61 protein-coding genes and 1 pseudogene (1 of these 62 cut by a window edge) are annotated in these 55,792 nt (G+C 67.5%); 38 read left to right on the top strand and 24 right to left on the bottom strand.

The window, feature by feature from the left end:
• The 3 genes in view from ACLJPY_RS45725 to ACLJPY_RS45715 are tightly spaced (at most 23 nt apart) and all read left to right on the top strand, a layout consistent with a single transcriptional unit that may run on beyond the window.
• On the top strand, positions 1–471 hold the 3' end of the coding sequence (locus ACLJPY_RS45725) for a PQQ-dependent sugar dehydrogenase (protein ID WP_410597317.1). It extends 1,530 nt beyond the left edge of the window; 471 of the gene's 2,001 nt are visible here — the last part of the coding sequence; the start codon falls outside the window, past its left edge; its stop codon occupies positions 469–471.
• A 13-nt stretch (positions 472–484) separates the two neighbouring features.
• Entirely contained in the window at positions 485–2,014 is a 1,530-nt protein-coding gene (locus ACLJPY_RS45720; RefSeq protein ID WP_410597256.1) for a glycoside hydrolase family 28 protein, read from the top strand.
• Between the two features lie 23 nt (positions 2,015–2,037).
• Positions 2,038–3,777: a glycoside hydrolase family 27 protein gene (locus ACLJPY_RS45715; RefSeq protein WP_410597255.1), complete on the top strand. Its 1,740-nt coding sequence runs from the start codon at positions 2,038–2,040 to the stop codon at positions 3,775–3,777.
• 122 nt (positions 3,778–3,899) lie between these two features.
• Here the strand turns inward: ACLJPY_RS45715 and ACLJPY_RS45710 are convergent.
• From ACLJPY_RS45710 to ACLJPY_RS45695, 4 genes and pseudogenes are all read right to left on the bottom strand, one after another.
• Positions 3,900–4,244: pseudogene (locus ACLJPY_RS45710) on the bottom strand (helix-turn-helix domain-containing protein); the annotation flags it as partial.
• A 120-nt stretch (positions 4,245–4,364) separates the two neighbouring features.
• Positions 4,365–4,532, bottom strand: coding sequence for a sigma factor-like helix-turn-helix DNA-binding protein (locus ACLJPY_RS45705; protein ID WP_410597254.1), 168 nt, complete (start codon positions 4,530–4,532; stop codon positions 4,365–4,367).
• A gap of 189 nt (positions 4,533–4,721) precedes the next feature.
• A complete protein-coding gene (locus tag ACLJPY_RS45700; protein ID WP_410597253.1) occupies positions 4,722–5,432 on the bottom strand; it encodes an SDR family NAD(P)-dependent oxidoreductase in 711 nt (236 codons plus the stop codon).
• A gap of 120 nt (positions 5,433–5,552) precedes the next feature.
• Positions 5,553–6,737, bottom strand: a complete 1,185-nt coding sequence (locus tag ACLJPY_RS45695; protein ID WP_410597252.1) for a serine hydrolase domain-containing protein — start codon at positions 6,735–6,737, stop codon at positions 5,553–5,555.
• Between the two features lie 189 nt (positions 6,738–6,926).
• Between ACLJPY_RS45695 and ACLJPY_RS45690 the strand changes: the two genes are divergently transcribed.
• The gene (locus ACLJPY_RS45690) at positions 6,927–7,505 is read left to right on the top strand and encodes a TetR/AcrR family transcriptional regulator (protein WP_410597251.1); all 579 of its coding nucleotides are present in this window, start codon (positions 6,927–6,929) and stop codon (positions 7,503–7,505) included.
• Positions 7,506–7,793: 288 nt separating this feature from the next.
• Here the strand turns inward: ACLJPY_RS45690 and ACLJPY_RS45685 are convergent, their stop codons facing one another.
• A complete protein-coding gene (locus ACLJPY_RS45685) occupies positions 7,794–8,324 on the bottom strand; it encodes a YrhB domain-containing protein (protein ID WP_410597250.1) in 531 nt (176 codons plus the stop codon).
• A gap of 245 nt (positions 8,325–8,569) precedes the next feature.
• On the opposite strand from ACLJPY_RS45685, the gene ACLJPY_RS45680 reads away from it, so the two are divergent.
• From ACLJPY_RS45680 to ACLJPY_RS45670, 3 genes are all read left to right on the top strand, one after another.
• On the top strand, positions 8,570–8,887 hold the full coding sequence (locus tag ACLJPY_RS45680; RefSeq protein WP_410597249.1) for a hypothetical protein: 318 nt from the start codon (positions 8,570–8,572) through the stop codon (positions 8,885–8,887).
• Between the two features lie 320 nt (positions 8,888–9,207).
• The gene (locus tag ACLJPY_RS45675; protein WP_410597248.1) at positions 9,208–9,498 is read left to right on the top strand and encodes a hypothetical protein; all 291 of its coding nucleotides are present in this window, start codon (positions 9,208–9,210) and stop codon (positions 9,496–9,498) included.
• Positions 9,499–9,536: 38 nt separating this feature from the next.
• Positions 9,537–9,950, top strand: coding sequence for a hypothetical protein (locus ACLJPY_RS45670; protein ID WP_410597247.1), 414 nt, complete (start codon positions 9,537–9,539; stop codon positions 9,948–9,950).
• A 247-nt stretch (positions 9,951–10,197) separates the two neighbouring features.
• Here ACLJPY_RS45670 and ACLJPY_RS45665 read toward each other — a convergent pair whose 3' ends face one another.
• A complete protein-coding gene (locus tag ACLJPY_RS45665; protein ID WP_410597246.1) occupies positions 10,198–11,487 on the bottom strand; it encodes an RNA polymerase sigma factor in 1,290 nt (429 codons plus the stop codon).
• Between the two features lie 190 nt (positions 11,488–11,677).
• On the opposite strand from ACLJPY_RS45665, the gene ACLJPY_RS45660 reads away from it, so the two are divergent.
• The 4 genes from ACLJPY_RS45660 to ACLJPY_RS45645 all read left to right on the top strand — a co-directional run bounded on the left by ACLJPY_RS45660 (position 11,678) and on the right by ACLJPY_RS45645 (position 16,911).
• Positions 11,678–13,927 carry an ATP-dependent RecD-like DNA helicase gene (locus ACLJPY_RS45660; RefSeq protein ID WP_410597245.1) on the top strand — a complete coding sequence of 750 codons (2,250 nt, stop codon included), beginning with the start codon at positions 11,678–11,680 and terminating at the stop codon, positions 13,925–13,927.
• Positions 13,928–13,977: 50 nt separating this feature from the next.
• A complete protein-coding gene (locus ACLJPY_RS45655; protein WP_410597244.1) occupies positions 13,978–14,343 on the top strand; it encodes a tRNA-dihydrouridine synthase in 366 nt (121 codons plus the stop codon).
• Positions 14,340–14,519 carry a hypothetical protein gene (locus ACLJPY_RS45650; RefSeq protein ID WP_410597243.1) on the top strand — a complete coding sequence of 60 codons (180 nt, stop codon included), beginning with the start codon at positions 14,340–14,342 and terminating at the stop codon, positions 14,517–14,519. Before ACLJPY_RS45655 ends, ACLJPY_RS45650 begins: the two co-directional genes overlap by 4 nt.
• Positions 14,520–15,852: 1,333 nt before the next feature.
• A complete protein-coding gene (locus tag ACLJPY_RS45645; RefSeq protein WP_410597242.1) occupies positions 15,853–16,911 on the top strand; it encodes a nucleotide kinase domain-containing protein in 1,059 nt (352 codons plus the stop codon).
• On the opposite strand, the gene ACLJPY_RS45640 is transcribed toward ACLJPY_RS45645, so the two are convergent.
• The 4 genes from ACLJPY_RS45640 to ACLJPY_RS45625 form a co-directional block, all read right to left on the bottom strand.
• Entirely contained in the window at positions 16,908–17,849 is a 942-nt protein-coding gene (locus ACLJPY_RS45640) for a hypothetical protein (RefSeq protein WP_410597241.1), read from the bottom strand. The two genes, ACLJPY_RS45645 and ACLJPY_RS45640, sit on opposite strands and share 4 nt — an antisense overlap.
• Positions 17,840–18,853: an ImmA/IrrE family metallo-endopeptidase gene (locus tag ACLJPY_RS45635; protein WP_410597240.1), complete on the bottom strand. Its 1,014-nt coding sequence runs from the start codon at positions 18,851–18,853 to the stop codon at positions 17,840–17,842. The genes ACLJPY_RS45640 and ACLJPY_RS45635 overlap by 10 nt, the downstream gene beginning before the upstream one ends.
• On the bottom strand, positions 18,850–19,350 hold the full coding sequence (locus ACLJPY_RS45630) for a helix-turn-helix domain-containing protein (RefSeq protein ID WP_410597239.1): 501 nt from the start codon (positions 19,348–19,350) through the stop codon (positions 18,850–18,852). Before ACLJPY_RS45630 ends, ACLJPY_RS45635 begins: the two co-directional genes overlap by 4 nt.
• 108 nt (positions 19,351–19,458) lie before the next feature.
• Positions 19,459–19,758, bottom strand: coding sequence for an acyl carrier protein (locus tag ACLJPY_RS45625; protein WP_410597238.1), 300 nt, complete (start codon positions 19,756–19,758; stop codon positions 19,459–19,461).
• Positions 19,759–19,941: 183 nt separating this feature from the next.
• Here ACLJPY_RS45625 and ACLJPY_RS45620 point away from each other — a divergent pair, with 183 nt between their 5' ends.
• Both ACLJPY_RS45620 and ACLJPY_RS45615 read left to right on the top strand, forming a co-directional pair.
• On the top strand, positions 19,942–20,790 hold the full coding sequence (locus ACLJPY_RS45620) for a hypothetical protein (protein ID WP_410597237.1): 849 nt from the start codon (positions 19,942–19,944) through the stop codon (positions 20,788–20,790).
• A gap of 452 nt (positions 20,791–21,242) precedes the next feature.
• Positions 21,243–21,980 (top strand): SDH family Clp fold serine proteinase, encoded by a 738-nt coding sequence (locus ACLJPY_RS45615; protein WP_410597236.1) that lies wholly within the window; start codon positions 21,243–21,245, stop codon positions 21,978–21,980.
• Positions 21,981–22,342: 362 nt separating this feature from the next.
• On the opposite strand, the gene ACLJPY_RS45610 is transcribed toward ACLJPY_RS45615, so the two are convergent.
• The 10 genes from ACLJPY_RS45610 to ACLJPY_RS45565 all read right to left on the bottom strand — a co-directional run bounded on the left by ACLJPY_RS45610 (position 22,343) and on the right by ACLJPY_RS45565 (position 32,798).
• Positions 22,343–22,573, bottom strand: coding sequence for an Imm1 family immunity protein (locus tag ACLJPY_RS45610; protein WP_410597235.1), 231 nt, complete (start codon positions 22,571–22,573; stop codon positions 22,343–22,345).
• Positions 22,567–22,935: a hypothetical protein gene (locus ACLJPY_RS45605; protein WP_410597234.1), complete on the bottom strand. Its 369-nt coding sequence runs from the start codon at positions 22,933–22,935 to the stop codon at positions 22,567–22,569. The genes ACLJPY_RS45610 and ACLJPY_RS45605 overlap by 7 nt, the downstream gene beginning before the upstream one ends.
• The gene (tmk, locus tag ACLJPY_RS45600) at positions 22,935–23,582 is read right to left on the bottom strand and encodes a dTMP kinase (protein WP_410597233.1); all 648 of its coding nucleotides are present in this window, start codon (positions 23,580–23,582) and stop codon (positions 22,935–22,937) included. The genes ACLJPY_RS45605 and tmk overlap by 1 nt, the downstream gene beginning before the upstream one ends.
• Positions 23,560–24,138 (bottom strand): PolC-type DNA polymerase III, encoded by a 579-nt coding sequence (locus tag ACLJPY_RS45595; RefSeq protein WP_410597232.1) that lies wholly within the window; start codon positions 24,136–24,138, stop codon positions 23,560–23,562. The genes tmk and ACLJPY_RS45595 overlap by 23 nt, the downstream gene beginning before the upstream one ends.
• A gap of 228 nt (positions 24,139–24,366) precedes the next feature.
• The gene (locus ACLJPY_RS45590) at positions 24,367–25,164 is read right to left on the bottom strand and encodes a thiopeptide-type bacteriocin biosynthesis protein (protein ID WP_410597231.1); all 798 of its coding nucleotides are present in this window, start codon (positions 25,162–25,164) and stop codon (positions 24,367–24,369) included.
• Positions 25,165–25,178: 14 nt separating this feature from the next.
• The gene (locus ACLJPY_RS45585; protein WP_410597230.1) at positions 25,179–26,270 is read right to left on the bottom strand and encodes a lanthionine synthetase C family protein; all 1,092 of its coding nucleotides are present in this window, start codon (positions 26,268–26,270) and stop codon (positions 25,179–25,181) included.
• Positions 26,267–29,077: a lantibiotic dehydratase gene (locus ACLJPY_RS45580; protein WP_410597229.1), complete on the bottom strand. Its 2,811-nt coding sequence runs from the start codon at positions 29,075–29,077 to the stop codon at positions 26,267–26,269. The genes ACLJPY_RS45585 and ACLJPY_RS45580 overlap by 4 nt, the downstream gene beginning before the upstream one ends.
• Positions 29,078–29,374: 297 nt before the next feature.
• A complete protein-coding gene (fxlM, locus tag ACLJPY_RS45575; RefSeq protein WP_410597228.1) occupies positions 29,375–30,586 on the bottom strand; it encodes a methyltransferase, FxLD system in 1,212 nt (403 codons plus the stop codon).
• A gap of 331 nt (positions 30,587–30,917) precedes the next feature.
• Positions 30,918–31,457, bottom strand: coding sequence for a GNAT family N-acetyltransferase (locus tag ACLJPY_RS45570; protein ID WP_410597227.1), 540 nt, complete (start codon positions 31,455–31,457; stop codon positions 30,918–30,920).
• A 24-nt stretch (positions 31,458–31,481) separates the two neighbouring features.
• Positions 31,482–32,798, bottom strand: coding sequence for a hypothetical protein (locus ACLJPY_RS45565; RefSeq protein WP_410597226.1), 1,317 nt, complete (start codon positions 32,796–32,798; stop codon positions 31,482–31,484).
• A gap of 313 nt (positions 32,799–33,111) precedes the next feature.
• Here ACLJPY_RS45565 and ACLJPY_RS45560 point away from each other — a divergent pair, with 313 nt between their 5' ends.
• The 19 genes from ACLJPY_RS45560 to ACLJPY_RS45470 all read left to right on the top strand — a co-directional run bounded on the left by ACLJPY_RS45560 (position 33,112) and on the right by ACLJPY_RS45470 (position 46,261).
• Positions 33,112–33,300, top strand: a complete 189-nt coding sequence (locus ACLJPY_RS45560; protein WP_410597225.1) for a hypothetical protein — start codon at positions 33,112–33,114, stop codon at positions 33,298–33,300.
• Positions 33,297–33,653 carry a hypothetical protein gene (locus ACLJPY_RS45555; RefSeq protein WP_410597224.1) on the top strand — a complete coding sequence of 119 codons (357 nt, stop codon included), beginning with the start codon at positions 33,297–33,299 and terminating at the stop codon, positions 33,651–33,653. Before ACLJPY_RS45560 ends, ACLJPY_RS45555 begins: the two co-directional genes overlap by 4 nt.
• Positions 33,641–34,042 carry a hypothetical protein gene (locus tag ACLJPY_RS45550; RefSeq protein WP_410597223.1) on the top strand — a complete coding sequence of 134 codons (402 nt, stop codon included), beginning with the start codon at positions 33,641–33,643 and terminating at the stop codon, positions 34,040–34,042. The genes ACLJPY_RS45555 and ACLJPY_RS45550 overlap by 13 nt, the downstream gene beginning before the upstream one ends.
• Before the next feature lie 137 nt (positions 34,043–34,179).
• Positions 34,180–34,866 (top strand): hypothetical protein, encoded by a 687-nt coding sequence (locus ACLJPY_RS45545; protein ID WP_410597222.1) that lies wholly within the window; start codon positions 34,180–34,182, stop codon positions 34,864–34,866.
• 637 nt (positions 34,867–35,503) lie between these two features.
• A complete protein-coding gene (locus ACLJPY_RS45540; RefSeq protein ID WP_410597221.1) occupies positions 35,504–35,965 on the top strand; it encodes a hypothetical protein in 462 nt (153 codons plus the stop codon).
• Complete coding sequence (locus ACLJPY_RS45535) at positions 35,965–36,978, top strand: SAM-dependent methyltransferase (protein WP_410597220.1); 1,014 nt, start codon at positions 35,965–35,967, stop codon at positions 36,976–36,978. Before ACLJPY_RS45540 ends, ACLJPY_RS45535 begins: the two co-directional genes overlap by 1 nt.
• A 165-nt stretch (positions 36,979–37,143) precedes the next feature.
• Positions 37,144–37,809 (top strand): Scr1 family TA system antitoxin-like transcriptional regulator, encoded by a 666-nt coding sequence (locus tag ACLJPY_RS45530; RefSeq protein ID WP_410597219.1) that lies wholly within the window; start codon positions 37,144–37,146, stop codon positions 37,807–37,809.
• Between the two features lie 126 nt (positions 37,810–37,935).
• On the top strand, positions 37,936–38,202 hold the full coding sequence (locus tag ACLJPY_RS45525; protein ID WP_410597218.1) for a hypothetical protein: 267 nt from the start codon (positions 37,936–37,938) through the stop codon (positions 38,200–38,202).
• A gap of 117 nt (positions 38,203–38,319) precedes the next feature.
• Positions 38,320–38,517 (top strand): helix-turn-helix domain-containing protein, encoded by a 198-nt coding sequence (locus ACLJPY_RS45520; protein WP_410597217.1) that lies wholly within the window; start codon positions 38,320–38,322, stop codon positions 38,515–38,517.
• A gap of 5 nt (positions 38,518–38,522) precedes the next feature.
• Complete coding sequence (locus ACLJPY_RS45515) at positions 38,523–38,870, top strand: hypothetical protein (RefSeq protein ID WP_410597216.1); 348 nt, start codon at positions 38,523–38,525, stop codon at positions 38,868–38,870.
• A gap of 46 nt (positions 38,871–38,916) precedes the next feature.
• Positions 38,917–39,183 carry a hypothetical protein gene (locus ACLJPY_RS45510; RefSeq protein WP_410597215.1) on the top strand — a complete coding sequence of 89 codons (267 nt, stop codon included), beginning with the start codon at positions 38,917–38,919 and terminating at the stop codon, positions 39,181–39,183.
• A gap of 58 nt (positions 39,184–39,241) precedes the next feature.
• On the top strand, positions 39,242–40,480 hold the full coding sequence (locus tag ACLJPY_RS45505; protein WP_410597214.1) for a hypothetical protein: 1,239 nt from the start codon (positions 39,242–39,244) through the stop codon (positions 40,478–40,480).
• A gap of 49 nt (positions 40,481–40,529) precedes the next feature.
• Positions 40,530–41,204 carry a 2'-5' RNA ligase family protein gene (locus ACLJPY_RS45500; protein ID WP_410597213.1) on the top strand — a complete coding sequence of 225 codons (675 nt, stop codon included), beginning with the start codon at positions 40,530–40,532 and terminating at the stop codon, positions 41,202–41,204.
• A complete protein-coding gene (locus tag ACLJPY_RS45495; protein ID WP_410597212.1) occupies positions 41,201–41,581 on the top strand; it encodes a hypothetical protein in 381 nt (126 codons plus the stop codon). Before ACLJPY_RS45500 ends, ACLJPY_RS45495 begins: the two co-directional genes overlap by 4 nt.
• Before the next feature lie 240 nt (positions 41,582–41,821).
• Positions 41,822–43,189 (top strand): endonuclease/exonuclease/phosphatase family protein, encoded by a 1,368-nt coding sequence (locus tag ACLJPY_RS45490; protein WP_410597211.1) that lies wholly within the window; start codon positions 41,822–41,824, stop codon positions 43,187–43,189.
• A gap of 698 nt (positions 43,190–43,887) precedes the next feature.
• Positions 43,888–44,286, top strand: coding sequence for a hypothetical protein (locus tag ACLJPY_RS45485; RefSeq protein WP_410597210.1), 399 nt, complete (start codon positions 43,888–43,890; stop codon positions 44,284–44,286).
• A gap of 45 nt (positions 44,287–44,331) precedes the next feature.
• On the top strand, positions 44,332–45,288 hold the full coding sequence (gene dprA, locus ACLJPY_RS45480) for a DNA-processing protein DprA (RefSeq protein WP_410597209.1): 957 nt from the start codon (positions 44,332–44,334) through the stop codon (positions 45,286–45,288).
• Between the two features lie 347 nt (positions 45,289–45,635).
• Positions 45,636–45,995, top strand: a complete 360-nt coding sequence (locus tag ACLJPY_RS45475) for a hypothetical protein (protein ID WP_410597208.1) — start codon at positions 45,636–45,638, stop codon at positions 45,993–45,995.
• A gap of 11 nt (positions 45,996–46,006) precedes the next feature.
• A complete protein-coding gene (locus tag ACLJPY_RS45470; protein ID WP_410597207.1) occupies positions 46,007–46,261 on the top strand; it encodes a hypothetical protein in 255 nt (84 codons plus the stop codon).
• Here ACLJPY_RS45470 and ACLJPY_RS45465 read toward each other — a convergent pair.
• Positions 46,205–46,597 (bottom strand): ankyrin repeat domain-containing protein, encoded by a 393-nt coding sequence (locus tag ACLJPY_RS45465; protein ID WP_410597206.1) that lies wholly within the window; start codon positions 46,595–46,597, stop codon positions 46,205–46,207. The two genes, ACLJPY_RS45470 and ACLJPY_RS45465, sit on opposite strands and share 57 nt — an antisense overlap.
• 136 nt (positions 46,598–46,733) lie before the next feature.
• On the opposite strand from ACLJPY_RS45465, the gene ACLJPY_RS45460 reads away from it, so the two are divergent.
• Together ACLJPY_RS45460 and ACLJPY_RS45455 are read left to right on the top strand one after the other, a co-directional pair.
• Positions 46,734–46,985: a DNA-processing protein DprA gene (locus ACLJPY_RS45460; protein ID WP_410597205.1), complete on the top strand. Its 252-nt coding sequence runs from the start codon at positions 46,734–46,736 to the stop codon at positions 46,983–46,985.
• A 169-nt stretch (positions 46,986–47,154) separates the two neighbouring features.
• Positions 47,155–48,153, top strand: coding sequence for a DUF4192 family protein (locus tag ACLJPY_RS45455; RefSeq protein ID WP_410597204.1), 999 nt, complete (start codon positions 47,155–47,157; stop codon positions 48,151–48,153).
• 476 nt (positions 48,154–48,629) lie between these two features.
• Here the strand turns inward: ACLJPY_RS45455 and ACLJPY_RS45450 are convergent, their stop codons facing one another.
• Entirely contained in the window at positions 48,630–49,679 is a 1,050-nt protein-coding gene (locus ACLJPY_RS45450; RefSeq protein WP_410597203.1) for an LD-carboxypeptidase, read from the bottom strand.
• A 1,029-nt stretch (positions 49,680–50,708) separates the two neighbouring features.
• Here ACLJPY_RS45450 and ACLJPY_RS45445 point away from each other — a divergent pair.
• The 4 genes from ACLJPY_RS45445 (at position 50,709) to ACLJPY_RS45430 (ending at position 53,492) form a co-directional block, all read left to right on the top strand.
• On the top strand, positions 50,709–51,827 hold the full coding sequence (locus ACLJPY_RS45445; protein ID WP_410597202.1) for a DUF932 domain-containing protein: 1,119 nt from the start codon (positions 50,709–50,711) through the stop codon (positions 51,825–51,827).
• 58 nt (positions 51,828–51,885) lie between these two features.
• Positions 51,886–52,563 carry a hypothetical protein gene (locus ACLJPY_RS45440; protein WP_410597201.1) on the top strand — a complete coding sequence of 226 codons (678 nt, stop codon included), beginning with the start codon at positions 51,886–51,888 and terminating at the stop codon, positions 52,561–52,563.
• Positions 52,564–52,866: 303 nt separating this feature from the next.
• Positions 52,867–53,217 (top strand): helix-turn-helix domain-containing protein, encoded by a 351-nt coding sequence (locus ACLJPY_RS45435; RefSeq protein ID WP_410597200.1) that lies wholly within the window; start codon positions 52,867–52,869, stop codon positions 53,215–53,217.
• On the top strand, positions 53,214–53,492 hold the full coding sequence (locus ACLJPY_RS45430; RefSeq protein ID WP_410597199.1) for a hypothetical protein: 279 nt from the start codon (positions 53,214–53,216) through the stop codon (positions 53,490–53,492). The genes ACLJPY_RS45435 and ACLJPY_RS45430 overlap by 4 nt, the downstream gene beginning before the upstream one ends.
• Positions 53,493–53,682: 190 nt before the next feature.
• On the opposite strand, the gene ACLJPY_RS45425 is transcribed toward ACLJPY_RS45430, so the two are convergent.
• Together ACLJPY_RS45425 and ACLJPY_RS45420 are read right to left on the bottom strand one after the other, a co-directional pair.
• Complete coding sequence (locus ACLJPY_RS45425; protein ID WP_410597198.1) at positions 53,683–54,561, bottom strand: hypothetical protein; 879 nt, start codon at positions 54,559–54,561, stop codon at positions 53,683–53,685.
• A gap of 404 nt (positions 54,562–54,965) precedes the next feature.
• Positions 54,966–55,232 carry a hypothetical protein gene (locus ACLJPY_RS45420; protein ID WP_410597197.1) on the bottom strand — a complete coding sequence of 89 codons (267 nt, stop codon included), beginning with the start codon at positions 55,230–55,232 and terminating at the stop codon, positions 54,966–54,968.
• Positions 55,233–55,792: the final 560 nt, after the last annotated feature.

Raw genomic sequence — 55,792 nt, 5'->3', positions numbered from 1 at the left:
TACGTGTGGAGCTACGGCCACCGCAACCCCCAGGGCCTGGCGTTCGACTCCCAGGGCCGGCTGTGGGAGCAGGAGTTCGGCAACGCGGTCATGGACGAGACAAACCTCATCACCAAGGGCGGCAACTACGGCTGGCCGGCGTGCGAAGGAACCTCCGGGACGTGCGGCACCGCCGGCTTCATCGCTCCCAAACAGACCTACCCCACCGCCGACGGCTCCTGCTCCGGCATCGCCATCGTGCGGGACGTGCTTTACGTCGCCTGCGAACGCGGCACCCGCATGTACCGCGAAGTCATCAGCGGCAGCGACCTGACCAACGTGCAGACCTACTTCAACGGCACCTACGGCAGGCTGCGCACCGTGGAACCCGCTCCCGACGGTGGCCTGTGGCTGACCACGAGCAACAACGGCGACAAGGACAGCATTCCGAACAACAGCAACGAAAGAATCTTCCACGTCGCCCTCGGCTGAAAGGTGAGGACGTATGAACCGCACCAGCCCCCTGTCGGGCATCGTCATTGCGGCGGTCACCATCCTGTCCGGGTCGGCCGCCGCAGACGCCGGCAGCCCGGCAGGCCCGGCATCGAGCGCCGCGGCCGCCGTGTTCAACGTCAGGGACTACGGGGCCGTGGGCGACGGCCACGTCAACGACAGCCCCGCCATCGCCAAGGCGATCACCGCGGCGAATGCCGCAGGCGGTGGCACGGTGGAGTTCCCCGCCGGCACCTACAAGTCCAAGAACACCGTCCACCTCAAGAGCAACGTGACGATCCAGCTCGACGCCGGGTCCACCGTCCTGGGCTCGGTCGCCGACACCTACGACGCCTCCGAACCCAACGCCAACGACAGGTACCAGGACTACGGACACAGCCACTTCCACGACGCCATGTTCTACGGCGACAACGTGACCAACATCGGCTTCACCGGCTCCGGCACCATCGACGGCGGCGGCTACCTGGTCACCGCCACCAGAAATCCGGGCGCAGGTGAAGCCGACAAGATCATCTCACTGACTCGTTGCAAGAACCTCGTCCTCAGCGGCGTCACCCTCCGCCGCGGCGGCCACTTCGCCGCACTGATCAACGACTGCGACAACGTCGTCTCCGACCACCTCACCATCGACACCGCCGGCGACCAGGACGGCTGGAACATCATCTCCACCACCAACGTCACCGTCACCAACGCGAACATCTCCGCCAACGACGACGCGCTGGTCTTCAAGAGCGACTACGCTCTCGGCGCCAAGCTCTCCAACGGACACGTCACGGTGACCAACTCGACGCTCTCGGCCCGGTGCTGCAACGCGCTGATGTTCGGCTCCGAAACCTGCGGCGACTTCACCGACTACCAGTTCCAAGGCATCAAGATCACCGGCGCCGGCAAATCCGGCCTCGGCATGGTTTCCATGGACGGCGCCACCATCTCCGACGTCCACTACCGCGACATCACCATGACCGGCGTCCGCTCACCGATCTTCCAGAAGATCGGAACCAGAAAGCGCTGCGGCAACAATCCCGGCGTCGGCCACATCAGCAACATCACCTACGACAACATCACCGCGACCGGCAGCAACCCCAGCCTCACCCCGACCCTGTGGGGTGAATCCGGCAGCAACCACATCAGCGGAGCGACCTTCACCAACGTCACCATCACCGTCCCCGGCGGCAGCCCGGCCATCGCCACCACGCCGCCCAGCGACAACGCCACCGGATACGACCCCACCAGCATCGGCACCCGGCCCGCGTACGGCTGGTACCTCCACAACGCCGACAACGTCCGCTTCACCGGCTCGTCGGTGAGGTTCGCGACCGACGACAACCGTCCCGCGGTGATCGCCTACGGCGGCGGTCCTGTTGCCTTCGACCATTTCATGGCACAGCGCGGTAGCGGCAGCGCCTACGACATCGGTTTCCAGACCGTCAACGGCTACTGCATCGGCGACAGCACGAACACCAGCGGCGGCGCTCTCCGCGTCAACGCCACGGGATCCACGCAGAACTGCGGGTCCGCGTGATCCAGAGCCAGCAGAGGAGAGTCATGCGAAAACGTGCACTGGTCGCGACGATTGCGTTGGCAGCGTCGCTGTCGATCTCGAACCTCACAACGGCGTCACCGGCGCTGGCCTCCGACAACGGCGCGTCCCCGACACCGCCGGCTGGGTGGAGCAGTTGGAGCTTCCTGATGCGCAGCCCGACCGAGGCCAAGGTGAAGGCGCAAGCGAAAGGCATGTCGGACGCTGGCCTGGTCGCCAAGGGCTTCCAGTACATCAACCTTGACGACTACTACATCCTCAACCCCGGCACCACCGTGGACCAGTACGGGCGCTGGGCGGTCGACACCGCCAAGTTCCCCAGCGGCATGAGGGCCCTCGGGGACTACGTCCACGGCCTCGGCGAGAAGTTCGGCATGTACGTCACCCCCGGAATCCCGGTCGCGGCGTACAATCAGAATACCCCGATCCAAGGGACCTCCTTCCACGCCCGCGACATCGTTTCCGACACCAGCCGGTACGAGTCGAACTACGGTGGCTTCGGCAACGTCATGTACTTCATCGACTACAACAAGAACCCGGCCGCGGCGCAGGCATTCCTGAACTCGTGGGCCAATCTCTTCTCCTCTTACGGCGTCGACTACATCAAGATCGACGGCGTGCACACCAGCGACCAGGACGACGTCAAACACTGGTCGGACGCTCTGCGTCAAACCGGGCGGACCATCCACTACGGACTGTCCAACACGCTGGACTTCGGCAACGTCGACACCTGGCGGCGATACGCCAACAGCTGGCGGATCAGTGGCGACATCGAGTGCTACTGCTCGACCCTGACCCACTGGGGGATGATCCGTTCGCGCTGGGCCGACCTGCCGAAGTGGGCGCCCTACGCCGGGCCGGGTGCCTGGAACGACCCCGACTCGCTCGAGGTCGGCAACGGCACGGCCACCGGCCTCACGCCGGCCGAGCGGCAGAGCCAGCTCACCCTGTGGGCGATCTCCAAGGCTCCGCTGCTGCTCGGTGTGGACATGACCCACTTCGATGCCGGTGACCTCGGCATGCTGAAGAACGACGAGGTCCTCGCCGTCGACCGGGACGGCGGTCGTCCGGCCACCCCGGTCTCCCAGGCCACCCAGCAGCAGGTCTGGCGTTCTCCGAAGAACTCGGACGGCAGCTACACGGTCGCGATGTTCAACCTGGGCGACGACACCGCCACGATCACCGCCAACTGGTCCGACCTCGGCTTCACCGGCAACGCCACGGTCCGGAACCTCTGGGCCAGGGCAGACGCGGGTACGTCCAGCAACTCGGTCTCGCGCAGCCTGGTTAGCCACGAATCGGCGCTGTTCAAGGTCATCCCCAGTGCGGGCAGCACCCCGCTGGGCGGTCCGCTCACGAGCGCCAATTCGGGTCGTTGCGCGGACGTTCCGGGCGGCACGACCGTGAACGGCACGCAGCTCGCGGTGTGGGACTGCAACGGGGGCGAGAACCAGAAGGTCGCCTATAGCACCTCGGCCAAGACCCTCAAGGTCCTGACCAAGTGCTTCGACGCACACGGCGGCGGGACGGTCTCCGGCACGCACGTCGAGCTCTACGACTGCAACGGCGGCGCCAACCAGCAGTGGAACACTAACTCCGACGGCACGATCACCGGCGTTCAATCCGGGCTCTGCCTCGACGTCTCGGGGACGGTGAACCCCAACGGATCCGGCATCCAGCTGTGGGCCTGCAACGGCGGAGCCAATCAGCGCTGGACCCTGGGCACCGGAACCCGCGTCCCGTAAGCCACAGGTACAACAACGGTTCTCAGCCCCGGCACCGGCGCGGGCCACGCCCAACCCCACGGGGTCGGGACGTCGGCGGTCGGTACGAAGCGACCGCCGACGTCCCAGATGACCACGTGGGTGAGGCGGGCCAGCTGGTAGCGGGTCAGGATCCGGTGCACCGTGGAGGGGTTGAGGCCGAGCAGGTACGCGATCCGGGCGGGTCCCCACCGGCGGATGACGCGAACTTTGATGACGCGCCGCTCGGTCCGCGTCGGTGTCCGGGCCGGACTGGTGCGCGGGCGGCTGGACCGGTCGGTCATGCCGGCTTCGCCGAGGTCGCGGTAGCGGCCGGCCCATCGGGCGGCGGTGGAGACCGACACCTGGAACCGTTCCGCGGTCCGTCGCAGCGGCCAGCTGTCCTCGACGACACAGCGGGCCAGACGGAGTCTGCCGGTCGGAGTCAGGGGTGCGTTAGCGTGGGTCACGAGGGCCTCCAGGGCAGTCGGTGCAGATGTCGCAATCCACACCGAACCCGGAAGCTCTCCCTCATACCAAGATCATTCGATCACGTGTCACCACGATCGCAACCTCCCCGAGCAGTACAGCTAGCGCTCATGCTTGTGTTCGCGACGACTGTGGTCATCCAACTGCGGCTTGCGGTCGAGAAGCCGTTTGCAGGAGCGTAAGAGCCGGTGGGCCCGCCTTTTGATGGTGCTCTGCGGTACCCCGAGCCGCCGGGCGACGTCGGCGGCCGAGCGGTCCTGGACGAACATCAGCCGCCGCAGCCTCCAGTCGCCGCAGCCTCCAGTCGTCGCCGCTTAGGGTTGTGACCACCTTCGCGATCCCGACCTGGTCGGCCGCCGCTGATCCCGGATGGTCCGGGGCGACGGTGGTCGATGCCGTCCGCCGCTGAACACGTCCAAGAGTCGAGGACGTCGGCGGGTCGGGGCGGGTGCTGCCGGTCAGGGGCGCGTGTGGATCCCGATGCCGCCGGAGACGGCGATGTTGTTGCCGGTGATGTGGGCGGCCGCGTCCGAGGCGAGGAAGGCGACGGCCTCGGCGATGTCCGCGGGGGCGCCTACGCGGCCGAGCGGGATATCGCGAGCCCAGGAGTCGACCACCTCTTGGGGGATGCCCATCTTGGCGTAGGCAGGAGTGGACAGCCCTGGACTGACGGCGTTGACCCGGATGCGGCGGGGTGCGAGTTCGAGGGCGAGCGACCGCATGAGGGGCAGCAGCGCGCCCTTGGCGGCGGTCATGGCGGCGCCGAGTCCTTCGCCCGCACCCACTGTGAACACCACGCTGGCTTCCTCGTTCATGATGGGAAGCGCGGTCTTCAGGGTGAAGAAATTGCCTTTGACGTTGATGTCGAACAGGGCGTCGAAGGCGTCTTCGTCGGTCGACTCGATCGGTCCCGGACGCGAGATTCCGGCGTTGAGGAAGAGGACATCGAGCGTGCCCAGGTGTTCGCGGGCGCGATCGATCGCCCTTTCGATATCGGTCAATGAGCCGGCATTGGCTTCGACGGCCGCGATGCCATCGGGTAGCCCGGCATGGGCGAGGTCGCCGAGGCCGGTGACCATCACCCGGTAGCCGCGTGAGTGCAGTAGCTCCGCGGTGCTCTTGCCGATGCCGCTGGTTCCGCCGGTGATGAGCGCTGTCTTGGGGGTCACGGTTGTCTCCTTGCTGATGACGGACGCCGCCGTCATGCCTATCGGTCGAGATGAAAGTGATGCGTGAGGGAATGGAACGTTCAAGTCGCTCGGAGCGCGCTTTGCCGCCGAGTGCCAGGGTCAAGAGCGGGAATCTTCGATCAAGGCGCTCATCACCAGGTCTGAAAGCATCGCCGTGCGCTCGAGGTGGTGACTTTCCTCAAGGAGACCGGTCGTGAGCAGCGCGTAGGACAGTTCGTGCTCGGGATCGACCCAGAACCCGGTGGAGCCCGCGCCCATGTGCCCGAAGGTGCCCGGCGAGTTCAGCACCCCGAACGGTCCCGGGCTGATCCCTTCGCCGCGTACGCGGAAACCGAGGCCGATGTTGTCGGGAAATCGGTGCCATCCGCGAGCGGTGAGAATGGGATCCCAAACCGTGTTGGGCTTGTCCCCCACCCAGTTTCGGGCGGCCATCCGGATCGTGGCCGGCGCGAGCAACCGGATGCCGTCGAGCTCGCCACCCCGGCGCAGCATCTCGGCGAAACGATGAATGTCGCCGATCGTGGTGAGCCCGCCCGCGGCAGGGAACTCGGCACCGGGCGCGAGGATGACCTCTTCCACGAGTGGCTCGATGACAGCGGCCGGAAACGCGTCGAACGAGACTCGTTGTGCAGCCCTGACCGGGCAAACCCGGGTCGCGAGATCCGCGCGCATGCCGAGACTGGTATCGAACATCTCCAGCGGCTGGAAGACCTCATCGCGGAGCATGTCCGAGTAGCTGCGCCCACGTCCGTCGACTCGCAGGCACATCGCCGCGATGATCGAGTGGGCCACCAGCATCGAGTAGCTGACCCGCTCCCCGGGGCGGCATTCCGCCGGGAGATTGCCGAGCAGGTCAACGAGTCTTTCGATGTTGCCAAGCACCTCCGGCCCGACGTTGGGAACGCCTGACATGATCCCGCCGGTATGGGTCAGCAGGTGGAAGAGCGTGATCGTTTCCTTCCCGAACCTGCCGAACTCGGGAAGTGTGTCCGCAGCGGGACTGTGCAGCCGGAGAAGCCCTCGTTCGACCAGGCCCAGGACGAGCACTGTCGTGAACGGTTTGCACGCCGACATGGTCACGAAAACGGACTCAGGGCCGAGGCGTCGACCCGTGGCCTTCTCCGCGTAGCCGCCCACGAAATCAACCACCACCTGGCCGCGCCAGCTGACCCGCATCGCCGCACCGTGAATGAAGCCCGAATCGATCTGCTCGTTGAGCACACCGCTCAGTCGAAGCAAGCGCTCGGCATCGAAGCCTCGATGCCGCACATCGTCGATGGTCACGTGCCGCCTCCTCTCGGTCCGTGCGCTCGCATGGACCCGTTGAAGTCACGCTACGCCTTCTTGGCAGAGACTGCCAAGTTGTCTGCATGTGACAGGTTGTCAGACTGCGCTATCCTGGCCGGTATGACGCAGCGTGGGCCGCAGAGCGGGGTCTCAGGGCCCACTCTTCGGGACCGGAACCGGCGACGGGTGGCCCAGGAGATCCTGCAGACGGCGCTGCACCTGTTCGCCGAGCACGGCTACGAGGAAACCTCGATCGCTCTCATCGCTCGCGAGGCCGGCGTCTCCGAGCGCACCGTCTTCCGCTACTTCGGCACCAAGGAAGACCTCGTCGGCGGTGACCAGCACGAGTTCGCGCGGATCCTGGCCGACGCTGTCGACGATCACTCCGCAGACGCTGACGTCTGGGCGGCACTACGGGCCGGGATCGCTGCCGTGCAGGCCCTGCACAGCAGCCGCGAGGACGCTCTGGAACGATTCCGTCTCCTGCACGCGACCGCAGCACTGCGCGCCGGCTGGCTCGAGAAACGCCTGCGGATTCAGGAGGAGCTGCTCCCGCTCGTGACGGCACGGCTGGGTCCTGCCGGAGAGGCAACCGAGCTCACCGCACGCGCAGTGATCGCGACGGTGTTCGCGTGCTTGGACGCCGCATCGACGACCTGGGTCGCACGCGACGGCCAAGGCGAAATCATGGACTTGTACGACGAGTGCGTCGCGACCGTAAGAGGCCTCTCCGCTCGGGCCGATCAGTCCGAGGAATCGGACTGACAGCACCCCCGTGCGTTCAGCGATGCCCGTCCGTGGCGGTTGAAGCGGGCTCTGGGTGAGCCGGACTTCATCGCGTGTTCCGCTTCCTCAGTCTGGACAGGGTGTCAAGGTCAGCTCTCGCGTCGGCTCGGCCCGGCATGCAACGAACGACGCACCGACGCGACTGACGTCCGCTCATGCCGCTGACCGCGTAGTGACGCAGCCGGCCGCATCGCTGAGCGTGGCCGGTGTGCCGATGAGCGCCCGCCCCCGCCTGTTGGACCCACACGCAAGGCAGGATCCCGCGGGTCATGGTTCCGGGTTCGGGTCCGACAGTCGCCACCACAGCCGGCGCCTGACTGGCGGTTGCGGTAAGAGAGCACGTACGTGCTCGGGGATCTGCGCGCCGGCTGCGGCAGCCTCGACGTACGCCTTGGCGCCTTGCGCTCCGAGGTCGGGTGCGGACGCACGCACAAGCCGGAGTGCGTCGAGGCGCTGACCGGAATCGAGCAGCTCAGTGATCCGAGACCGTAGGGGGTCATCACGCTCAAGCCCGCGAACCTGCTCGAGATAGTCCTCGATCCACTCACCGCCTTCCAGGTCAGCGGTCGCATGCACGGTGTGCAAACTGGCGTCCACCCCGTCGACCAGGAAGGGCCCGTGGCCTACCACCATGTCAATGAACTCGCGGGTACGTACATAGCGCTCACCTTGGCCGCTGATCAGCCAGCCAAGCCGGTGTGGACGGACGTCCATGATCACCATCCTCGGCTGGCCCTGTGCCGGCCACCCGGCCAGATGCCGCTCCACGATCTGGACGGCCCACGCCTTCGACACCATGGCAGGAGGCTATGGGACAGAGTGTGGGCGACCCAGCCCGGCCACGATCCACCCCAAGGCTCAACTGGCGGACGCCGCGCGTGCGCGCATCCGCCCCAGAATCGCATCCGGTGCTCGCTCATGCCGATGAGGCCATGAGACCGGAACCCCGGCACTCCGCGATGGTGGATCCGCGGCCCCTGCCACATCCGGAGCCTGAGCGAAAATGGGTGGAAGGTACGGCGGCGATTCGGCACGCTCGACGTGTGGACGGATCAGCATCGCCCGATCCGCTGGCAGCAGTGCTGCAGATTGCGTCACGGCGCGCGGATCCCGGGTTGATCAGCGCTCTTGTCGAAGCGGCCCGAACGAATCCGGCGGACACCGCGCTGCGTGGCGTGGCCGAGTCCGCTCTCGCAGCGAGGGTTGAACGAGAGGACATCATCCGAGCGTGCGAGGCCGCTCGTCTGGAGATCCGGACATCAGCCGGCTACAGCAGGCAGTACGAGGACCCCGCCGAAGATCATGTGCTGGACCTCATGGATTGCCTCACCGGATGGTGCCACCCGAACGATCGCCTCTGAGCCTCGAACGCACTCTCATGCCGCAGTGAGGTCATCTTTCGAGGTTCACCCGCCGCGCCTGCCCCGCCGCCGGGAAGCCGGCCCCGAGCTTGACGTGGAGCGCGCTCGAGGTCTTAGCGTCGGCGGTGTTCGTCAGTCCGCGTCGACGCCGCGCCGTCCGGGTGGTCGCGGTGACACAGAGGTGGCCATATTCGGTCGTTCGTTAACCCGTTCGAAGTGGAGGACGTCTACCAGGGCAAGACGTGGCGACGCTGCGTCACATCACAGCGACGATCGGGTGGACGCCGGGTCGCGGTACACGACGGAGAAGGGCAACCTGGATGAGCGCACACCCGCCCCTGCTCGGCATGCTCTTCTACCGGCCCCGGCATGCCCGCCCACGGGTGCAGTGGTCGCCGCCGGTGGCGTTGCTGTTCATCCCGCCGGCCATCGCCGTCGTCGACACCCCGATCGGCATAATTGCACTCAGCGCGGCCGCTGTGCTGGCCGGAGTGTTCGTTGCGGTGCGCTGGCGACTGGTGCACGCGGCCGCGCGGATCGAGGAGATCATCGAAGCCGAGCTGGCGCCCCGCGAGGACCCGTCCGCCTCCTCGGTGCCGCAACTCCGTTAGGGCCTGCCAAGCACGGCCCGCTGGGTAATGCTGTGGGCATGATGGTCGTGCCGCGGTCCTCGGCGATGCAACCATGGTCGGCTGCCATCGACGGGCCGGACGCAGTGTTCGTGTACCTCCCGGCCGTGGCGACACGGCCGACGATGGAGCCGCACGTCTGGCGAGGACGCAGTGTCTTGATCCCCGCGGCGGCGGTGACCGGCCTGGCAATGGCCGTGGACGCCGTGCTCGAGACCGCAACCAGCGCCACGACGCGCGGCACCGGCCGTCTCCATCGATGGGGCCCGGCGCGCCCCGACCGGGTCGCGGAATGTGTCTACCTCGATGGGCCCGTCCGCGCGGCCGGCGGCGACGGATACAAGCCAGCGCGAACGTTCTTCGTCGCGTCACCGGATCTGCGAGGGCTGACCGTCCGCCTGGCCGCCTACCTCGGCGCGCCGGACCCGCCCTAATTCCGGTATGCACCAGCCGGGCGCGGAGCAGCTCGCGGCGCCGCTGTCAACGACGGTTCGCCGGAAGCAACATCCCGGCGGCAATCCTTGACGGCTTGATGAGCACGAGTGGCGCATCGTCTTCCTGCACCGAGAAGTCCACTGAAGATCCACGCGAACCCGGCGACCAATTGCAGCTCATGCAGGCGCGAAGCCGATGCCGGCCCGTTGCGGCCCAATCGTGACTCTGCAAGGCAGCCGAGCCGGCTCACCCGGTGGGCGGCGGCGTCTCCGAGGTCTTGCTTTTCTCGGCCTTCCTCGACTCCTTGGCCGCTTGCCTGGATGACTGCTTTGCGGCCTGCCTCGATTCCTTGGCGGCCAGCTTGGACTCCCTCGCCGCTTGGTTGTCGCTTGTGATGGTTCCGGAGTCCTGCGCCGCTTCAGACTCCCCCGCGGCCGCCGTCCCATCAGCCGAAGCAGCACCCGGCACCGACGTCAGCTGCGGATCCGACGAGGCCTGGCCGGGTCCCGCTGGAACTACTTGCCCCGCGGTGTCGCGTGCGGCTGGCCTAGTCCCGGCAGTCTGGGTCGTCGTTCCCGCGCCGCCGGACAGCGTCGGCGGAGATTCGCTGGACGTGCTCGCACCAATCGTTACCGTCGTCACCAGAACCGCGCCCGCCGCGGCCACCTTCGCCGCCGTCGCCCATGACAACGCCGACGCACCCGTGCTGGCAGCCGCCCCTGACGAAGCGAACGAACTGCCGGTGGTCAGCCAGTGCGTGATGATCGGCAAACCGAGGATGAGCGGCGCCACGGTGGCGGGGAGCTCCTCGTTCAGCTCCTGCAAGCCGGTCGCCAGCTTCCGGCATTCCGCGCAACGATCAAGGTGCACCGTGATCCGATGCGCTTTGAGGTCGGAAATGTCGTCCCGCACCCACCGGGCCAGCTGGCCGGACACGTTCTTGCAGTTGCGACGCCGCGCCTCCGGCACGTGCTGGCCCAGGTACGCCTGGCGCAGGCCCTCCCGCGCACGGTAGGCCAGTGCCGCCACGCCGTTCGGCGTCATTCCGAGCTCCTCGGCGATCTTCGCCGGCGAGTCGCCGTCGATCTCGGTCCGCCACAGCACCGTCCGCCACCGCTCGGGCAGGCTGGCGAACGCGTCCGCGGCGACCGTGGCGTGCAGTCGGCTCTCCACCGGCTCGTCACTGCCCTCAGCCGGCACAACGTCCGGCACCTCGGCCACCACCGCCACAGCAGAGTCGCGCCGACGCCAGCTGACCATCATGTTCCGGATCGTCGTCAGCAGGTACGGCCGGAAATCCTCGTCCGGGCCACCACCGTCGCGCAGAATCCGCAGTACGCGGGTAAATCCCTCGGCGATCAGGTCGTCCCGCTCCGCCGCGTCGACCGCGATCGCGGCCGCCACTCGCCGGGCGGCGGCGAGGTGCCGTTCGTAGAGCTCACCGAAGGCAGCGAGGTCACCACCTCGGACCGCCGCGATCAGGGCTGCGTCGCTCGGGGCATCGGTCCCGGCCACCGCCGGCGCCACTTCGGTCACCACACCCCCTCGCCCGTGCGGGTGCACGTGCAGAACGTCACACGATAGTGGTCGAAGGAGAAGTCGCCCGCAAGGTCCAACGCGTTGCATCTAGCTAATCCAGCCGAGGCGCAAGCAATCAAGCCCGGCACGACTCGCCGAGTGCGATCAGGTGTTCGACAGTCCGACGAGGAGCGGCAGAATGGCGGTCGTGCCCGCCGCTGACTCTGCCTTCGACGCGTCCGCGCTGGTGCAGATTGAGGGTGTGCTGGAGCGGATCACCTACGCCAACGAAGACACCGGCTACACCGTCGCCCGCGTCGCCACCGAGCGCTCCGGGCCCGACCTGCTCACCGTCATCGGCCCGCTGCTCGGGGCTCAGGTCGGGGAAAGCCTGCGCCTGAAAGGCTGGTGGGGCAGCCACCCGAAATACGGCAAGCAGTTCCGGGTGCACTCCTACACCACCGTCCTGCCCGCCACGATCCAAGGGATCCGCCGCTACCTCGGCTCCGGGCTGATCAAGGGCATCGGCCCGATGATGGCCCACCGCATGGTCGAACACTTCGGCGTCGACATCCTCGAGGTCATCGCAACCGACCCGAAACGCCTGATCGAGGTCCACGGGCTGGGCCCGAAGCGCACCAAGCTGATCGCCGACGCCTGGGAAGAGCAGAAAGCCATCAAAGAAGTGATGGTGTTCCTGCAGAGCGTCGGGGTGTCGACGTCGCTGGCGGTGCGGATCTACAAGACCTACGGCGACACCGCCATCGACACCGTCCGCCGCGAGCCCTACCAGCTCACCGATGTGTGGGGTATCGGCTTCAAAACCGCCGACACGATCGCCCAGGCCGTCGGCATCCCGCATGACAGCCCCGAACGGATCAAGGCCGGCTTGCAGTACACGCTGTCGCAGGCCGCCGACAACGGGCACTGCTATCTGCCCGAACCGAACCTGATCACCGAGGCCACCAAAATCCTCGAAGTCGACCGAGTCCTCATTGGGCCGTGCCTGCAGCAGCTGGTCGCTGATGAGGGCGTCATCCACGAACAGGTCCCGGCCAACACCGGCGGCGGCACCGTCCCCGCCGTCTATCTGGTGCCGTTCCACCGCGCCGAGCGGTCGCTGGCCGGCACCCTGCTCGGCCTGCTCCACACCCAGATCGACCGGCTGGACGCCTTCGCCCAGGTGGATTGGGATCGGGCGTTCGAGTGGCTGCGCAGCCGCACCGGCCAGGACTTGGCCGAGGAGCAAGCGGAAGCCGTGAAGCTCGCACTGACCCGCAAGGTCGCTGTGCTCACCGGCGGCCCCGGCTGCGGAAAGTCCTTCACCGTCCGATCGGTGGTCGAGCTGGCCCGGGCGAAAAACGCCCGGGTGGTATTGGCCGCGCCGACCGGGCGGGCAGCCAAGCGGCTGGCCGAGCTGACCGGCCATGACGCCAGCACCGTGCACCGACTGCTGGAACTGCAACCCGGCGGCGACCCCCGCTACGACCGCGACAACCCCTTCGACGCCGACCTCGTCGTCATCGACGAAGCCTCCATGCTCGACCTCATCCTCGCCAACAAACTCATCAAAGCCGTCCCGCCTGGCGCGCACCTGCTGCTGGTCGGCGACGTGGACCAGCTCCCCTCCGTCGGCGCAGGCGAAGTCCTGCGCGACGTGCTCGCCGCCGACACCATCCCCCGCGTCCGGCTCACCAAGATCTTCCGCCAAGCCCAGCAGTCCGGGATCGTGGTCAACGCCCACCGCGTCAACACCGGCATCGCACCCCAGTTCGAAGGCTTTCGCGACATCTACTGGTTCACCTGCGAACCACCCGAGGATTCCGACCTCAACCCGGGCGAGGAAACCGCGAAACTCGTCGTCGACATCGTCGCCCGCCGCATCCCGGCCAAATTTCGGCTCAACCCACGCCGGGACGTGCAAGTCCTCGCGCCGATGCACCGCGGCCCGGCCGGCGCCGGCAATCTCAACACGATGCTGCAAGAAGCCCTCACCCCCCACCGCGACGACCTCGCCGAGCGCCGCTACGGCGGGCGCGTGTTCCGGGTCGGGGACAAAGTGACCCAGCTGCGCAACAACTACGACAAGGGCGCCGCCGGGGTCTTCAACGGCACTCTCGGCGTCGTCACCGCGATCTCGGCCACCGACCAGACCCTGACCGTCCGCACCGACGAAGACGAAGAGATCGACTACGACTTCGCCGAACTCGACGAGCTCGGCCACGCCTACGCCGTCACCATCCACCGCTCCCAAGGCAGCGAATACCCCGCCGTCGTCCTGCCGCTGACGATGTCGTCGTGGATGATGCTGCAACGCAACCTGCTCTACACCGGCATCACCCGCGCCAAGACCCTGCTGATCCTCGTCGGCTCCCGCAAAGCCCTCGCCGCGGCCGTGCGCACCCCCGGCGCCGGACGCCGCCACACCGCGCTCACCCACCGCCTCCAATCTCGCTGAACGCGATCGATCGCCGACGATCACTATGTCGACACCCACAGTCTGCGCAGGTGAGCGGGCAGTCGTCGACGTGGGGGAGATTGGTTTGGCTGCTACGCAGCCGGGTCCGCAAGGTGCGCCAATCCCCGGCTCGACGACCAACAGTCGAGAAGACCGGCTGCGACGGCGTCGTGATCGGCCGCGGCTGTCTCGACCGGCCCTGGCTTCGGCGAGCTGAAAGCCTCGTTCCTGGGCACGGAAATCCCGACCTCCCCGAAGCTCGGCGAAGTCGCCCACGTACTCCGTCACCACACCGAGCTGCTCATCCGGCACGACGGCCACGACAAGGCCATACGCGCGACATCCGCAAGCACATGGCCTGGTACCTGATGGGCTTCCCGGTCGGCTCCGAACTCCGCCGCGGCTCTCGTCGATGACCCAGTTCGACGACCTCATCGCCCAGCTCGACCACGACGCACCGTTACCCGAAGCCGCCACCGGCCCGCGCGGCCGTCAGGGCTCCCCGGGCGAGGTCACGCTGCCCCACGGTTGGCTCGACGACCCGGACGACGACAGCCGCCCGAAAACTGAAGACATGCACTCCGGCGGCTGAACCGCCCGCCGACAGGTCGGGCGCGTCGCACATTCGTCGCTGCCGACTAAGCCAGCCGACTATCCACAAGTTGTCCACACCGCAGCCGTAGTTGTGGATACTCGACGTGTAGTAGCGCGCCCTACGCTCGGCCGCTCCGATGCGGCCCGGGCTATCGTCGATGAGAGCAGACGATTCGCCAGCGACGGGGAGGGAGTCAGCATGGCCACAAGGGACGATTCATCAGCTCCGTTCGGTTCGTTGACTGATCAACTGCTCAGGGTCTACGACCGCTACGCGGGCGATACCGCCGACCGTCGCCTGGCGTCGATTGCCGAGCGGCGTGGACCTGAACACGCCTTCGTTTTGGTTACCTGCGCACGCCCCCCGACGTTCCGCTGAGTCGGCACCACTCGTACGCCGACGAACTCGAGTACGCGGAGTGCGACGTTGTCCGCACCGAACGCGCCGTCGGCGATGACCTGACTCCCGGCTTCCTCGACCTCCTCCGTCATCTCCGCCCCGACGACACACTCCTCGTTCCGCGGCCGTCGCATCTCCGTCCCAATCCGATTGTCTCGGCCCAAGCAGTCACACTCGCCCAAGCACGCGGCGGCAACATCACGTTCCTCCACCCCGACGAGCCGAGCACACAAGTGTAGAAGTCGGTGCGCGATCGTCTTCCCCGCGGCCGCGCCACGAAACGGGGCTACAGCTGACGTACCCCAGGCTGCCCGCCCGACCGACTGAGAAGGGTCACCGCTCGCATGAAGCTGCTCACTGACGTCGCGGCGACGGTCGCCGCGTGGTTCACTTCCGACCACATCGCGTTGGCCTCACTCGCGACCGCGGCACTCGCGTTCGGTGCTTCACTCTGGGGAACACTCGTCTCCCGGAAGAACGTCAAAGCCGCCCGCGCAGTGCAGCAGCTGCCGAGGAACAAGCAGCGGCAGCGATCGACCAGGCTCGCCAGGCATCCCAGCAGTCCTCCCTCGCCCATGACATCGCGGAAGTCGATACGCTCTCCACTGCCAAGGCCCGCATCGACGAGGCCGCACCGAACGTCACCCACTTCGAAGAGCACTTGCCTCGCCGGTCCTGCGTCGCTCACAACGACACTCGGCCGCGCCCCAGCTACCAGATGGCGATCGCCGGACTGCCGAACAACCGTGACTGGACACCTGCTTGCGTCGCCCAACGAGATAACCGGGGGCGACCTCGATGCCTTCATGAGTTACCGGCAGCCAAGTTGGCGCCCTCGGACAGGCGATAGATGCGTCTCGAACGAAGGAAGCGTCTGTGGCACACCGACGAAGCGTCCCCATTCAGCCTGTACTCGCGATAGGTTCTACACATGACGAGTGATACTCCCGCCGCTGTGACCACAGTGAGTGAGTCCATTCCGGACGTAACGATCGCGGGAAGACGGCTACGTCCCACCGCGGTCTTCGATACCTACTGGCGGTTTGCCGCTGCCCGCCAGGCGACCTACTTCGCGAGGTTGAACGGCGATCAGGCACCTGCTGACGACCCGATCTTGGCCAGTCACCGCTTCACCAACTGCTACCGCGCTGCTGATCGAGTCAGTCAGTATGCGATCCACGACGTGGGTTACCAGGGCTCACAACATCCCGACGATGTCGTGTTCCGGATACTCCTGTTCAAGTTCTTCAACAAGATCGACACTTGGCGTCTGCTCGAGGATCAATTCGGGTCGATCGCCTGGGCCTCGTGGCAGCCTGGGCTCGCGCGGGCGGTGCTGGACGCCGCGTGGAAGGCAGGCCGCAAGTTGTATTCGCCGGCCTACGTCATCCCGCCGCCTCAGCTGGGCGGTCGTCGCAAGCACCACGATCATCTACTGCTGGTCGAGACCATGATCAGTGACGGTCTCCCACAGCGGTTGCGGCGCGCAAAGAGCCTCGCCGAGGTGTTTCAGCAGCTGCGGCAGTACCCGGGCATTGGGGACTTCTTGGCGTATCAGTTTACGATCGACCTTAACTACAGCTCCGTTCTAGACTTCTCGGAGAATCAGTTCGTGGTGGCCGGCCCCGGGGCCCGCGACGGCATTCGTAAGTGCTTCGGGGCCGGTGCCAGCGGCATCGAGGCAGCCGTCATCTCGCACATGACCGACACACAAGAAGAACATTTCGCGCGACTCGGCCTCCGGTTCGACTACTTGGGCGGTCGTCGACTCCATCTGATCGACTGCCAGAACTTATTCTGCGAAGTCGACAAGTACGCCCGAGTAGCCCACCCGGACGTTCCCGGTATCTCCGGTCGTACACGTATTAAGCAGCAGTACCGGCAATCCAGCGAGCCGATGCCGGCCCCATGGTTTCCCCCAAAGTGGGGGATCACTGATGCCGTCAAGGCACAAGCCGCCGCGGTGAAAGCTGCAACTACGCAGTCCTAGCTGGAGTCGGCCTCCAGCGACAGCTGGCCAGAGGCGTTCGGCGGCCGCGGCGACGGGCGTCGTCCGCGTGAGACGGTCGTTGCTGCTGCCGATGGAGAGAACAAGGGCAACTGCGTCGTACTGGCCAGTGCGGCACGGAGGTCACCAGCAGCGCCTTCAGCCTCAGCCTGTCCCGTGATGACCGTCAGCGTTCCTGGAAGGAAGCCAGCAGCCTCGGCGATATAGCGCAGCAACATACCCAGCGCGAGATAGTTGCCGTATCCACGCTGGACCATGTACTGACTGCGGTAGAGCGCCACCGCGTTGAGCCGGTTCCCGGTGTGCTGGAAGGAGACGTGCGACAAGCACGGAAACCCCAACGGCATCGAATCTGTGTAGGCGTTGAAGATGCAAGCGCCAAGGTCGTCAGTGGCCTCCTCGCTGGACAGTCCATCGGAGGTGCCCGGCACCTCGGATTCCTCGGTGCGAGGTTCGGGAACGTCGATCGCCCCCTCGTATGCGGTTGCGACGTGGTTGCCGTTGTGTCCGTACATACGCAACCGGTTGATAATGCGGTTGAGCTGGTCGACCGGGCCTTTCTGCGTGGGATGTGCTACCAGCCGCCCGAAATAGGTACCGAAACGGTTGATCTTGCGCTCGGCCTTGATGCGGTCATACATCGACCGGTAACGCTGAGCCAGGCGCTCCGGCGTGGACGAGGACGCCGCGAGCGCGGCCGGAAAGACGGTGTTGACCACCGTCTGTACCGGGTCGTAACCACGGCGGGCCAGCAACTCATCGACAATCGCGCGGAACGCGGGATCCTCCACCCCGGGCTCGGCGATCTCAACAATGAGGTGCAGAAGTTTGCGGTCACGCTCGGCCAGAAGCAGGTCCGAGGCCTGCGACCATACTTGCCCGCAGTGCTGTCCTCGCAGGACGGTACCAGCTACACGCATGGGTCCTCCCCCGCCGCCGAAGCGACACGTTGAGCCTGCTGCTGGGCCAGCAACAGGTCGAGATCGGCCTCACTATTGACATTGGCAACATTCGGGACGGCTCGTCGCGCTCGCGGCCGCACCGGGCCCGATTCGACCGAAACCTGCAGGCCGCCATCGTCGCCCGCCAGCGACAGCAGATGACGGCGCACCGCGCCATTACGGTCCGGCGCCGCGGTCGCGCTGAGCACAATCGAGGTGAAGCTCTGGTGCACGAACTGCGCCACATCGTCGGCAATGAGCCCCTCGGCCGCTGCGTCGGCCGTGGCCGGCAATACCAGCCGGTCACCATGGTGGAGGGTCAACTCGCCGCAGCCGACCAGACGCTGCAGCGGCCACACGTCGGCGTCGCCGCTGCGCGGCGGCGCGGTCGGGTCGTCAAAGCGGTTCTTGATCGCAGCAGGGGCCGTACGAGCCAGAGCGGTCGCTGCTCGCGGCTCGATGATGCGGGCAACTCCAAGGTGCCGAGCGGTTCCGCGGTACGAGGTGCCGAGCATCAGCCCGGTCAGGTAGACGTGCTCGGGGCGCAGGTCCCCGGGCTTGATGTTCAGCAGGCGTAGGGTGCGGACTAACGCCGCCCGGGGCATCAGCAACCAGGCCGCGAACGCCTCGGCGGTGGTTTCGGTCAAGGTCGAGGTCGCCGGTGTCGCCGACAGTGACGCAAAATCCGTATCGCAGGTGAGGCCGTGGTTGAACACATGGTGGCCAAGCTCGTGCGCGGCGCTATGACGCTGCGTCGAGGGCGGCATCGCCGCGTTGATCCAGATCCCGCCCGGGTGCGTCTGTGTTGGCGGAATGTAGAGACCGAACAACCGCTCGGCCTCTGGATCGGCCAGCGCACGAAGGTTGGCCGCCGAGATCAGTGCAGCCACGTCCGTGCGCCGATCAGCGGGTTGGCCCGCATCATCGAGCGTGCGCATCGCCGCCATGTGCGCGAGCCGGTGCGCGACCGACCACTTCGTCATCGGCGCTGCTCACCACCCGCGGTCGGTGGGCGGTCGTCCGTGCTGTCCGCGCCGTCACTGACACTGGCGCCCGCATGCTCAGACGCGGATCGCCGCAGGTTTGGGCCGGCCTCATCGGCGCCCTCGAGAGGGTCTTGGGAAAACTGGAGGAACTGAGCAAACGACAAGAGTTTCTCCCGGTCGCCGCTCGTCAGGCCGGCGTGGGCACGAGTGAGCAGCTTCAGAGATGGGTCATCGGCCCGTGAGGCGGCGTCTTCTCCAAGGAGGTATTCCAAGGTCTGGCCGTACACGATGGCCAACTTCTTCAGCTCAATGCTGTCGACACGGCGGTTACCTCGCTCGATCTCGGAGATCGCCGACCGTGGGATGCCGGTGTTATGGGCGACGGTTTGCTGGGACAGGCCGGCGTACTCCCTGCTGGTTCGCAGTCGCTCTGCCAACTCCTGCTGGGCGCGCTTGTCGGCTTGCGTCCCTGCAGCGTCGGGCTGCTCGCTCATCTGACTGCTCCTGACTGCGTGACGGGCAAATAGTTCGCTCTCCCCGCGCGGGATGTATCACGAGCCGCGCTGTCCCTGGCGAAGCGGGGGCGCGGCTAGTGCTCCACGTCATCTCGCCGCCTCGGGTTCCGTCGGCGCGGGGTCGGTCAGCTGGTCGCAGACTCGCTCGGCGAAGCTGCGGATGGATCGCATATCCCGGGCCGTGGGCAGGTCCGTCGGGAGCTTGACCCCGAAGCGCGCCTCCACCCGCACCATCAGCTCGACCAGCAGCACGGAGTCGTAGGGCATATCTGCCCCCTGAGCTGTGAGTTCTTCGCGCAACTGCTCGACGTCACAGTTTTTCTCCTCGGCGATCAGCTCGAGGATGTACTGCTCGACTTCGGCGCGCCGTCCGAGGGCGGGATCCACCTGCACCACCCTTTCGTGTGAGGTAATCCAACAGGTGCTTGTGTCATCCTACGGCAACCCCCTGCGGAAAACCAGACAGACTGCTGTAGGCTCAGTCATCAACAGGGGTAGCGGTGGCTCCCGGGCCCGGATCCACCGTCTCGTCCACACGCAAGTCCAGACTCCACCCAGTTTGGAGAACCGATGTATCACGCACCCTCCCACGATCTCCCGCACGTGCGCCCGGGCGGCACCCTGCCGTTCCCGGTTGCGCGCCTGATCAGGCACCACGCACCCGAGCGGCGCGCGTCAACGGCACGCCAGCGGGGAGGTCTGGCGTCGGACGGCCTCGTACCGGTCGCTCAGCCCGGCGCCCACCCGCTGTTGACCCCGCATCCGAGTGCCGAAGAACTGCCTCAGCGGGTCTCGTATCAGTTCACCGCCGCCACGCGGCCGCGTGACGGCAGGCCGGTGACGATCGTCCTCGCAGACGGACGCAAGCTGGGGAACCCGCTGACCGACGCCGCCGGCAGCGAGGACTTCTACCGCCTGCACGACGTTTTCCACCTCTCCTACGCCACACTGTTGGGCTGGTCACCGGTCACCAGGGCACTGCTGAACCGCAAGCGCCGCAGCAACCCCACGCTTGACGAGAACGAAGACGGCGGCCGCGCCGTAGTCGTGGAGGAGGGCATCGCAGCAGTGGTATTCGGCTACGCCAGCGACCGCGGGTTCCTGCGCGGGCACACCTACGTCGAAGCTCCCCTCCTCGACTACATCCGCTCGAGCGCAGCACCCTTCGAGGTCGCCCGGGCAACCGCCCAGGACTGGGAGGACACCATCCTCACTGGCATGCGGCTGTTCCGCCAGCTGCGAGCCTGCGGCGGCGTCGGCACCGTTCACGCCGACCGAATCCGGCGCACCATGGTGTTCGCCGGCCCGACGCGGCAGCAGACACCTCAGGCATCGATCCTTACCAGCGTCCAGCACGGCCCGGAGCGACCACTGACCCGGCACATGATTCGTCATCAAGCCGTACCCCTCGCGAGCTGATCACCTCACGATGACGTTCGGTGGGTCGCCCAGCCCCAGGACGGCCCACCTTCACCAAACTGTCACCTCGAACGCGCGTCTTCACTCGTTTGCAGCAATCAGCACTTTTCGGGGAGCATTACTGTCGGGTAGGGAAGATCGCCCACTTCGACAGGAGACCCGCCCATGTCGTCCGACGACACTGTGCTCCCCATTCCCCCCACCATCTCGCCGGCCGTCGCAGACTGGGCCCGGCGACGTCGAATGGCGATCGAAGCATGGAATCTGGGCAAGAGACTGCTAACGCCGGCACCGACGCGGCCCCTCCCACCAACCAGGCCCATCTCCACCCACCGAGCGGGGTCACCACCGGGCACGTCACGCCCCTCTACCGTGCCCGCCACGAACCCCGCTTTCGACGCCAGCACCTGATCAAGGCTTACCAGAACAACCACGACTGCAACCTCGTTGTGGTGATCGACCAGATCGTGCCTGACACCATCACGCACTTCGCCGAGACGTTGATGGAACTCGATCCCGCCAAGGACCTTCACCTGCTGTTGCACACCCCGGGCGGCGACGGCGAAGTCGCCGTCCGCATGGCCCGCATGGCGCAGGAAGCCAGCGCCCAATTCGTCCTCCTGGTTCCCGACACCGCCAAAAGCGCCGGAACAGTTCTCGCCCTCGCCGCGCACGAGATCGTCATGGCAGCCACCTCTGACCTGGGCCCCATCGACCCGCAGATATTCGTGGCCGACCGAGGCTTCGTCTCCGCCAAAGACCTCATCGTCGCTGTCGACGGCGCCATCGCAGCTGTCAACGCCCAACCCGACACCTTCGCCATCCAGGCCGCCATGCTCGCGGGCATCGACGCCACCACATTACAATTCGCCCGATCAGCCCTCGCCCGCACCGGCGACCTGGCCCGGCAAGCCATCTCCAGCCACTCCGACCGGACTCCAGCCGACATCGACACCCTGTGCAAAACCATTGCACAGCCCTTCATCGAGTCACCGCGCTCGCACCACGCCGTCATCGGCGCCCAGGAAGCCGAAGCCGCCGGCCTCCCGATCACGCGGCTCCCCATGCAAAGCCCACACTGGCTCGAAATCTGGGAAATTTGGAGCCACTATTTCGCACTCGGACCCCTGGCCACCTTATCGGTCTACGAAGGAGCGCGCGCTTCCCTCATCTTGAGCAATGACGCTTGAACGCGCTTCGTTCGCCCAGTTATTACTCGAGCACGAGCTGGCCGTCATCCGCGAGCTCGGGTTCCCCGCTACTTACTGGTCGTGTGGGACATCCTCCGGTTCTGTCGCGAGAACGACATGCTGTGCCTGGGCCGAGACTCGGCCGCGCGAACAGCACGGTGTGCTTCGCACTACGGATTTGCAACGCGACCGTGCCCGCTGGGACTTGTCGTTGAAGCGGTTCCGCTCGGCGTGCTCCTCACCCCCACCGGCCTGCCCTAGCAAATCGGGCTCGGCTGCTGGGCGATCCTCGCCGCCGTCGCCATCGTCAGCTCGCAACATCGCTCTCAACTACACTCGGCCACGGCCCAGCCATCAAGAACTCATGAAGCCCCGATGAAGCCCTTCTCCTTGCCGAGGCCGACCTCAAGGGCAGGCGAGCGCTTCACGCCGGAGAGCGCCACCTGGATCATCGGCGGAGCCACGTTGTCGGCCGTCTCCGCGATGATGCGGTCGATCAGCTCGTCCAGCTCGGTGGCGGTGTTCACGCGGATCACGACGCTACCGTCGTCATCTTTAGGCGTCTGGTCGTACCAGATGTCGAGCGCTACCACTCTTCGCCTCCTTCGAACCGCCGCCGCGGTAGGCCGGCGGGCGTGCGTTCGTAGACTGCCAGCTCTGCCCACATGACTCTGCCCGTCTGTGTCAAGCGGGAGCCCCACCGCCCTCCTCGCGCGTCGACCAGGCCGAGGCCGCTGTCTCCCGGCAGCACGATGTCGTCGGGAAGCACAAGCTCTTGGTCGTGCTCGTCGACGACCTCCACAACAATGTGCCTGTTCCAGCCGATCAGGCACACCTTGATCGCATCTTCATCCTGGATGGGACGGAAGACCCAGCTGGCATCTCGAACGGAGACGAGCTGCCGAAGCTCCGGGTAGCGGCGAAGGGCATTGTCGTTGTTGATCGACTCGTTCATCAGGCAGGCACCTCGCTCGGTACGAGGAGCGCAGTCAACCGGGCGCGGATGACGGCGGCGGACTGCTCTGGTGGGCGGCTGCCGCAATCCACCCGTAATACCTCGAAACCGGCACCGACCAGGGCGTTGGTGGCGTCGCGGTAGTAGGTGACCTCGGCGTGGCTGCTGGCGGGAGCGAGCTGGAAGCGGTTGTGCGGCCTGCGCTCGATCAACCGCTCAGCAATCACGTGGGGGTCGGCTTCGAGGATGATGGTGAGGTCGGGTCGTTCGACTTCCTCGTTGAGTTGCCACAGGAGGTCGGGATCAACGCCGTCGAAGCGCTGGACGACCAGACCGGAGGCGAGGTAGCGGTCGGAGATGACGATCTGACCGGACTTCAGGTGTGACTTGATCTCGGTCTCGACGTGGTGGTAGCGGTCGGCGGCGTAGAGGCAGGCCAGCGCATGGCCGGTGACGGTCGGGGTGACTTCGGTGGCCAGCTGCCCGATGCCGCTGTTGGACGGCTCTGCGGTGACGTGGACGTGTTCTCCGTCGGCCAAGAGCATCTGCGCCAGGTGGCGGACGATCGTGGTCTTGCCTGCACCGCCCGGTCCGTCGACGCTGACGAACAGGCCGTGCTTACTCTCAGAAGAGGGTCGGGGCGTCATCGGTACTCCCTCCTGGTGGCTGGTGACGCAGTTCTTCGAGCGCTCGCCGGCCTGCGAGGTGGACAAACAGCCGGGCTGTCACGATGGCGTCGTAGGTGGCGCGGTGCGGTTGGTCTTCGCCGTCAAGGCCGTGAGCGAGGTTGAACTCTTCGACCAGTGAGCTGAGCTTGTAGGTCAAGCGGCCGGGCAGCAGGCGTCGGGCGAGCTTGAGCGTGTCGAAAACCTCGGGGCACTCCCAGTTGCCGAGCTTGCGCTGGAGTACCCCGACGTCGACGTGGGCGTTGTGCGCGATCAGGGCGGAGGCGTTGAGCGCTTTGAGCACGTCGGCTTCGATGTAGCCGAACACCGGAGCGTCGGCGACCTGTTCGTTGGTGATGCCGTGAATCCGGCGGGCGAAGTGACTGATCGGCTGGTCGGGCTTCACCAGCCAGCTTTTCGGCTCTCCGACGATGCCGGCGACGATGCGCACCGCGGCCAACTCCACTAAGTCGGGCGGCTGGTGGCCGTTGCCTTCGACATCGACAACGACGTAGCTGAGGCTTGTCCAGTCGGTCATGAGCTGGTGATGTGCTTCCATCCGATGTCCGCGCGGCCGTGTCGGTTCGCGTGGTGCCGGTGGCGCGCGTCGTGGACCTGGAAGCCAAGCGCGTCCTGCAGGTGGAACATCGGTGCCGACCACCCGGCCGGGCTGGCCCGGCGCACGCCGGGCCAGCTGCGGCTAGTTCGACTCCCCGGCTTCGACGCGGTGGTCTTTGGCGTCGGGCGGCGTGTTTCGGAAGCTGGCTCAGGTCGAAGGTTCCGATCTGCTTTTGTCGGTGGGAGCGCCAAAAACGGCATCTTTCGCCGCTCGAGCAAGTTCCGCTTGGGTTCGCGCGGTGAGACCGATCCGGTTCCAGTGGAAGATCACGTGCAGAGCGGTGATGGCGCGCAGTCCCCGGGTGAGCGCGCCTTCCTGGCGCAGTGCCTGCAGCTCTCGTCCCGCGTCGGCGAACGCGGTGAGCCAGCCGCGGTCGAGCACGTCGGTGCGGGCTCTACCGCGCTGGAGGCGGCCGATGTCGCTGGTGAACGAGTTCCACACGTCCGGGGCGACGGGAGTGACGGGCACGCCGGCGCGGTGTTCGGCGACTTGTGCCCACACATCGCCTTGCTCGATGATGTCGAGTCCGGCGGCCCGCATGAACGTGGTGCACAGGATGAGCGAGTGTTCACGCCGGTCGGCGGCGCCCGCGCGGAGGAACGGCAGCAGGTGGCGGCTGTCGTGGTGGAACAGCCGGTGGGCAAGCTCCATGCTGGCGGGTCCGCCGAAGGCGTGGACTTCCGGCTCGTAGATGTCGCGGGTCCAGGCGACTCCCGCGGCCAGGCGCGGGTGGACCGGATCGCCGTCGGGGCTACGCGGCGGGTTCGCCAGGAGGTAGCGCACGCGCCAGGGGCCTTTGCGGATGAACCACCAGGAGGCGAGCAGCTCGTCGGCCTCGGCGGCCGGGAGGACGCCGGTCAGGTGTGCGGCGGCGTGCCGTTCCCGTTCGGCGGGGTCGTCGCCGGGGTAGGCGATGTTCAGTTGCGTCCAGGCGGGGGTGTCCATCAGCGGCCTTTCGGTCAGCGGAGCAGAAGGCAGGCGTCCCAGGAGGTCGCCATGGTCGCGGTGGTGGCGAGGGCGGCCCCGGCCGCGCCGGTGAGGAATCCCGGCGGCTCATCGGTCGGGGCGTGCTGATGCGCCAGCAGGGCCGGTGTGAGGGGAATCGGATCGCGCGCGTCGGCGGCGATGCGGCGGGCGGTGGCGAGCAGGCCGCCGGTTCCGTGGCACAGGCTCCGGTCGGTCAGCCGGTCCAGCTGGGCCGGGTTGTTGAGGCAGGCGGTGAAGGCGGTTTCGGCGTGCCGCTGGAGGGAGCGGTCGTGCAGCGCGCTGCCCGCGAGCTGGAGGGCTCGGGCGATGCCGGGCGTGCCGTAGCACCAGGAGGGGCGGCGTGGGCCGGGCTGGCTGGTGGTGCCGTGGTCGAGGTTTGTGCGCGTGACGATCTGCGGCCACCACGCCGTTTCGCTGTCGTGGTGTTGTTCCCAGGTGTTGAGCCACTCGCAGATGCGGGTCATCGCGTCGGCCTGCCCGTCGACGGTGTTGCCGTCGCCGTAGGCGAGGGCGAGCAGCGCGAGCGGACCGGCGATGCCGTGGGCGATTCCGTGGTTGGAGTGGCCGCCTGCGGGGCCGGGCCGGGCGCGTTCGGGCCCCGCCGGGCACCACCAGCCCGGGAGTCCGTCGACGGGCTCGGTGAGCCGGACCAGGTAGGCCAGAACGGAGCGCAGCAGTTCAAGGTCACCACTGCGGCGCAGGACGACACCCAGGCCGGTCAGGCCGCCGATGAGGTCGAATTCGCTGAGTTCGGGCCGGGCGTGCCGGTCCATGCGGGCGTGGGCAATGTCCAGGCGCCGGCGGGTGATCTCGGCCGTGGCTGCGTCGACGGTCGCGCGGGCCTGGGCGAGGCCGGGCCGGTCGGGAGCTGCGTGCAGGACGAAGGAGAGGGCCGGGGCGCCCAGATACAGGCTGGCGGTGTGGGCGCTGCTGACTCCGTCGGCGACGGCGGCGCTGAGCACCGTGTTGGCCTGCTCCCAGGTTCCGGTGCCCGTATGGGCGTGCTCGATGTGCAGCAGGGCGATCCCTGCCGCGCCGCCGCTGAGGGACTGCCCGGGCTTCACCACGCATCTCGCGCGAGCAACGTGCGGGCGGTGGCGCGGGCCAGCCGCAGGCAGTGCCGTTCCGAGGTCAGGTCCACCCCGATCATGCGGACGTGGTGCAGGTGCAGCAGATCCGCCAGGACCCGGTCCGGGTCGAGCCCGTCCTGCTCGATGTGTACCCGGTAGGTGCCCAGTGCCCGCCGGAGCCGGTCGTCGCTGCCTACGGCGAGAGCCCGCAGCACCGGGTCGCGCTGGTCGCTGACCGCCCGGTCACCGGCGTGGCGTTCACCGTGGTGGTCGACGTGCTCGATGAGCCACCCGGGGCCATCTCCGGTGAAGCCGTCGGTGATGCCGATCATCCCGGCCGCGGTGGCGACCGTCCGGTCGCCGGCCAGGCGCCCGATGACCGCGTGTGAGTCGGCGGCGAACACCTCCTCTGCAGCGGCCAAGGTGGTTCCGGTGCCGAAGCGGGCTTCGGGCCGGTAAGTGTTGATCGTGTAGTCGTGCAGCAGCCCGTCGGCGTGCAGCAGGTCCGCCCAGCCGCCGAGCTGCGCGACCGCGGTGCCAAACTGCCCGGCGTCGCCCAGCGGGATCCGCACGCGCAGGTGGGGCTCGGGTTCGTGGTAGCGGATGAACCACCAGCCGTTCCCGGCGATCTCGTCAAGTTCGACGGTCCGGCCGAGGATGTCGTCGCCGCGGCCGAAAACCTTGATGTACAGCCACGGCGAGAGCCCCGGCCGGTGCTCGACGGTGCTGAGCGTCCGCACGGTCCTGGGGTGCCGAGGCGGGCTGGGTGGCGAGGTCCGGGCGAGGGTGAGGGTGATCTCGTGGGCTCGGCCGTCGATCCAGCCGGCTAGGCCGTGGGTTTCGGTGAGGACCGCGTCGGGCTGACGGCGGAGATGGCTGCGCAGGATCGCCAGGTGGGCGGGTTCGTCCAGGGTGAGGCGGATCTTCACGTCGTCGGCGCCGAGGAATACTTCTGGCGGAAGCCGGTAGGTCTGCCGCAGCTGTTCCCATGCCCGCCGCCAGCGGTCGAAAGGTTCGGCCGGGGCGAGTAGCGCGGAAGCAGTGAGCTTCCAGCGGGCCGGGCTCAGAAGTGCTCGGCCGTGGCGGACGCGTGGGAGGAACGGCAGGTCGCGGGCGAGGAGTCCCCAGCCGAACGGGCGGCAGGGTGAGCAGAAGGCGGCCCAGATTTCGGTGAGGAACCGCGCGAGTGGCTGCTGCCCGCTGGCGAGGTTGACGCCGTTGAACACCATCGGCTCGATGGGGCGGCCGCTGGAGAGCGAGATCAGCTGCAGGCGGTGCGCGTCGCCGGTGACGGCCAGGTCGTCCAGCGTGATGCCGGGAGCCTCCTGGTACTCCCCCAACGGCAGCAGGGGCAGGATCTCGGGCACCCGGGCCACGGCGGTCATCGTGCGGGCAAGGGGCGGCCCGGAGATCTGCACCGCTATGGCGTCGGATGTGGCGGTCGGCAGTGCCGTGTAGGCGCGCCGGAACCGTTCCCGCTCGGTGTCGTCGAGCAGGTGCAGGAAGCGGCCGGTGGTGACTCCGGCGTGGCGGGCCCCGCTGATGACCGAGAGCGTGAAGTCGCCGCGCTCGAGATCGGTGAGCGTCCTCGCGGCGATGCTGAACCGGAGTTCGGTGTGCGGGACGGGCGGGCGCTGGCCGGTGGTCAGGCGCGCGATGCGGTCGTCGCCGAGGACGACCTCGCGGCAGCCGTCGAGGGCGGCCTCCTGAGCGATGATCGCCAGGGCGGTGTCCCGCGCGGTCAGTACCCGGGGTTCGCGCCGATGCGATCCCCGGAATCCGGCGGGGTAGCCCAGTCCGGAGTCGCTGACCAGCTCCCGCACCGCCACCGCGGCACCTGGCCCGTAGCGTTCGAGAAACGCCTGGTGGTAGGACTGCCACCAGGGCGTCGGCGGCGCGACCAGCGTGAGCACCGACGCCGCCTGCTCGGCTTCGCGCACGACCGCGGCTGGCAGGGTCACCGAGCAGCCGGCCCGCACGTCGGCCCCGGCCGGTCCGACGCGATCGGGCAGGCTCCCGTAGCGGGCGAGGTGGGTGACCGGGTCGGTCACGGTCACCGGCGGGCGGACGGCCGACAGCAGAACCCGGCGGGCAATCAACTGGGCCAGCAGGTCCTCGATGACAACGAGGGCGACGGTGGGAGCCTCCGCGGCGAGCGCAGCGGAGAGGTCGCTGAAGGGGATCGGTCGCCGAGCGGTCTCCACGGCCAGGCGCACCGGTCGGGTCAGCTCGACCTCGATGTCCCACAGGTGATCGTCGGTGCCTGCACCGTCTCCGGCGCCGGCGCCCGGCAGGATCCACGAACAGCCGCGGGCGAATCCGACGCTGTTGGTGACCACGTCGACGGTCCGCAGCACCTCCGGCCGTTCGATGCGCTTGACCTGCTCGTCCACAAACGCACCGTCCGGCCGGAACACCGTCCGATGCGTGCCGCTCCAGCGCACCGACGCGCGGGCACCGATGTCCAGGGGCGCCACGCCGGCGAAGAGGCCGAACGGCGTCGCTCGGCTGGCCCAGCGCAGCAGATACCGGGCCACCGTCTCGACCAGCCGCCGCGCCCGCCGCACCGACTCGCACGCCAGCGGCGGCTCGGCGATCCGCTGCTGCACCTGGGTCGCCAGCTCGGCCGAGGCGACCCTCACCGCGTCGGCGAACCCTGACAGCCGCCACACCCGCCGGAGCCAGTCGTGCCAGCCGGACACGTCGTCCGTGGTCAAGTCCGGCCACGGCGGCAGCTCCGCGGCCGCGGGGAACGTCGTGACCCTGATCATTGCCGCGTCCACGGCCTCGTACGTGCGCACCTGCACCTCCGTCTTCGCCCCTACGACGGTGGGGCCCGGGCTCGCGGGAGCGAGACCGGGCCACACCAGCAGCTGACCGTCAGCCGTTGGTCGTACAGGCGTCGCTGCCCGTATCGCCGCCACCACAGCCGTCCGACGTGCAGTCCTCTGACGAAGTCGCGGGTGCGGCGCCGCTGTCGACGAGCCGCACGTTGAGGCGAAACTCCGAGGGGTCCATCAGAATGTCCTTTCTCCAGAGGGGTTCCTTGCTTTCCTGCCGTGACTTCGTTGGCAGAGAGGTGTTTCCCGGGAGGATCGCTACTGAGTTGGCCACGTGAACACCACCCGGCTGTGGCGCTTTTTCAGCACCAGCCCTTCCGGCAGATCGGTGTCGGGCGTACCGATCGGGAAGACGTGCAGAGTCGGAGCCGGGCGCCCGGCGCGATCCCACGCCCGCATCTGCTCGGCCATCTCCTCGGCCGCTCGCGCACCGTCCGGCCCGTGGGCGTAGGCGACGTACTCGAATTCGGCGTCGGCGACCTTGCGAAGCCTGCCCCGATAGGCCAGCGTCGCCTCGTGCACCGAGGCGGGAGTCCCGTATTGCCAGGACGGATCGACCAGACCGCTCTCGACGGCGCCGGTCTGGGCGATCATCACGGCGAATCCGGGCATGTGGCTGGCCAGCCACAGGTCGAGATCGGACGAGCGCCGGCCGGAGGGGACGATTACGCCCGAGCCCGCGTCGTGCCGCGGGGAGGAGAACACGTCCTGCACGAGGGCGCCGTCGATGTCCTGGCCCTCGTCGGTGAGCCACAGGTTGACACCGTCCCCAAGCGGGACTTCCCGACCTTTGCTGGCACCGGCGCCCTGCATCGGCACGAAGCCGCACGAGAGACTGCTGCGGCTGACCAGGTGGTCCCCGGTGCGCTGCAGCGCCCAGGAGCGGGTCATGCCCACGGTGCGCAGCGGGACGACCAGGGTTCCGTCGTCGGTCAGCTGGCTGAACCAGGCCGGCGGAATGTCCCACGCCCCGACGGTCACGGTGATCAGGTCGTAGCGGCGGCCGGGCTCGATCTCGAACTCGGCATCGGCGCACACGACCGTGACATCGCGGTAGCCCGCCGCGTCCAGGCATTCCCGTGCCCGGTCGGTGACGTCCGGGTCGATGTCCACGGTGGTGACCGACCCGTCCGGCCCTGCGATCTCGCGCAGCAGCGCCGCGTTGTACCCGCCGCTGCCGATCTCAAGGATATGGCGGCCGGTGGCCTGCCCGAGCATGTCCGCGATCAGGTGCGGCGCGGACACCGAGCTGATGTTTACGCCGTCCTCGCGCCGCTTGGTGACCACGGCGGTGTTCGCATACGCCTCCTCCAGCGAGACGTCGGGGATGAACAGTTCACGCGGCACGGTCCGCAGCGCCCGCTCGGCCTCGGCGGGCAACGTGAGGCCCCGCGCTGTGCGTCCCTCGATGAGCTTGTCGACCAGATTGTTGCGGAGTTCCTGTGCCCGTGTATTGACTTGTACGTTCAAGAGATACGTGCCTCCCAGGCTTGTACCGTGTCAACAATCGATGACAGACAGCGATCTTCAGTATGCCGGTCGTAACTATCGCGCTGTCACGCCGACGTGGTCGGCGGACAGGTTCAAGGACCGGAGGGCGCGGCGACCGGCACTGGCAAGCAGAGCACCGACCAGGCCATGTGGGCCGACCGGAGTCCAGTCGCCATTCCCGCGCAGCTATCTAAGGTGATCGAGCACCATTGTCGAATACGCTACGCTGGACGTCTCTCGCATGAGGTTCTGACCTTCGCGCCGGGAGAGACAGCGGGATTCTACCCCAGGTCGTACTGGTCGCGCACGCTTAGCTCTTCACCCATTCGTGGCGGAGTAGCGAGAAAAGAACTGAGTCGCGCCACGTTCCGTTGGTAAATACGTGATCACGTAGAACACCTTCGCGGGAAAACCCCAAGCGTTTGACTACTGCCTGTGACGCAGGATTTGCCGGACCGATTGCAGCGGTGACCCGGTGCAAGTCAAGCTCCCGGAAAGCGAAGTCAAGCATCACGCTCACCGCATCGGTCGCATAGCCGTTCCCCCAGTAGTCCGCAGCGACCATGTAACCCAGCTTCGCCGCTTGCATACCGGAGTATGCGATACGGCAAGTACCGATCAGCTCGTCGTCACCAGCGCACGTAATCGCTAAGTAGTACTCTGTTCTTGGCCTAGCTTTCGAGCGTTCTACCACGTCGTCGACTGACTTCTGGGCAACTTCGCGACTACGACTATCAAACGACATGAACTTAGTGACACGGTCATCGCCCACGATCCTGAAGAGTGCAGGACCGTCAGTGCTTGCAATCTCCCGCAACGAAGTTTTCTTACCCCTTAGCGGCTCCACCATGGGTGACGACTCCTCAAATATTGTTCATTTTGGCAATGCCAAAGGCTGAGATGAAAAAGCTCGCATCGAGTCTCCCAGCTCCCTTATTGATTTTGTATCGACAGAAACGTTGTCCAGCACTTCCTCAACGTACTCGACAGCCGCAATGATTCCGTGAGTCCGCTGAGGCGGAGGCAGTTCAAGCACTTCTGCCATCGCAGTATTGGCGCCCTCATATTCGCCGCGGCCGATCCGGGCGATGGCAAGAGCGCACCGGGTGCCGGCCTCGTCGCCGAATGCCCGGTCCGCTGCAGGGGCGCGTTCGTAGGCGTCGATAGCCTCAAGGGCGATGTGCTCAGCCTGATCCGCCTTCTCCGACCCTGCCCACGCAAGCGCTTCGGCGGCGTAGTAAAGCTGCCTCGGGCGAGTAAAGGTACAGAACCCTCCGAGTTCGTCCAGGTCGTCACGGCGGACCCGATAACGCGCCTCGGTCGCCCTATCCACCGCCACCTGTGCCTCTTCGAACCTACCAAGCGCCGCTAAGGAGCGAGCCTCGCCTGCGGCCAGCCAAACGGCAGCAGTATTACGGCTTGCGTGCGTGAATTCGAAACCTTCACGCGCATACTTGATAGACTCATTGTATCGGCGAGCCCAGTAAGCAATAAGCGACTGAAGGCCCTTGACCCAAGCCTTCAGACCATCATGACCAGCATTATCGGCGGCGGAAAACGCTGCGCGAGCGTGCACCATCGCATCGTCTGCCGACCCGGTGTCATGCGACGCGCGAGCCATAAGACCCGAAGAGACCCCTGCTAGCAGGTAGAGTTCGCGTGTTTGCGCTGGCTTTTGCCGTCCCTCAAGAAGAAAGAATGCTTGCTCTTGCGCATGACTCATGTCAGCAAGGAGCGTTTCCAGTGGCTCTTGCTGATATCGAACGGTCAACGCGCGAATATCGTCGGCGAGCTGATTAATCGTCTCCGGACCCACGTTCGGAACCTCCGTCCTCCTCAAGAAATCCCGTGCCCGCATTGCACTCAACGCGATTACCTTTCGCCGCCATTCGTGCCTTTCGGGATATGACGGAAAGCTGCCGGCGTGGACAATTGGGGATTGCTGAACGAGTCCACTGCCGTGAGCGGGCCCGAAGAGCCTCTCAACCGACTCACCGAAGATCTCTTCAAGCGCGGCGCGGGCGTGGGCGTAAGGAAGGCTCCGTACCTCGCCGACCATCCAGCGATACCCCTGCCGTTCGGACATCTCCTGCCCGGTGATCGATACCACCCGGCTGATCATGTCTTTGACCGTCATGTGCCGGTGGCTCATCACCTGCTCAAGGCGAGTACGCGGCGGTTCGTCGTCCATTGCACCTCCATCCCGCGGACACCCTCCAGGTTAGAGGTCGAGCACCGTCCATCGCGACCGTCGAGACGAGAAGTCAAGAGAAGTCAGAAGACGTCAAGGGAGATGACGTACCGACGTCACCCGCTCGGACGCCACGCTTGGCGTCAACTTAAGCACTGACTGTGACAGCCCGTCCCAGTCACGCAGCCGACGCAAGCCAACGCGGAGGGAACGGGGTGGAGGGCGCAAGCAGAGCGGTGAACGAACTGGCTGCGGCGGAGACTGCCTCTCACCCTCGCAGCAGCGAAGTCCGCGAGAAAGCGAGGTACGCACGATGACAGTAGACTACGAATCGCTGGCAACGCCGCTGCTCATCACCATCACCGCCCTGTTTGCCATCGCGTTCACCATTGGCCTGGCCCAGCAATGGGCAGCCAGCCGAAAGCGAGCACGCGCAACCACCAGCCGGAACGCTCCTCCGCGCCGTGGCCAGCTCAACGACATGGGAAGCGGCCTCCGATGACCATCGCCGTCAAGAGCCCGTTCGCGTTCCTCTGGGACGAGCCTGCCAACGAGCCGTTCACCACCTTGCTGAAACGCGACTGGGAGTTCCTCCCGGAGTTCGACATCGACGGCCTCCTCGTAAAGATGACGGGCGCCTTCGCGTGGGATGCCGACGGCTACGTCGACGCCCTCCGCATCAAACGCGAGACCGACGCCGCCGCCATCCGAATGGATCGCGCCGGCGGGAAGGTCTGGGAACGCGAAGGCGACACCCTCACCATCCTGCACCAGCTCGTCGACCTGCCTGCGCCCAGCGACCCGCGGGCGCCGCGCCTCGTGATCGGATCGGCTCCGCGGCTGTGGACACTGTGAAGTGGCTGGGGGCGCGGCGACGCGCACGACGACAGCTCACCGTCGCCCAAGCACGGCAGGCGCTGGTCTCGCTGCCGGACGTCCGCTGGCGAGATCCCGAGTCCGAAGAAGAGACACGCACGCAGCTGCAGGAGATTGCCACGATCGTCGGTCGCGCACTACGGCGAGTTCGTGCTTCGTCGGACGAAGCGCGCGCGTTGAAGTACGCGCAAGCGAGGTTGACAGCGTTTCTCGTGGGCTGGGACGACCCCAGTCTGATCGCACCGACACACCTCGCTCCCATGTACCAGAGCCTCGCGGAGGCACTGCGCGACCTTTCTACCCGCTTGGCAACAAACGAGAACGCCGATTCGCCAGTGAACCTCGACGATCCCGTCCCTCGAACCTGACTCGTCCCAGAATCCCAGCCCGGGCAGGCGGTGTGCATACCTCCCTCCCGTCCGGTCTGCGCGCCTCGACCGGACGCGAACTCCCAATCTCCGGGCGGTCGAGGCGCATCCAACATGTTCATCCCCAAACCTGAAACGTGATCACCATGCACGACATCCCGACCACGACACCGTGCTGCCACGAGGGCATCCACGAATTCGTCGCGTCGATCTCGTCACCGTCGGCTCCGCAGATGCACTCGCGTCAGCAGGCCCCGCCTGGCCGCCATCGGTCTCGCGCGCACAACTGCTCACCTCGCCGGCTCGCTGACCACGTCACCGGAACACTGATGACAGACTCCGAACGTTCGCTGGATGACCCCGGCACACCGCCGATGAAGCTGCTCAGCCTGCTCACCGATGCCTGCATCGATGCGTTGGTACGGCTCGCTTATGCCGAGCGTGACCGTCATGACCGGGCCTTCTACACGAAGCTTGGTTATGGCCTAATCGGGGCAGGGGCACGAGTCCTCGTTCACGCCTACGCTCGTCACGAGCAGCCGGCCGGTGACCATCGGCAAGTCGCGGCAGAAGCGGTCCAGGAACTGCGGACCGCGCTCGGCCTCGCCGAGCGGGTCGCGAGCAGCTCGGTGAGTGCGGGTCCGGCGGCGATGGATATCGAGGCGTTGGCCGAGGATTGCGCGCAAACCGCCGGGCGGCTGTACCAACTCGCGGCCGGACTGTCCCCGTCGGCCATCGCCGAGATCAAACGCCTCGACGAGGATCACGACAACGCCATCGACAATAACGACCACGGCGGACAGCCGGACGGTGAACCCGCATGACCGAACGCAGCGAAGTACACACCGGCTACTGGCGCAGCGGACCACGTGAGAATCCACCAGCCCGCCACACGACGAAGCGAACTACACCGAGCACGACGACGACGCGACCGCGACACTATCCCGCCTCGACAGGGGATCACCGGGGCAAGCGCGGGCCCGCGACATGACGACATCCTCAGTCAGTCGGCCGACCGCGACCGTTCTGCGGTCGCCGTCCACCAACCATCCGCGGATCCACCGCGTCGACGACGCCACGTTCGATTCCACCGGTGTGCTCGCACCCGCCTGTGCGTCAGCGGATTCTCGGCGCGACACCGTCGATGCCGCTCGGTCCCGCCGGCCACGCTACCGCGACACCTCAGCCGCCGTGACCTGCGAGAGACCTCAATGCGGTGAGGATCACGCAGGCACCGACCCGTCAGCCGATGCGATCCACTCTCCAGCCACCGCGGAGCCACCATGCCAGTGACCGACGGCGCGAAACCCGAGACCTACTGGTGGGCCACCGTGCGCGCGCGGCCACTGCACGACTACCTCGACTCCCGCACACCCACGGCCCGGATACGGCACTGGCCCACTCGCGACCCCGACTTCCCTCACACCATCCACCCGCTCCAGGAAGCCTTAGACGAACCAGATGACCACGACCGACACCGGCGCGCTCGCCCACGCCGTGGGCACGGAACTACAGCAGCAGCGGGAAGACCGCGGCTGGTCCCGCGCTGCGCTCGCCGCCTGGTGCAACAACCAGGTGAAGACGCGAACACTCATCACGTGGGAGAAAGCCACCCGCTCGATGTCCCTGCGCCAGCTCGGCGACGCCAGCCGGCTCTACCTGATCCGGCCCTCGCAGCTGCTGGCACGAGCTGAGCGCCGCATCGGCTGGGATCCCGACCTGTCCGTGGATCTCGCTGTCCTGGCCGCCACCCAGCTCGACACGCTCCGTCCCGCGGCCCGCTGGGCACAAGACCAACTCCACGCCGGAGAACCTCCGTTTCGCGGAGTGAACCCGGACGACCTCGCCAGGCTTGCGGACCGTTGTCGTCTGAGCATCGCGCACCTAACCATCCTGCTATCCACCGAAGCGCCGGAACACTGATGACACCAACAGAAACGACACACAGCACAACGATCCACCGAACCACGACCACCGGGAAGCCGTGGTGGCACAGACCAGTCGGAACGAATCCCGACCGCATCAATCTGGCCTTTCTATTCGATGCCCTCCGCCAGGCCAAAAACAGCGACAACCGCGACGTCGCCTGCGTCAAATTCGCCCACAACAACGAACTTGACGCCGCGCTCCTGCTCGAAGCCCAAGTATCGGGAGCGGGGTTCGTGTTCCGGTCCGAGCGCGCGTTCCTCGACCGGGCAGCCACCTACCTCGTCGCCCGGCAGGGCATCAGCACCATCGTGGTCGCCGGCGCCGGCCTGCCCAACATCCTCGCCGAGCAGGACTTGCACGCACTCGTCCGCCGCACCGAGACAACCAACCGCAACCGCGAGCAAAGCATCACCCGCGCGAGCGTGATCTACGTCGAACACGACCCGCTGGTACTGGCGCACCTGCGCACGCTCGCCGACGCCGACAACGGCGTCCACGTCGTTAACGTCGATCCCTGGGATCCCCACGCAATGTGGGACACCCTCTACAACACCGCCGAAGAAAACCCGGGCCTGGTCACGCCCGACCACGACCAGGTGGCGCTGCTGCTGGGCGGGGTGATGTCCTTCCACGGCGGCAGCCGCGCCGAGGCCGCCCAGATCGTGCAGGAGCATCTCGCCCGGCTGCCCGCCCATGCGTTCCTGGCCATGACGCACCTGCTGCAGCCCGAGCACCCCGACCTCGCCGCCCAGGCACTCAAATTCGAAGCTGCGCTGCAGCGCCATGGCCCCGGCACCGGCAGCCTCGCCACCGAAGCCCAGATCGGAGCGATGATCCACGGCACCACCCTGCTACCGCCAGGGATCGGCCCCGCGTTCGCCTGGTTCCCCGACGGGCCACCCACCAACACGCCGGTGTGCGGGAACTTCACCGCCGCGGTCGTCACTCAGAAGCCCGGACCAGATCACGACCTGCCGGAACCTCCGTGGTGGCCGGCGCGCCTCTGACTTTGCTGACCGCGCTGGTCGCTCGCACTCGCCTCCGTGCAGCTCATCCTGACCAGCCCCGTGACACCGGGTCCCAATCGGACGCACCAGTTCCCTTCGACCACTTCCGCGCAAATCCCGCATCAGCAGCACCGCCGACAGCACGACTAACGATTCGAGGGCCGCATGAACCCTGCACTCATCGCGCTGCGTCAAGCTCTCTGCGAGAACGACGCGGCGCAGATCCTCTGCTATGGCGGGGAAAATATCCCCGACCTTGTCAAAACTTCACAGTACGCTCGGCTTTGTTGTCAGTACGCTCCGACGAGGCGGGGACGACTGTGGATGCGCCTTCATCCGTGGCGGGTCACTGCGATCAGCGGTCGGCGAGCCCCTCGGGTGAAGGTCATCCTGAGTGAAGCTGCGCTGTACCGGCTCGCCGCCTTCGCCCCCGGATCCGACATCGTCACCAGACAGGTACGGCACCTGATCCACCTGACCGGACTGACGCACATCAGCCTGCGCATCTACGGCTTCGAACACCTCCTCCCGCCGCCCTCCGGCCAGATGACAGTGGCGACCACCAGAAACGGCCGCACGCAAACGTTCGTAGGCGACATCCTGTCCCCCTTCGGCGTGAGACCCCTGACCGGCCACCAAGCCGGATATGTCACCGCCGAAATCAACCGGATAACTCCGGCTTGCCACGACCACGACCACAGCCGCACCATCCTCGCGGAAGTCCTCGCGCACCGGTCGAACCTCTGCTCCGCTCAACACTGCCGATTCTGCGGCGGCCAAAACCCCGATCCCCGAGCACGAACCGCTAACACTGCGGGAAGAAGGACCTGATGGCACACCATCAGCCGGGCAGCCACTGCTGGGTTCTTGTCGTACTGATCGGAGCCGCCGTGGCGCTCGCCCTGATCGCGCACACGCTGCGGTGTGACATCCGCGCGGGAACCACATGACACATCCATGACGTTCTCGGTCGACGACCTCAAGCTAACAATCTCGCAAGCACAGAAGGCAATCGGCGGGAACGGAGCGACCTACTTCACGGACTGGGAGTGCGTCCTGACCGAGCACGAGGCCCTGTTGTCGGCCGTCCTGTCAGGCGTGAACATGCAGGAATGCCGACACCTCGTCGCAAGACTTGTCCAGCTGCGGCAGGCCAACGAAGCGCTCTACACGGCGCAGTGCCAGTTCGACTACGCATGCAGTGAAGCACTAAGGGCGCTCTGACCCCACCATTGCGAACTCCCCGTCGCTCAAACCGAGCCCGACAGCACCGGAGAGCAGCGCGGGAACCGACCGAAGAAACACACCCGCCCGTCTACAGAAACCAATCGAAGGACAATCTTGCCTCGTCACCCACCGCCGCAGGAACTGATCGACTCATGGGCGGCTCAGTACAACAGCGGCCTGAGCCTGCGTCGGATCCAAGCGAACACAACCGTCTCTTACGGCACGGTGCATCGATACGTGAGTAGGCACCCGACAGTCACTATGCGCGGGAAAAACGGCCAACCCGGCGGCACGCACCCGTGGAACCGGTAGACGCAGTGGCAGCCCGACAGGCGGTCACCAGCACACGTACGTCGACAGCTCGCCTGGCCGCGCACCTGCTCCTGGTGCTGTGTACCGGAGCCGCCGCCTACAGCATCGCCGCGGTAGCTCTGCTCGTCCTCGACGGCCGCTGCCTGACCCAACCGGCCACCACAGGCTGCGCACCGCTGCGGCTGCATCTGGCGCAGTTCCTTCCCGCCTACGCCACCGCCCTCGCGCTGCTGCACGGGGCCGTCGCCGGAGCCGTCCAGCTGTGCCGGCGCCGCGCGATCAATCCCGTCATCACCGCCGACTGGCTGCTCCTGATCACCGCCACACTCGCCGCCCTGGCATTGAGGTTCTGACCCGCCCCCGTTCCACTGTCCACTTCGCACGAAACGACCGACATCCATGGATTTTCTGTTCACTCTGCTGCTGTGCGCGCCGTACCCGGCAGTCGGCATCCACACCGCGCGCACCGTCCTGCGCGAAGCCCGCGACCGGCTTCCAGACAGCCGATCGAGCTGCCGACGCCAGCGCACCCGGGCCTGGTTCCACGCCGCGGTCATCGCGGTGCTGTGGCCCGCCGTGGAGATCCTCCCGCCGCTGGCCCGCTGGACCCGATCCCGTACGGCCCGTCTGCGCCGGCGGACCCACCGCAGGGAGCACTGCGCATGAGCGACCACCCCGCGTCGCGGCCACACGTTCTGCGCCAGCTCCGGCGAACGCACCTCCGATGAGCCTTGTCTACGAGCACCTACTTGAAATCACGCTGCGGGTCTACGAACTGCTGGCCGATCATCCCGGGCCCGACACCACCGCCACGCCGCTGGCCGCCGCCCTCGAACTGCCCGAGGCCGACGTCGCCGACGCGTTACGGCGGTTGCACATCGCCCAGCTCGTCGACCGGCGGCGCGGCGACCGCTACCAGCTGCCCGCACGACTCCGCCGCCACGTCGCCGGGCTGCGCGGCCGGGAACAGCCCTCGACCCGAAACCGGCAGCGGGCCCGGCTGGTCGACTTCTACGCCGCGACCGCAGCCGCCGCCATCCCGCTCATCGCCCCCGACGCCCACCGCTTCAGTCCGCCCGCAGCCCACGAGGCCACGCCGTACCTCCACCCCGACGAACGTCACGCCCGCGCCTGGTTCGGTTGGGAACACCAGGTGCTGCGCCAGGTCGCCACGACCGCCGCCGGGTGGGGCTGGGACGACGTCGTCGTCGAGCTGGCCGAGGCCGTCTGGCACCTGGGCCGCCCCGGCTATCACCACGACGACCTCGCCGTCGTCCAGCAGGTCGGCCACGCCGCCGCCCAGCGCAGCCACCCGGCCATTGCCGCGGTGTTCCGTGCCCGCGAAGCCGCCGCGCTGTCCGACCTCGGCCACCACGACCAGGCCCTCGCCGCCGCGGCCGACGCGGCCGCGGCCGCCGACGACGGCGAACCGCGCCTGGTTGCGTTGACCTACTCGCTCAGCGGACGCGTCCGGCTTGCCGCCGGGCAGGTCGACGACGCGTCGCAGGATCTGCACGCCGCGCTGCGCGCGCAGCGCCGCGTCGCCCGCGACCCGCACGGCCACGCCGTCCTGCACCGCCGGATCGGGCAGGTCCACCTCGCCCTCGGCCGCGTCCCCGACGCCCTCCGTCACCTGCGCACCGCACACGAAGAATTGACCCGAGCCCGCTACCCGCTCGGCGCGGCCCGCACCGCGGTCCCGCTCGCCGACGCCCTGGTCGCAGCCGGTGACGCCGGTGCGGCAATGGCCGAGCTGAGTGACGCGCGCTCCCGCATCGGAGCCACCACCGCGGTTCGCTACCTCGCTGCCCTGGACCTGGCCACCGCCCGCACCGCTTACCACCTCGGCGACACCGGCATCACCCGCCGCCTGACCGACACCCTCATCGCCCAGCTGCAACACGCCGGCCCCGGCGCCACCGCCGACCTGCGCGCCGCCCACGACCTACGCGACCAGCTCTGACCCAGCAACCCCAGCCACAGCCACAGCACCGATTGCGAGGACCTACGCGATGGAACCGTTCTTCCAGCCCGACCGGCTCTGGCCGACCGGGCACCGGCAAGTCCAGCTTCTGATCATCCCCGATCTCGGCGCGAACCCCGGCTTCGCCGACTTCGTCACCGGTTGCCGCAGCGTTATGGCCGGTCACCCGGGCACCACCGAACCGGTCCCCGATGCGAGCCTGCACCTGACGGTCCAGTCCATCGGCTTCCCCGGCCGGGACCGCATCGAGACGGCCACCCGGACGCGGCTGATCACCGCGCTCGAGTACACGCTGGCCACGGTGCCGGCGTTCGACCTGCTGATGGGTTCGGCGCTGGTCGGTCACGGCGGTGTCGTCGCCGACACCCACCCCGACGACGGGTTCAACCGCCTGCTCGACCGTGTGCGCCCCGTCATCGCCGACGTCTGCGGACCGGGGACGATCGTCTACGACAGCCGCCCCGCTCACATGGCGCTCTGCTACGCCGGTGACCACGGCTCCAGCGACGACCTGCAGCGCCGGCTCCGCCACGACGTCCGCCCCGGGCACGCCCGCCTCACCGTCCGCGCCGTCGACCTCGTCGAGACCATCCAGGTCCCGCACCGATGCCGCTACGACTCCACCGTGCTGCGCCGCTTCCCCCTCGCCACCAGACCCGAACGGGGCGTTCCCGCCGGGATCGGCCAGGTGGCGTCCGCATGAGCACCTCCAGCACAGGCTCCCACCTCACTGCGGCCGACCCATGCGGTCACGTCCACGACGGCGGCCTCGGCAGCGACTTCACCCGCCAGCACCACATCACCTGCACCTCCTGGGATCTCGGCACGGTCGCCAACGGTCCGCACCTACGCCAGCAGTGGACGCTGCGGATGCAACGCCACGACACCACCGGCTCTCCCTACGCACTGACCTGGGTCCACGACTGGAACACCGGCACCGGCGCACTCGACTGGGACTGGGCGGTGTTCCTGCTCGCCCGCGACGCCCAGGACGGCCGGCTGAGCTGGGCCGACTACATCCGGGAAAACCACCTCACCGGCTCCACGCCCGCGGAACTCACCGCCGAACGCGAGTACTGAACCCGCTGCCAATACACCTGGCACCGCGTGCGGGACTTCCTCCGAAACGACTCGGCGCTGCTCGCGGCGTTCTTCGACATCCTCCCGCCGGAGTACTGACCCACCCGCCGACCGGGATCCGGCCTCCCGGCGATTTCCCGCGAACTCACACCAGAAGGGCAGCTCCATACACATGGACGGGCACGTACGACCCGGCGACCAGCGCGGCAATCCGCAGCGACGGCAGGGTGGTGTCACCGGATGCTGACCTCACAACAACGAGACCCCGCGGCCTCCTCCCAGTCCGTTCGCGCGTCCGCCCCGCCTCCAGGCCGTCGTCGATGGCCCACGGTCGGCCAGTACATCGCTGCTGAGCACACCCGGCTGACGACCGAAGACCCGGACGCCGACTGGCTACCCCGCGCCCTTGAGCCCAAGGACTTCCAGCTGGCATTGCCGCGCTATGAACGCACGCCCTATCGCGTGTGGTCGGCCATCGAACAGCGGGCGCGCGCCGTGCCCTGGTCACGTATCGCCGCCACCCTCGGCGTCCCCGAACCCACACTCCGCAGCTGGATCCGCCACCACGCCACACCCGCACAGCGACCGTCGAGGCGGCGCCGCACCATCACCATCCATTCCGCCGGCACCCGGAACACCGCACGCGAGAACGAAAGGCCAGCAACCATGACCGGAACGCTCGACCTCCACGTCGTGACCGCCAACCTGAAACGCGCCGGATACGACTACGGCACCCGTCACCACGACCACACTCTGCTCCGCCAACTGCTGTCCACCTTGGAGTATCCGCCGCACGTGCTGTTCCTGTCCGAATGCACGTTCTACGATGCCCGCACCTACCTGTCGACACCCTTGTTCGACGCCCTCGACGTCCTGGACTCCTTGTGGGGCACCACCATCGATGCACACGGGCGCGCGGTGCCGGCCGTCCAGTACACACCCTTCCTCTCCACCGTGGCGGGATCGATCAACTCACCCGGGCTGTTCATCGACCGGCGCTACGTGCGGCCCCGATGCTGGTACCCGGCCGACTGGCGCCACGTCCTGGCCAACTCGCTGGTCGCCGACATCAACGGACACGAGATCTTGCTCAAGTGCGTGCACTGGAACGGATCGGGCGGTCACACAGGATTCGATCGCATGTCCTCCCAGCATGGCCAGCTTGCGCAGCGCAAAGCCATCCTCGCAGGAGACTTCAACGCCACCAGCTCCCACCCGGGAGAACACCTCCCACAAGACTGGCACGAGCTCTGCGTCAGCCAGGGCAACGCCCACAAACTGAGCCAGAAAGGGATCCGGCAGCCCGACGGCACGTGGCGCCTCAACACCCAGGCCCTCGACGCGTTCCTCGAACACGGCTGGTGGGACGCAGGCGAAGCGGCGGGCGACTTCACCCCCACCGTGCGCCCGGCCATCGACGGTGGCTCCGGCCTGCGGATCGACCGCATCACAGTCAGCAACCGCACCCCCGCCACGCTGGTGTCCGGCTCCTACACCGTGCACGTGCCGGATGGGCCCGCGGTCTCCGACCATCGCATGGTGTCGTGCTGGCTGAGAATCGACCCACCACCCACGGCCGCCGCGCCGAATGGCGCCACACCACGCTAGGGGGCTTCGGTTCCGATGATCGCTCGTCCTTCGTCCGATGACGCCGACTGCTCCACCGAAAATCCGGCCGCCGCCGAGCCCGGCGCGACACCGGCACCGCGTCAGATCGACCGATGGGTACAAGAACCGGTTCTCGTCACTCACACCGGACACGCGGACACGGCCTCGTACGGCTGCAGCACCGCAGACCCACCCCGAAGCCGCTACGGCGCGCTGCGAAGCGGGTTCGCTGGATCCGCCGATCTTGTCGACCGCGGGAAGTTTTTGGCTCGGGGCAGGCGCCCTCCCCAGAGACCTAGCCCCGAGCCGGGAACTCGTTGACCGCTGGGGGGTTGAGCGGTTCACGGTCCCCAGAAGGGTCCGCTGTGGCCGCTCCCTGTGGACCACTGCGAATGTCCTTCTCAGACCAGAGTGCATCAAAAGCCAGCAATTCGCCACAAGTGTTGCCCTTTTTTTGGTATAACTTTACGTGTCGGCTCCTGCGCGAAACGCAGCGCTCGACATCGTCCTCCTCTGCCGCCTCGCCGCGGCTGGCGTGGTGACCGCACAGTGCAGCAGACCCGCGGTCCGGGGCAAGCCCACAGTCCGCAAGGGACGCACCGGAATTTCGCCGGCTGGCTTGCCCCGGACCCGCGGGGGCCCGCTGGCCATGTCCACGTCCACCGCCCAATCGGGCCGCGGCCACCAAGGAGGACTCCGTGCTCAAGTACTTCGTTTCCACCCATCGCACCCAAGGTCAGCGGGCTAACGACTTCACCAGCGTTCCCGACGTCGAGCTCGTCGACCTCGCCAGCAAGTCCCACGACGACCCCGACCACCCCATCTGCGGATGCGCGCGCAGCTTTGTCGGCTTCGACAGCCGTCAGGCCACCACCACCGCCGAGATCGTCGAATCCGACATGACCCCGACCGAATACGTCCGCCGCTTCCACGCCATGCTCCTCGCTCTCGGTTTCGCCGACAGCCCACAGCTGCGCGCTGACGCCGCCAACGACGCGATGGAACTCCTGCGGGTCGCGGCGCAGTGGCCCGTCGGCACCGTCGTGGAGCGCCGCGGGGACGAGATCTGCGTGCGCGAATTCCCCGCCGCGACCTGACCTGACGGCCATCACCAGCCCCGCACATCGCCTGAAGGAGAGCTCATGTCCACGTCCACCGACGCGCGGCGCGCCCGCGCGTATCTCCAGCACGCCGCCGAACCCAGCGACGCGGTCCTGGCGCGCTACGTCGCCGAGGTCGGGCCCGTCGACGCCGCCAACCATCTGGCCGCCGGCACCGCACCCACCGACGTACAGGATCACTGCCGTCGCGACGCCAGCTGGCAGCTGGCCGACACCAGGCTGAAGACCGCAGCCAGCCTCTCCGCCCGGTTCGTGATCCCCGAGGATGACGAGTGGCCGACCGCCGCCGTCGCCGGCCTGAGCACCCCGGCCACCGATAGCGAGGACCTCGGCGGTCCGCCGCTGGGCCTGTGGGTCCAGGGCGAGTCACGGCTGGACGAGCTGGCCGCCGCGCCCACGATCGCCATCGTGGGCTCCCGGGCCGCCACCGCCTACGGCGAGCACCACGCCGCCGAGCTCGCCTATGGACTGGCCTCCCAGGGCGTGCCGGTGTTCTCCGGCGCCGCCTACGGCATCGACGGCGCCGCGCACCGCGGCGCGCTCGCCGCCGACGGCGTGACCGTCGCCGTGCTGGGCTGCGCGATCGACCTCGGCTACCCGGCCGGGCACGTCGGCCTGCTGGATCGGATCGCCCGCTCCGGGGGTGCGGTCGTCAGCGAATATCCTCCCGGCACCCCGCCGGCGCGCCACCGATTTCTCGTCCGAAACCGGCTCGTCGCCGCTCTCACCACCGCCACCCTCGTGGTCGAGGCCGGCCGGCGCAGCGGCGCCCGCCACACCGCGCGCCTGGCCGGCAAGCTCGGCCGGCCCGTCCTCGCCCTGCCGGGTCCCGTGTCATCGACAACCTCCGCTGGATGTCACCAGCTGATCCAAGACGGCACCGCCCACCTGGTCACCTCCGTCGACGACGTCCTCGCCGTAATCAAGGACAGGGACGACGCCCACACGGAACCGGAGACGGGCCGTCCCTGCAGATGAGCCCGGCCGACGCTAGCGCACGCCCCGACGGCGGCCCGCACCTCGCGCAGTCCCGGTGACCCCGCGCAGGGTCGGGGGCCCGCCGTCGGACGCGCGCTGAAGACGGTGGCGGCTCACACCTGCGTGGGCCGCCACCGCCTCCCATTGCCTACCCCGGGGAGGCCGATCCCAGGAGCGCCGACACGTGACCCAGTACCGGACCCCCGGTGAACTGATCGGATCCCTACCGGGACACCTGCGCCGACACCCTGCACGTCATCGCCCTGCCAGCTCACAACCGCACCGCCAGCCGACGGCGCCTTACCACACCGACCGGCGCGGCGTTCCCCGTCACCCATGTGCGCGGCATGACCGCCGCGAGATCGCCGAGCACGTGCAGCCCACACTCCCGGCCCGAGGGCGACACCGACCTGGTCGTCGTCGTGATCGCCGAGGAGCACGACCGGGGTTGGCTTCCGCTGCGGGCCGCGATCGCCGCACTCGAGGCCGAACTGCGCCCCGCCGGGCCCACCGTCCTCGGCGGCGGCCCGTGGCGCGACTACCGCCGCCCCACCCACCTCGGCACCGTCATCGCCTCACGCGCCGACCTCGACTTCGCCGCGCCCATCCACCTCGGCGGCGACGCCCGACACGGACCTGGGGCCTGCCCTTCGCCCAGCACGGTGAACCTCTGCCGGCTCACGTCGGCCGCTTCACCCGCCGGGTAGTACCGCTGATCGTGCGTCGCGGAGACGAAGCCAACCAGCTCGTCGCCCACGCCACCACCCAGGCCGGCCGCGGCGAATTCCCCGACTACATCGCGGCGTTCGCCGCCACCACCGCGCAGGCCGACAACGCCGTCTACGGGCCCATGCTCCTGCCGCCGGCTGATCTGGACCCGCAGCGGGTCGAGGAGCTGCGGGTGCCGCAAACAAAGCTACTCCACGTCGTCAAAGAACTGCTTAACGTCATAATTCGCAATGAGTCGCGCTAGCCCAACGGGATTTTGCCCTGAACCATTAACCTTGCGCGGATCAGCCCCGTGTCTACGAAGCAGTTGAATGAGATTACCTCGCCCATTCGAATTAAAGACTGCTACGAACAGCGGCGTGTTCCCGTATCTGTTGACCGCGTCAACGATTGCTCCGGCCTCAAGCAGCACCTCGGCCACCTCCGCGTTTCCCTGCTGCGCCGCCAAATGAAGCGGAACGAAGCCGTCGCAGTCCCCCAGGTTCGGGTCCTGGCCTGCCACCAGGAGCGCACGGGCCTGGTCAGCAGTACCCTCGAGCGCACAGTAATGCAGCTCCGAGCGCCCTTGACGGTCAACCATGTCGATGTCTCCTAGCGTTGCTCATAGAGACGCACCATGTCACGCAACGGCTATCCAGCTGGTAGCGGCCTCTGGACGATGTCGACGGACTCGCCGATCAGGCGCTTGACCTCGCCGAACTCGCGTTACCCACGCGATGGCCGTAGTCGAGGCCGGCCGGCGCAGCAGTGCCCGGCACACCGCGCACCTGGCCGGCAAGCTCGGCCGACCCGCCCTCGCCCTGCCGGGTCCCGTCTCATCGACAACATCCGCTGGGTGTCACCAGCTGATCCAGGACGGCACCGCCCACCTGGTCACCTCCGTCGACGACATCATCGCCGTCATCGAGGACGGCGACGACACCGAACCGGAGACGGCCGTCCCTGCCGATGAGGCCGGCCGACGCTAGCGCACGCTCCGGCGGCGGCCCGCACCTCGCGCTGCCCCGGTGACCTCGGGCAGGGTCCGGGGCCGCCGTCGGGCGCGCGCTCAAGGCGGTGGCAGCTCACACCCCCGTGGGCCGCCACCGCCTCCCACGGCCCATACGCCGAGGAGGCCCATCCCAGGAGCGCCGACACGTGACCCAGTACCTCACCCCCGGGGAACTGATCGGATCCCTACCAGACACCCGCGCCGACACCCTGCACGTCATCGCGCTGCCTCGAACCCCGGACAGCACATCGGCGGGGCGGCTGACCTCGCCGACCGGCGCGAGCGTGCCCGCCACCGGGGTTCGCGGCATGACCACCCGAGAGCTGGCCGACCACGTCCGCAACGCCCTACCGACCAACCGCAGCTGCGATTTGGTCGTCGTCACGATCGCCGAGGAACGTACCCACAGATGGCTACCGCTGCGGGCCGCGATCGCCGCACTCGAGAACGACCTCCGCCCCGCCGGACACACGATCCTCGGCCGCTACTGGGCCCCGCACACCCGCCCCGGCGCCCCCTGGCGCGACTACCGCCGCCCCACCCACCTCGGCACCGTCATCGCCCCACCTGCCGACCTCGACTTCGCCGCACCCGTCCAGCTCGGCGGAGACGCCCCGACACCGACCTGGGGCCTGCCCTTCACCGACACCGGCGAAACTCTGCCGGCCCATGTCGGCCGCTTCGCCCGCCGGATCGTGCCGTTCCTGGTGCGGCGCGGGGACGAAGCCAACCAGATCGTCGCCCACGCCATCGTCCAGGCTGGCCGCGGTGAACTCGTCGACGACACCGCCGCCTTCGCCGCCGTGACCGCGCTGGCCGACAACACCGTCTACGGACTGATGTTCCTGCCGCCGAACGAGCACGACCCGCAGCGGATCGAGCAGCTGTGGATGGCCCTCTACCGCGGCAGCACCGAGCATGCGGCTCGTGCCCGGCTGGCCACGCTGATCGCGGCCAGCGCCGTCCGCCGGGGCGACCGCCACCTCACCGCCTCCGCCCTCGCCCACGCCCACGGAGCGCCGGGCGCAGCCACCGTCGGGCTGCTGTTCCAGCAGCACGCCAGCACCGAAGTCGTCGAGCAGCAGCTGGACCAGACCGCCGGCCACATCGGTGCCATGCCCTGGATCAGCGCGAAGCGCGGGTAGCCCCACGTCGCCAGCAAACCAGTTCGGGCGCAGCGTCCCGGGCCTTGTCGCGCTCCGGGACGCTGCGGGCCGCCTGTCACGGAGGCCACATCGTGCATCACGTGAGCCAATGGTCCGAAGGCATCGGTTCCTGGGCCGCCATCGAACTCGTCCGCCGCGAACTTCCCCGAGAGCCGATCACCCGGCTTTCGCCGACGTACTGATCGAGGACTGCCGCCGAGGCGAAGGGGCAGGGCTGGCTGGGCGAGGTCGCCGCGATCGAGACCACCATGGCGGCCGCGGCTCAGAAACTCGATGCCATGCGCGCCGCACGCAGTGGGACTGTGCTGCTCGGCATGCCCGACGTCCGATCCTCCATCGGGCGATCGAGCATCAACTGACCGCCGCGAAGGGTCTTCCCGGGCGACGCGAGCGGGTAGTGGGCAAGCCCCCGGTTCTGTGTATGGCAACGCCGTTGTTCGGGCGCCGGAGTCTGGTCACGCGTAGTCGGCAAAGATCCGACGTTCGGCGCCGTCGACGGTGATGGTTCCGCCGTGCGGGAGTATCCATTGCGGCCTGGTGTGACCGAAAGGAATACCGACGCAGACGACCGCTTCCGGATTATAACGGCTCACCACCTCGACAACCGCATTGCGTTGTTCGGCCCGCAGTCGTGACCGGTCCTGGGCAGACGGCCGGTGGGTGAAATCGGACACCGGCGGCCGGGCAACCAGGACCGCCTCCACCGCGCCGAGGATTCCGCGTTCGCCGAGCGAGCGGACGATCCATCCGACGTTGCGCGCCGGGAGGAGTTCCTCGGAGGTTTCGATGATGAGCACGCCACCGTGAAGGACTTCCGGCGGGAACGGGAACCTCCCCGCGGTGAGGATCCACTCGATCACCTCCAGGCAGCCGCCCCAGGTGCGGCCGGTCACCGATCGGGCCGGCCCGTGCCAACTCCAGGGCTCCGTCGCCTCGCGTTCACCGAAGGAGTCCAGGGCGCGCGGGTCGGCCCAGTCGACGCCGACGTCCTCGGACTCGCCCGGATCGGTGATCTCCAGTCGCTCACCGGTCAGCAGGGCCGCGCGCAGCGACTGGGCGTGGATGTCGTCCACGGCCGGTCCGGGACCGCGGTGGACCTGGGACGAGCCGCCGTAGAAGCTCGCGATGCCGTTTGCCCAGAGCCAGTGGTGCAGGTTGGTGTTGTCACTGGTCCCCAGGAACGGCTTGGGGTCCGCCCGGGCGAGGTCGGCGACCAGGCGCGGAATCACCGTGATCTGATCCTCGCCGCCGACGACGGCGAGGATCCCGCGGATCTGCGGGTCCGTGAAGGCGGCGTTGATGTCCGCGGCACGCGCCGCGGGTGTCGCCGCGACGTCCCGCGTCGTCGGGTACTCCACCGGGATGAGACCAGTCACGTCAGTGAGCCGACGCATCGCCTGCTCATGCACCTCAGGAAAGGCGCCGGCAGCTGCGAACGAGGGCGAGAGAACCGCGATGCGATCTCCCGGTCGGGCCTTCGGAGGATGGACAAGAGTACGCGCCATGCTGAAGATCCCAACACGTCCCCAGCGGATGCGCATTCCCTTTTGTCAGCCGACCGCGGGGAACCCGGACGCCACCCCGACATCCTGCCATCGGTGCGTCTCCAGTGAAGCGCAGCGCGGGTACGACACGCCCGGCCGCCACGGCTCTCCAAGATCCCGGTGTAACTCTCTGTCATCGACATTCCTTGTGTCGCGTCGTGACCGGCCGCAAGATTATTTCGGTTAAGCAGGCGTGTTCGTGCTTGCACGGCGTGCCGTAGGGACGGCCGTTTTCGCCGAGTTCGAGCTTTCGGAGCTAGAAATGCTCGTGGAACTCGCGTCACTCGTCTTCGGTGGATTCGGTATTCGGCCTTGAGCCGTGCTGCCCGGCGATTGTCCAGAAACGCCCAGTAGCTGCGGATCAGATCGTCTTGGAAGAACGCTCGCCAGCGTGGTCGCAGAGCCCGGCCAGGCCCAGCATCAGGAGCCACTGGACGGTGCGGTAGTTGATCACTTCTGAGCTGGCGCACCATATCCACGCTGGAACAGGTGGGAACTTCGGGACCGGTTGAGCGCGCGTGACGATCGTAGCGGGCGATCAAGGGAATGCGGCCGCCGTGCTCGCGGCGTAGCCGGGTGATGGCTGTGGCCAGAACACCGGCCAGTTCCGGGCTGACTAGCACCGCCACCCACGGGGATACGGCGCTCCTCAAACACCGCCACCACGGCCAGACCCACCCGCTGCCGCTGCCCGATCTGTTTACCGCCTGCACGGTCGCGGTTGCCCTCACTGAGCTGGGTATCGACCACGACCCGTGCCTGCTCAGCTCCGCGAACGACCCGAAGATCGCCGGCGCCGCTTCCAGGTGGGATCCCCTGCAACGGCAGGAGTCGGGCCGAGTGACGTCTCGGCCGGTCCCACGCTCCCCCGGCAGATCGGCGGTTCCGGGGTGCGAGCGTTCGGCCGTCGCGGTGTGACCGGGCCGAGGGAACCAGGCCCGCGCCGGCGGTGCACGACCACCAGCCCTTCATCGCAGGCTCCGCTCCGCGGTGCGGGGCCTGTGCACCGCCGGCGCTCGGCCTGGTGATCCGTGGCCGTCCACCCGCGAGCCCGCCGCCCCCGAGCAGCAGGCAAGCGCCGGCTACGAACAGAGGACTCTGACTGTGTCGAAGGAAACCAGCACCTGGCTCAACACCAACGTCCTCATCGGATTCACCGACAAACGCGGCCGCGCCTGGCACTACCGCGCCGACCACCAAGGCACCGAACCCAACCACTACCCCGGCCCGATTCCCATCACCGACGTCAAACGACGACTGTTCGGCTGGAGCGCCGAGCCGGCCCGGGTGTTCGTCGAAGACCGCTTCGGGCTCCGCCTCGCCGAACACCACCTGGGCGTCACCACCTCCGACACCGGCGACATCCTCGCCATCCACACCGACGAATACGGCATCCACCAGTACGGCACCTGGCTGCTGGACAACGTCGCCGCCCTGCTCGACGACGGCCTCGCCATCGGCTCCGCCGGGCTGCTGCGCGAACGCAAGCAAGCCTGGGTCAGCGTCGAAGTCGCCGACAACATCACCACCCCCGAGGGGGTGGAGTTCCGGCCCAACCTGCTCGCCTGCTCCAGCCACGACGGCAGCCTCAAGTCCCGATACAAGCGCGTCGTCACCAACGTTGTGTGCGACAACACCATGAACATCGGCCTGCGCGAAGACGGCCAGGAAGTCGCCGTCGTCCACAAGCGCAACAGCGCGCTGCAACTGCTCTCCGCCCGCGAGGCCCTGCAGATCGTGCACACCATCGCCGACGACTTCGCCGCCGAAGTCAAGAAACTCTGCCAGACCACCGTCACCGACCGTGTCTGGAAAGCCTTCCTCGACGCCCACACCCCAATACCCGAGCAACCGGGGCGGGGGCGCACCAACGCCGCCAACAAACGCTCCGCATTGACGCGGCTGTGGACCAGCGACAGCCGGGTCAGCCCGTGGAAGAACACCGGATGGGGCGTGGTGCAGGCGGTCAACACGCACCTTCACCACGAGGCCGTCATCCGCGGTGCCGGCCGCGCCGAACGGAACATGACCCGGGTGATGACCGGGGAACTGGGCAAGCACGACCGCACTGCCGCGGCGACCCTGCACAAGGTCCTCGCCGCCGTCTGAGCGCGCTCCGGTCCCCGCCCTCACTCGCTCGTTCCGGCCCACGAATGGACGTTTCGGCATGCGCACCAGCACAATCCCGCCGATGACGTGCGGCACCCACGGCTGCACGAACACCAGTCACGGAATCTCGATCGCGGTGTCGCGCCCGAGTATCTACCGCTGCCACGACTGCATCGCCTGCCTGGACGCCCTCGCCCTTCGCTGGATCCCCGGGTTCACCGACGAGCGTGCCTACGCCGACCGCAACACCGAACTCGGGCACCTGAACGCGACAGCGCTGCGGGAACAGGCCGCGCCGGTGCTGGCCGCGATCAGTGAGGCGCGGGATGCGTTCACGATGCTGGCCGACCTCATCGGCCCGGCGCTAGCCCGCGACACGGTCACCGCGATCGTCAACGCCGGCGACCACGTCATCGACAGCTCCGTCACCAACTGGTGGGCCGCCTACCGACACCCCGATCACCACCCGCGCACCGCACCGGCCCGCGCGGCTTACCGGTTCGATCACATCTGGAAAGTGCGTGTCGACGGCCGCGCCATCGGGACCGTCCATCGCATCACCGCCGGCGTGCTCGACCGCTACGAACCCCGCACCCTCACCGGATCCGTACTCCGACCCGACCTGCCCGACGACGAGCAGCCCCGCTACGACTCCGTCCACGCCGCCGAAGCGCTCATCGCATGGACGGCCGATCGCGAGCCCGCACCCGACGCCGTGGCTCCCGGCCACCCGTGACCTCGCGGTGTCGGGCGGCCTCAATCACGCGACCAGGTCCCGCGACACCGGTCAAGGCGCCACGTCGACACATCAACGTCCGGCCGCAGGCACGGGGCCTTGACCGGTGCCACCGCGGGACCTGGGTGACCGCGGTCGTCCGCACACCACCCCACGCGAGGCCACCTGAATGAACCGGGAATCCCCGAGCGGCACGCCTTCCCCCGGGCGAGCCGGCTCCCGGTTCGGGGCTGGCCGGGTCCGCGCACGCGCCGCGCTGCCCGGCCAGCCCCCTCGCCTCGCACCTGCTTCGGAGGTCCGAGCATGCCCCAGCCAGCCACACTGACCGCCACCGAACGGGAAGTCCTCGACGACGTCGCCCGCGGCCTGAGCACCATCCAGATCGCGCTCAAGCAGTTCCGGTCACACGAAACCATCCGCACCCACGTGAAGAACATCCTCGCCAAGCTGAAGGCCCGCAACCGCGCGCACGCCGTCGCTATCGCCCACGACATCGGCATCTTCAGGTGCCTGCTACCGCACCTGCCGACGACGCAGGCGATACCGCGGCGGGTGTCGCCGCCGGGCCACGCGAGGTGCGAACCCGGGAAGCCAGGGCGGGCGGCGTCCACACCTGCTCGTCGCGGCGTCCGCCCCAGGCGAGGGCCGCGATGACCGAGCCGGCTCTGTTCTCGCTCGAGAACCAGCGCGGGAGCCGTCCGCTCGACGTGGTGTTCTGGGGTGCCGGTGTCGAAAGCTCCGCATACCTCAGCGAAATCCTCACCAACCCGAACCGTCACGACGTCGACCCCCAGAGTCTGGTCCTGCTGAGGTCGGCGGCTTGCGGATCAGAACTCGTCCTCGTCGGTTTCGTCGGGTGTCATCGGCCGGACGATGGTGGATTCGTGCTCCCCAATCACAATCATCCCGGTCTCGGCGTCGGTCGGTGACGTTGCACTCACCACGACGCTCGGGCAGGAGGGTTAGCCGTCGTCCTCTCGCCAGAGTCAAGCTCGCCAACATGCCGGAAAAAGGAGCCGAGAACCAGCGGCTCCGCAGCAGGACAACATTCGGCTCTCGAACCCAGCGACCTAGCCAGGCGCTCTTTTGCCGTTGTTCACCGACCGCGAGCGAAAACCGCTATTCGGGCGCCGGTATCGCGGATCCCACATCGGGGCGCTGGAGCATGAGTAGCACCGTAGCGTAGACCCGTTGCACGTGTACGAGGAACGCGTGGAAATGGGCGACTTCGGTGGAATGTTCATCAGGCGCGTGCAGTAGCGCGAACAGGAACAGGCGCATCGAGTGCAGCAGATACGTGGGCGGGGCATGGTAGTTCGCCTGATCGACGGTTGTGGGGCGGCCCGGCCAGTCGTAGGCCATCGCATCCCACATTTCATGATCGACGACCACCGTCTTTAGTGCGCGCTCGATTCTGCGGCACGTCATCTTCAAGACGACCGACGCGTTCTCAGGATCGGGTTCAGCAGCCGCGAACAGCACGTCGATCTCATGCAAGGTTCCCATAGCATGCCTGGCCAGAAAAACAAGCCGCTCCAACGGCGTGGCCCCGTCCAGAACTTCGACGACTTCTATCGGAGACTCGTGAGGGATTGCGCCCTGCCTGCCTATCCACGACACAAAAGACTCGATCTTCAGTTGCTCCAGACGCTCTTCGGATAGCCCGTCCTTACCCGCATTCTGAGCCCCTGTTTTTCCTACTCCCATGGCGCGGCCGATGGCCTCCCACGTCAGGCCGCGTGCCCGCGCCTCGGCTAGAAGATCCTTCTGGACGACGCTCATGATCGCTTCCAGGTCTTTCGCGGCACGGATGTAGCGCAGTACCGGGTCCGTATCGGACGCCTCCATGCCGGGAGGATTCATACCGCTACCGAAGGTCCGAACCAGTTGGCCGATCGCACGCCGAGCCTCGAACACGGTGGCGTCGGTCGAAAATGGCCACGCGTCCGATGTGCAGGGGTTGCCCTTCCAATCAAAAGGGTTCTGCCATTCATTCACCCGCGCCACCTTAGAGGTATCCGCGGGTCTCCGTGAGCCCTTCGGTCCACTGCGAGTGGATCGGGCCATGTCAGTGGAACCGGTCCACTCGCAGTGGACGCGAGGTAGTGGCCTACGGCCGCGCGCCGTGCTCCCATGAGCGGCATGGCATCCGGCACCTTGAGCCTCGCACTGGCCTTACTGGCCACCACAGCCCTGGCCGCTCGGGCAACGGCCCCCATAGTCCGGGAAATACGTATCTGCCTTCTCTTGTGGCTCGCACTACGAGGGACGCGCCCCAACCAACGCCCTGAGGTCATCAAGGCTCTTCCGCCGCTAGACCATCGCCCTCCGCCCGCAGCTGCAGCATGCCGGCAGCCAACCTCCAGAGCAAGGTGATCCGGCACGTGCGGTGGAAGCCCTGCTTACCGAATACCGCGCTCTGTTTCAACCCGCGCAGCAAGATGTTCGGCAGGTTCGGCCTGCATGAGCGCCTCGTCGAGCACCACGTCGGCGCCGTCCTTGCGGAGTTCGAGCACCGCCTTGAATGCGCACGGTGGACGGTCTACGACATCCGCCGTCTGTTCTTCGCCCGCGGCAATGACCCAGCTCGTAAAGGTCCCGCGTGGTGGTCCACTCGGGCCCGATTCACCGGGACTCGCGCGGCCGATGGCCAGTGGCTGCGCCACCACGCCGGGGAGCCTACCGACCGTGACGCGCGAGTGTGGCCACGCGGACAAGCGCCGTCCTCGACCTATCCCCGGGTCGAACACTTCATCGGAGCGACGCTGGAGGGAACATCGGACAAGCAACGTCGTTCCTCCGACAAGCAGTGGAGCGCCGTCACTGGCTGTTCGGGGTAGCCGGGTCAGTGCACACGCCGCGCCGTCCAGGCCGGCCTTCCTCCATCACCACCTGTCCTCGGAGGTCCGACCACGTCCCACTCAGCCGAACTGGAAAAGCCATCGTGCCGACGCGTGGGCGGCGGCCGAGTGCCTGACCACGTCGACCACCTGGCTCTGTGGCTGATCCCGCTCGTCGGGCCAGCCGCTGGTCCAAACGTGAGCAGCGATCTTGCGTGCTCATCCCGTAAGTCCAATAGCAGCTCCAGCGGCGCGACGACGTCGGCGATCAGGATCCCGGCGGTACGCACCTGACCGCCGACGACCAAGCCGACGCCGATGGCACCGAGGACAGCCATGCCGATCCCAGAGCAGTAGAAGCCCAGCGGCAGCGGGTTGGCGTATGGCCG

It is taken from the genome of Amycolatopsis sp. lyj-23 (assembly GCF_046549135.1).
Lineage (GTDB): Bacteria > Actinomycetota > Actinomycetes > Mycobacteriales > Pseudonocardiaceae > Amycolatopsis.
This window is presented reverse-complemented; position numbering and strand designations above follow the sequence as displayed.

Bases quoted from the DNA above. Each gene is read 5' to 3' on its own strand.
- ACLJPY_RS45640 (WP_410597241.1), bottom strand. From the start codon at position 17,849: ATGCGTGTAGCTGGTACCGTCCTGCGAGGACAGCACTGCGGGCAAGTA.
- ACLJPY_RS45555 (WP_410597224.1), top strand. From the start codon at position 33,297: ATGACCATCGCCGTCAAGAGCCCGTTCGCGTTCCTCTGGGACGAGCCT.
- ACLJPY_RS45490 (WP_410597211.1), top strand. From the start codon at position 41,822: ATGCTGACCTCACAACAACGAGACCCCGCGGCCTCCTCCCAGTCCGTT.
- ACLJPY_RS45670 (WP_410597247.1), top strand. From the start codon at position 9,537: ATGATGGTCGTGCCGCGGTCCTCGGCGATGCAACCATGGTCGGCTGCC.
- ACLJPY_RS45720 (WP_410597256.1), top strand. From the start codon at position 485: ATGAACCGCACCAGCCCCCTGTCGGGCATCGTCATTGCGGCGGTCACC.
- ACLJPY_RS45635 (WP_410597240.1), bottom strand. From the start codon at position 18,853: ATGACGAAGTGGTCGGTCGCGCACCGGCTCGCGCACATGGCGGCGATG.
- ACLJPY_RS45495 (WP_410597212.1), top strand. From the start codon at position 41,201: ATGAGCACCTCCAGCACAGGCTCCCACCTCACTGCGGCCGACCCATGC.
- ACLJPY_RS45540 (WP_410597221.1), top strand. From the start codon at position 35,504: ATGACCACGACCGACACCGGCGCGCTCGCCCACGCCGTGGGCACGGAA.
- ACLJPY_RS45450 (WP_410597203.1), bottom strand. From the start codon at position 49,679: ATGGCGCGTACTCTTGTCCATCCTCCGAAGGCCCGACCGGGAGATCGC.
- ACLJPY_RS45565 (WP_410597226.1), bottom strand. From the start codon at position 32,798: ATGGACGACGAACCGCCGCGTACTCGCCTTGAGCAGGTGATGAGCCAC.
- ACLJPY_RS45590 (WP_410597231.1), bottom strand. From the start codon at position 25,164: ATGGACACCCCCGCCTGGACGCAACTGAACATCGCCTACCCCGGCGAC.
- ACLJPY_RS45630 (WP_410597239.1), bottom strand. From the start codon at position 19,350: ATGAGCGAGCAGCCCGACGCTGCAGGGACGCAAGCCGACAAGCGCGCC.
- ACLJPY_RS45605 (WP_410597234.1), bottom strand. From the start codon at position 22,935: ATGAACGAGTCGATCAACAACGACAATGCCCTTCGCCGCTACCCGGAG.
- ACLJPY_RS45530 (WP_410597219.1), top strand. From the start codon at position 37,144: ATGAACCCTGCACTCATCGCGCTGCGTCAAGCTCTCTGCGAGAACGAC.
- ACLJPY_RS45675 (WP_410597248.1), top strand. From the start codon at position 9,208: ATGAGCGCACACCCGCCCCTGCTCGGCATGCTCTTCTACCGGCCCCGG.
- ACLJPY_RS45440 (WP_410597201.1), top strand. From the start codon at position 51,886: ATGCGCACCAGCACAATCCCGCCGATGACGTGCGGCACCCACGGCTGC.
- ACLJPY_RS45705 (WP_410597254.1), bottom strand. From the start codon at position 4,532: ATGTTCGTCCAGGACCGCTCGGCCGCCGACGTCGCCCGGCGGCTCGGG.
- ACLJPY_RS45715 (WP_410597255.1), top strand. From the start codon at position 2,038: ATGCGAAAACGTGCACTGGTCGCGACGATTGCGTTGGCAGCGTCGCTG.
- ACLJPY_RS45500 (WP_410597213.1), top strand. From the start codon at position 40,530: ATGGAACCGTTCTTCCAGCCCGACCGGCTCTGGCCGACCGGGCACCGG.
- ACLJPY_RS45510 (WP_410597215.1), top strand. From the start codon at position 38,917: ATGGATTTTCTGTTCACTCTGCTGCTGTGCGCGCCGTACCCGGCAGTC.
- ACLJPY_RS45535 (WP_410597220.1), top strand. From the start codon at position 35,965: ATGACACCAACAGAAACGACACACAGCACAACGATCCACCGAACCACG.
- ACLJPY_RS45460 (WP_410597205.1), top strand. From the start codon at position 46,734: ATGGCCGTAGTCGAGGCCGGCCGGCGCAGCAGTGCCCGGCACACCGCG.
- ACLJPY_RS45650 (WP_410597243.1), top strand. From the start codon at position 14,340: ATGACCCAGTTCGACGACCTCATCGCCCAGCTCGACCACGACGCACCG.
- ACLJPY_RS45595 (WP_410597232.1), bottom strand. From the start codon at position 24,138: ATGACCGACTGGACAAGCCTCAGCTACGTCGTTGTCGATGTCGAAGGC.
- ACLJPY_RS45475 (WP_410597208.1), top strand. From the start codon at position 45,636: ATGACCGCCGCGAGATCGCCGAGCACGTGCAGCCCACACTCCCGGCCC.
- ACLJPY_RS45570 (WP_410597227.1), bottom strand. From the start codon at position 31,457: ATGGTGGAGCCGCTAAGGGGTAAGAAAACTTCGTTGCGGGAGATTGCA.
- ACLJPY_RS45525 (WP_410597218.1), top strand. From the start codon at position 37,936: ATGACGTTCTCGGTCGACGACCTCAAGCTAACAATCTCGCAAGCACAG.
- ACLJPY_RS45465 (WP_410597206.1), bottom strand. From the start codon at position 46,597: ATGGTTGACCGTCAAGGGCGCTCGGAGCTGCATTACTGTGCGCTCGAG.
- tmk (WP_410597233.1), bottom strand. From the start codon at position 23,582: ATGACGCCCCGACCCTCTTCTGAGAGTAAGCACGGCCTGTTCGTCAGC.
- ACLJPY_RS45685 (WP_410597250.1), bottom strand. From the start codon at position 8,324: ATGGTGTCGAAGGCGTGGGCCGTCCAGATCGTGGAGCGGCATCTGGCC.
- ACLJPY_RS45505 (WP_410597214.1), top strand. From the start codon at position 39,242: ATGAGCCTTGTCTACGAGCACCTACTTGAAATCACGCTGCGGGTCTAC.
- ACLJPY_RS45430 (WP_410597199.1), top strand. From the start codon at position 53,214: ATGACCGAGCCGGCTCTGTTCTCGCTCGAGAACCAGCGCGGGAGCCGT.
- dprA (WP_410597209.1), top strand. From the start codon at position 44,332: ATGTCCACGTCCACCGACGCGCGGCGCGCCCGCGCGTATCTCCAGCAC.
- ACLJPY_RS45620 (WP_410597237.1), top strand. From the start codon at position 19,942: ATGTATCACGCACCCTCCCACGATCTCCCGCACGTGCGCCCGGGCGGC.
- ACLJPY_RS45435 (WP_410597200.1), top strand. From the start codon at position 52,867: ATGCCCCAGCCAGCCACACTGACCGCCACCGAACGGGAAGTCCTCGAC.
- ACLJPY_RS45645 (WP_410597242.1), top strand. From the start codon at position 15,853: ATGACGAGTGATACTCCCGCCGCTGTGACCACAGTGAGTGAGTCCATT.
- ACLJPY_RS45560 (WP_410597225.1), top strand. From the start codon at position 33,112: ATGACAGTAGACTACGAATCGCTGGCAACGCCGCTGCTCATCACCATC.